Annotated in this window: 54 protein-coding genes and 7 pseudogenes (1 of these 61 running past the window's edge); 24 read left to right on the top strand and 37 right to left on the bottom strand. The window is 67.7% G+C overall.

The genetic code is table 11. The features are described 5' to 3' along the window. Positions 1-564: 564 nt before the first annotated feature. The 8 genes and pseudogenes from OG842_RS38350 to OG842_RS38315 all read right to left on the bottom strand — a co-directional run bounded on the left by OG842_RS38350 (position 565) and on the right by OG842_RS38315 (position 8,439). The gene (locus tag OG842_RS38350) at positions 565-1,224 is read right to left on the bottom strand and encodes an NADPH-dependent FMN reductase (protein ID WP_266734271.1); all 660 of its coding nucleotides are present in this window, start codon (positions 1,222-1,224) and stop codon (positions 565-567) included. 238 nt (positions 1,225-1,462) lie between these two features. Next, positions 1,463-1,687 (bottom strand): annotated as a pseudogene (tpg, locus tag OG842_RS38345) (telomere-protecting terminal protein Tpg); the annotation flags it as partial. A gap of 322 nt (positions 1,688-2,009) precedes the next feature. Continuing rightward, positions 2,010-4,238: a xanthine dehydrogenase family protein molybdopterin-binding subunit gene (locus OG842_RS38340; protein WP_266734273.1), complete on the bottom strand. Its 2,229-nt coding sequence runs from the start codon at positions 4,236-4,238 to the stop codon at positions 2,010-2,012. Between the two features lie 9 nt (positions 4,239-4,247). After that, positions 4,248-5,231: an FAD binding domain-containing protein gene (locus OG842_RS38335; protein WP_266734275.1), complete on the bottom strand. Its 984-nt coding sequence runs from the start codon at positions 5,229-5,231 to the stop codon at positions 4,248-4,250. Continuing rightward, the gene (locus OG842_RS38330; RefSeq protein ID WP_401878731.1) at positions 5,228-5,797 is read right to left on the bottom strand and encodes a 2Fe-2S iron-sulfur cluster-binding protein; all 570 of its coding nucleotides are present in this window, start codon (positions 5,795-5,797) and stop codon (positions 5,228-5,230) included. Before OG842_RS38330 ends, OG842_RS38335 begins: the two co-directional genes overlap by 4 nt. 97 nt (positions 5,798-5,894) lie before the next feature. After that, entirely contained in the window at positions 5,895-6,647 is a 753-nt protein-coding gene (locus OG842_RS38325; protein WP_266734277.1) for a hypothetical protein, read from the bottom strand. After that, a complete protein-coding gene (locus OG842_RS38320) occupies positions 6,553-7,059 on the bottom strand; it encodes a hypothetical protein (RefSeq protein ID WP_266734279.1) in 507 nt (168 codons plus the stop codon). The genes OG842_RS38325 and OG842_RS38320 overlap by 95 nt, the downstream gene beginning before the upstream one ends. 552 nt (positions 7,060-7,611) lie before the next feature. After that, positions 7,612-8,439, bottom strand: a complete 828-nt coding sequence (locus OG842_RS38315; protein WP_266734281.1) for an alpha/beta fold hydrolase — start codon at positions 8,437-8,439, stop codon at positions 7,612-7,614. Positions 8,440-9,283: 844 nt separating this feature from the next. Here OG842_RS38315 and OG842_RS38310 point away from each other — a divergent pair. Together OG842_RS38310 and OG842_RS38305 are read left to right on the top strand one after the other, a co-directional pair. Beyond that, the gene (locus OG842_RS38310) at positions 9,284-9,757 is read left to right on the top strand and encodes a carboxymuconolactone decarboxylase family protein (RefSeq protein ID WP_266734283.1); all 474 of its coding nucleotides are present in this window, start codon (positions 9,284-9,286) and stop codon (positions 9,755-9,757) included. A gap of 188 nt (positions 9,758-9,945) precedes the next feature. After that, entirely contained in the window at positions 9,946-10,155 is a 210-nt protein-coding gene (locus tag OG842_RS38305) for a hypothetical protein (RefSeq protein ID WP_266734285.1), read from the top strand. 272 nt (positions 10,156-10,427) lie between these two features. Here the strand turns inward: OG842_RS38305 and OG842_RS38300 are convergent. Both OG842_RS38300 and OG842_RS38295 read right to left on the bottom strand, forming a co-directional pair. Next, positions 10,428-11,061: pseudogene (locus tag OG842_RS38300) on the bottom strand (response regulator). Between the two features lie 32 nt (positions 11,062-11,093). Continuing rightward, positions 11,094-11,468 carry a sensor histidine kinase gene (locus tag OG842_RS38295; protein ID WP_266734287.1) on the bottom strand — a complete coding sequence of 125 codons (375 nt, stop codon included), beginning with the start codon at positions 11,466-11,468 and terminating at the stop codon, positions 11,094-11,096. A 317-nt stretch (positions 11,469-11,785) separates the two neighbouring features. Between OG842_RS38295 and OG842_RS38290 the strand changes: the two genes are divergently transcribed. Continuing rightward, positions 11,786-11,938 (top strand): hypothetical protein, encoded by a 153-nt coding sequence (locus OG842_RS38290; RefSeq protein ID WP_266734288.1) that lies wholly within the window; start codon positions 11,786-11,788, stop codon positions 11,936-11,938. 133 nt (positions 11,939-12,071) lie between these two features. Beyond that, positions 12,072-13,055, top strand: a complete 984-nt coding sequence (locus tag OG842_RS38285; RefSeq protein ID WP_266734290.1) for an ArsR/SmtB family transcription factor — start codon at positions 12,072-12,074, stop codon at positions 13,053-13,055. A 15-nt stretch (positions 13,056-13,070) separates the two neighbouring features. On the opposite strand, the pseudogene OG842_RS38280 reads toward OG842_RS38285, so the two are convergent. Further along, positions 13,071-13,343 (bottom strand): annotated as a pseudogene (locus OG842_RS38280) (IS5/IS1182 family transposase); the annotation flags it as partial. A gap of 194 nt (positions 13,344-13,537) precedes the next feature. Here OG842_RS38280 and OG842_RS38275 point away from each other — a divergent pair. Further along, entirely contained in the window at positions 13,538-13,852 is a 315-nt protein-coding gene (locus OG842_RS38275; RefSeq protein ID WP_266734291.1) for a hypothetical protein, read from the top strand. A gap of 55 nt (positions 13,853-13,907) precedes the next feature. On the opposite strand, the gene OG842_RS38270 is transcribed toward OG842_RS38275, so the two are convergent. Continuing rightward, positions 13,908-14,282: a hypothetical protein gene (locus OG842_RS38270; RefSeq protein ID WP_266734292.1), complete on the bottom strand. Its 375-nt coding sequence runs from the start codon at positions 14,280-14,282 to the stop codon at positions 13,908-13,910. Between OG842_RS38270 and OG842_RS38265 the strand changes: the two genes are divergently transcribed. From OG842_RS38265 to OG842_RS38255, 3 genes are all read left to right on the top strand, one after another. Beyond that, entirely contained in the window at positions 14,281-14,484 is a 204-nt protein-coding gene (locus OG842_RS38265; protein WP_266734294.1) for a hypothetical protein, read from the top strand. The genes OG842_RS38270 and OG842_RS38265 overlap by 2 nt on opposite strands. A gap of 158 nt (positions 14,485-14,642) precedes the next feature. After that, positions 14,643-15,314 carry a hypothetical protein gene (locus OG842_RS38260; protein ID WP_266737218.1) on the top strand — a complete coding sequence of 224 codons (672 nt, stop codon included), beginning with the start codon at positions 14,643-14,645 and terminating at the stop codon, positions 15,312-15,314. 462 nt (positions 15,315-15,776) lie between these two features. Next, positions 15,777-16,166, top strand: a complete 390-nt coding sequence (locus OG842_RS38255) for a hypothetical protein (protein WP_266734296.1) — start codon at positions 15,777-15,779, stop codon at positions 16,164-16,166. Here the strand turns inward: OG842_RS38255 and OG842_RS38250 are convergent. Continuing rightward, on the bottom strand, positions 16,124-17,812 hold the full coding sequence (locus OG842_RS38250; protein ID WP_266734298.1) for an MFS transporter: 1,689 nt from the start codon (positions 17,810-17,812) through the stop codon (positions 16,124-16,126). The genes OG842_RS38255 and OG842_RS38250 overlap by 43 nt on opposite strands. Positions 17,813-17,972: 160 nt before the next feature. Between OG842_RS38250 and OG842_RS38245 the strand changes: the two genes are divergently transcribed. Beyond that, entirely contained in the window at positions 17,973-18,989 is a 1,017-nt protein-coding gene (locus tag OG842_RS38245; protein WP_266734300.1) for a helix-turn-helix transcriptional regulator, read from the top strand. 518 nt (positions 18,990-19,507) lie between these two features. Here the strand turns inward: OG842_RS38245 and OG842_RS38240 are convergent. The 5 genes and pseudogenes from OG842_RS38240 to OG842_RS38220 all read right to left on the bottom strand — a co-directional run bounded on the left by OG842_RS38240 (position 19,508) and on the right by OG842_RS38220 (position 23,257). Beyond that, the gene (locus OG842_RS38240; RefSeq protein ID WP_266734302.1) at positions 19,508-20,056 is read right to left on the bottom strand and encodes a hypothetical protein; all 549 of its coding nucleotides are present in this window, start codon (positions 20,054-20,056) and stop codon (positions 19,508-19,510) included. Between the two features lie 30 nt (positions 20,057-20,086). Further along, entirely contained in the window at positions 20,087-20,839 is a 753-nt protein-coding gene (locus tag OG842_RS38235) for a COG1470 family protein (RefSeq protein ID WP_266734303.1), read from the bottom strand. 251 nt (positions 20,840-21,090) lie between these two features. Next, positions 21,091-21,573: a hypothetical protein gene (locus tag OG842_RS38230; RefSeq protein ID WP_328512619.1), complete on the bottom strand. Its 483-nt coding sequence runs from the start codon at positions 21,571-21,573 to the stop codon at positions 21,091-21,093. 144 nt (positions 21,574-21,717) lie between these two features. Beyond that, positions 21,718-22,692: pseudogene (locus OG842_RS38225) on the bottom strand (transposase family protein). 31 nt (positions 22,693-22,723) lie between these two features. After that, entirely contained in the window at positions 22,724-23,257 is a 534-nt protein-coding gene (locus tag OG842_RS38220) for a GrpB family protein (RefSeq protein WP_266734305.1), read from the bottom strand. A gap of 99 nt (positions 23,258-23,356) precedes the next feature. Between OG842_RS38220 and OG842_RS38215 the strand changes: the two are divergent. Both OG842_RS38215 and OG842_RS38210 read left to right on the top strand, forming a co-directional pair. Then, a pseudogene (locus tag OG842_RS38215) lies at positions 23,357-24,088 on the top strand (IS3 family transposase); the annotation flags it as partial. Between the two features lie 79 nt (positions 24,089-24,167). After that, positions 24,168-25,082: a transposase gene (locus OG842_RS38210; protein WP_266734307.1), complete on the top strand. Its 915-nt coding sequence runs from the start codon at positions 24,168-24,170 to the stop codon at positions 25,080-25,082. 743 nt (positions 25,083-25,825) lie between these two features. Here OG842_RS38210 and OG842_RS38205 read toward each other — a convergent pair. The 5 genes from OG842_RS38205 to OG842_RS38185 all read right to left on the bottom strand — a co-directional run bounded on the left by OG842_RS38205 (position 25,826) and on the right by OG842_RS38185 (position 30,451). Beyond that, on the bottom strand, positions 25,826-26,728 hold the full coding sequence (locus tag OG842_RS38205; protein WP_266734308.1) for a hypothetical protein: 903 nt from the start codon (positions 26,726-26,728) through the stop codon (positions 25,826-25,828). A gap of 17 nt (positions 26,729-26,745) precedes the next feature. Then, entirely contained in the window at positions 26,746-28,080 is a 1,335-nt protein-coding gene (locus tag OG842_RS38200) for a Dyp-type peroxidase (RefSeq protein ID WP_266734310.1), read from the bottom strand. 21 nt (positions 28,081-28,101) lie between these two features. After that, the gene (locus OG842_RS38195; RefSeq protein WP_266734312.1) at positions 28,102-29,037 is read right to left on the bottom strand and encodes a hypothetical protein; all 936 of its coding nucleotides are present in this window, start codon (positions 29,035-29,037) and stop codon (positions 28,102-28,104) included. 91 nt (positions 29,038-29,128) lie between these two features. Next, positions 29,129-29,662 (bottom strand): hypothetical protein, encoded by a 534-nt coding sequence (locus OG842_RS38190; protein WP_266737219.1) that lies wholly within the window; start codon positions 29,660-29,662, stop codon positions 29,129-29,131. A 102-nt stretch (positions 29,663-29,764) separates the two neighbouring features. Further along, complete coding sequence (locus OG842_RS38185; protein WP_266734314.1) at positions 29,765-30,451, bottom strand: IS5 family transposase; 687 nt, start codon at positions 30,449-30,451, stop codon at positions 29,765-29,767. A 218-nt stretch (positions 30,452-30,669) separates the two neighbouring features. On the opposite strand from OG842_RS38185, the gene OG842_RS38180 reads away from it, so the two are divergent. Together OG842_RS38180 and OG842_RS38175 are read left to right on the top strand one after the other, a co-directional pair. Then, positions 30,670-31,362 carry a DUF2975 domain-containing protein gene (locus tag OG842_RS38180; RefSeq protein ID WP_266734315.1) on the top strand — a complete coding sequence of 231 codons (693 nt, stop codon included), beginning with the start codon at positions 30,670-30,672 and terminating at the stop codon, positions 31,360-31,362. Continuing rightward, entirely contained in the window at positions 31,362-31,610 is a 249-nt protein-coding gene (locus OG842_RS38175) for a helix-turn-helix domain-containing protein (RefSeq protein WP_266734316.1), read from the top strand. Before OG842_RS38180 ends, OG842_RS38175 begins: the two co-directional genes overlap by 1 nt. 278 nt (positions 31,611-31,888) lie before the next feature. On the opposite strand, the gene OG842_RS38170 is transcribed toward OG842_RS38175, so the two are convergent. The 3 genes from OG842_RS38170 to OG842_RS38160 all read right to left on the bottom strand — a co-directional run bounded on the left by OG842_RS38170 (position 31,889) and on the right by OG842_RS38160 (position 34,575). Beyond that, a complete protein-coding gene (locus OG842_RS38170) occupies positions 31,889-32,197 on the bottom strand; it encodes a hypothetical protein (RefSeq protein ID WP_266734317.1) in 309 nt (102 codons plus the stop codon). A 139-nt stretch (positions 32,198-32,336) separates the two neighbouring features. Next, on the bottom strand, positions 32,337-32,636 hold the full coding sequence (locus OG842_RS38165) for a hypothetical protein (RefSeq protein ID WP_266734318.1): 300 nt from the start codon (positions 32,634-32,636) through the stop codon (positions 32,337-32,339). Between the two features lie 253 nt (positions 32,637-32,889). After that, positions 32,890-34,575: a CocE/NonD family hydrolase gene (locus OG842_RS38160; protein ID WP_443064034.1), complete on the bottom strand. Its 1,686-nt coding sequence runs from the start codon at positions 34,573-34,575 to the stop codon at positions 32,890-32,892. Between the two features lie 99 nt (positions 34,576-34,674). On the opposite strand from OG842_RS38160, the gene OG842_RS38155 reads away from it, so the two are divergent. From OG842_RS38155 to OG842_RS38135, 5 genes are all read left to right on the top strand, one after another. After that, a complete protein-coding gene (locus OG842_RS38155) occupies positions 34,675-35,391 on the top strand; it encodes a TetR/AcrR family transcriptional regulator C-terminal domain-containing protein (protein WP_266734320.1) in 717 nt (238 codons plus the stop codon). Positions 35,392-36,194: 803 nt separating this feature from the next. Beyond that, entirely contained in the window at positions 36,195-36,518 is a 324-nt protein-coding gene (locus OG842_RS38150) for a hypothetical protein (protein ID WP_266734322.1), read from the top strand. Positions 36,519-36,586: 68 nt separating this feature from the next. Further along, positions 36,587-36,778, top strand: a complete 192-nt coding sequence (locus OG842_RS38145) for a hypothetical protein (protein ID WP_266734324.1) — start codon at positions 36,587-36,589, stop codon at positions 36,776-36,778. Continuing rightward, positions 36,771-37,001: a hypothetical protein gene (locus OG842_RS38140; RefSeq protein WP_266734325.1), complete on the top strand. Its 231-nt coding sequence runs from the start codon at positions 36,771-36,773 to the stop codon at positions 36,999-37,001. Before OG842_RS38145 ends, OG842_RS38140 begins: the two co-directional genes overlap by 8 nt. Positions 37,002-37,307: 306 nt before the next feature. After that, entirely contained in the window at positions 37,308-37,463 is a 156-nt protein-coding gene (locus tag OG842_RS38135) for a hypothetical protein (RefSeq protein WP_266734327.1), read from the top strand. Between the two features lie 256 nt (positions 37,464-37,719). On the opposite strand, the gene OG842_RS38130 is transcribed toward OG842_RS38135, so the two are convergent. Both OG842_RS38130 and OG842_RS38125 read right to left on the bottom strand, forming a co-directional pair. Further along, complete coding sequence (locus OG842_RS38130; RefSeq protein WP_266734328.1) at positions 37,720-37,890, bottom strand: hypothetical protein; 171 nt, start codon at positions 37,888-37,890, stop codon at positions 37,720-37,722. Between the two features lie 121 nt (positions 37,891-38,011). Continuing rightward, the gene (locus tag OG842_RS38125) at positions 38,012-38,908 is read right to left on the bottom strand and encodes an aminoglycoside phosphotransferase family protein (RefSeq protein WP_266734329.1); all 897 of its coding nucleotides are present in this window, start codon (positions 38,906-38,908) and stop codon (positions 38,012-38,014) included. A 162-nt stretch (positions 38,909-39,070) separates the two neighbouring features. On the opposite strand from OG842_RS38125, the gene OG842_RS38120 reads away from it, so the two are divergent. Next, a complete protein-coding gene (locus tag OG842_RS38120) occupies positions 39,071-39,313 on the top strand; it encodes a recombinase (protein ID WP_266734330.1) in 243 nt (80 codons plus the stop codon). Here the strand turns inward: OG842_RS38120 and OG842_RS38115 are convergent. The 3 genes and pseudogenes from OG842_RS38115 to OG842_RS38105 form a co-directional block, all read right to left on the bottom strand. Beyond that, positions 39,304-39,711: a hypothetical protein gene (locus OG842_RS38115; RefSeq protein ID WP_266734331.1), complete on the bottom strand. Its 408-nt coding sequence runs from the start codon at positions 39,709-39,711 to the stop codon at positions 39,304-39,306. The two genes, OG842_RS38120 and OG842_RS38115, sit on opposite strands and share 10 nt — an antisense overlap. A 1,003-nt stretch (positions 39,712-40,714) precedes the next feature. Beyond that, positions 40,715-42,334 (bottom strand): N,N-dimethylformamidase beta subunit family domain-containing protein, encoded by a 1,620-nt coding sequence (locus OG842_RS38110; RefSeq protein WP_266734332.1) that lies wholly within the window; start codon positions 42,332-42,334, stop codon positions 40,715-40,717. Between the two features lie 653 nt (positions 42,335-42,987). Further along, positions 42,988-43,410: pseudogene (locus OG842_RS38105) on the bottom strand (transposase); the annotation flags it as partial. 317 nt (positions 43,411-43,727) lie between these two features. Between OG842_RS38105 and OG842_RS38100 the strand changes: the two are divergent. Further along, entirely contained in the window at positions 43,728-44,678 is a 951-nt protein-coding gene (locus OG842_RS38100; RefSeq protein WP_266734334.1) for an SDR family NAD(P)-dependent oxidoreductase, read from the top strand. Positions 44,679-45,075: 397 nt separating this feature from the next. Continuing rightward, positions 45,076-45,474 (top strand): annotated as a pseudogene (locus OG842_RS38095) (NF041680 family putative transposase); the annotation flags it as partial. 94 nt (positions 45,475-45,568) lie between these two features. Here OG842_RS38095 and OG842_RS38090 read toward each other — a convergent pair. Beyond that, positions 45,569-45,790 carry a hypothetical protein gene (locus OG842_RS38090; protein ID WP_266734335.1) on the bottom strand — a complete coding sequence of 74 codons (222 nt, stop codon included), beginning with the start codon at positions 45,788-45,790 and terminating at the stop codon, positions 45,569-45,571. Between the two features lie 182 nt (positions 45,791-45,972). Here OG842_RS38090 and OG842_RS38085 point away from each other — a divergent pair, with 182 nt between their 5' ends. After that, positions 45,973-47,409: an IS1380 family transposase gene (locus tag OG842_RS38085; RefSeq protein ID WP_443064048.1), complete on the top strand. Its 1,437-nt coding sequence runs from the start codon at positions 45,973-45,975 to the stop codon at positions 47,407-47,409. A gap of 997 nt (positions 47,410-48,406) precedes the next feature. Continuing rightward, positions 48,407-48,904, top strand: coding sequence for a hypothetical protein (locus OG842_RS38080; RefSeq protein WP_266734337.1), 498 nt, complete (start codon positions 48,407-48,409; stop codon positions 48,902-48,904). 847 nt (positions 48,905-49,751) lie between these two features. Here the strand turns inward: OG842_RS38080 and OG842_RS38075 are convergent. The 4 genes from OG842_RS38075 to OG842_RS38060 all read right to left on the bottom strand — a co-directional run bounded on the left by OG842_RS38075 (position 49,752) and on the right by OG842_RS38060 (position 51,744). Further along, complete coding sequence (locus OG842_RS38075; RefSeq protein ID WP_266734338.1) at positions 49,752-49,964, bottom strand: hypothetical protein; 213 nt, start codon at positions 49,962-49,964, stop codon at positions 49,752-49,754. A gap of 547 nt (positions 49,965-50,511) precedes the next feature. Next, positions 50,512-50,853 carry a MazG nucleotide pyrophosphohydrolase domain-containing protein gene (locus tag OG842_RS38070; protein ID WP_266734340.1) on the bottom strand — a complete coding sequence of 114 codons (342 nt, stop codon included), beginning with the start codon at positions 50,851-50,853 and terminating at the stop codon, positions 50,512-50,514. A 48-nt stretch (positions 50,854-50,901) separates the two neighbouring features. Next, the gene (locus OG842_RS38065; protein WP_328512618.1) at positions 50,902-51,228 is read right to left on the bottom strand and encodes a DUF6233 domain-containing protein; all 327 of its coding nucleotides are present in this window, start codon (positions 51,226-51,228) and stop codon (positions 50,902-50,904) included. Between the two features lie 348 nt (positions 51,229-51,576). Then, positions 51,577-51,744, bottom strand: coding sequence for a hypothetical protein (locus tag OG842_RS38060; RefSeq protein ID WP_266734342.1), 168 nt, complete (start codon positions 51,742-51,744; stop codon positions 51,577-51,579). A gap of 32 nt (positions 51,745-51,776) precedes the next feature. Between OG842_RS38060 and OG842_RS38055 the strand changes: the two genes are divergently transcribed. After that, a complete protein-coding gene (locus tag OG842_RS38055) occupies positions 51,777-51,923 on the top strand; it encodes a hypothetical protein (RefSeq protein ID WP_266734343.1) in 147 nt (48 codons plus the stop codon). 263 nt (positions 51,924-52,186) lie between these two features. Here OG842_RS38055 and OG842_RS38050 read toward each other — a convergent pair whose 3' ends face one another. Next, a protein-coding gene (locus tag OG842_RS38050; RefSeq protein ID WP_266734345.1) for a S8 family serine peptidase crosses the window boundary here: on the bottom strand, positions 52,187-56,066 show its 3' portion. 527 nt of this gene lie beyond the right edge of the window; the window shows 3,880 of its 4,407 coding nt (coding positions 528-4,407); its start codon lies beyond the right edge, outside the window — the gene reads right to left on this strand; it ends in the stop codon at positions 52,187-52,189.

Here is a 56,066-nt window from a genome sequence, read left to right as displayed (position 1 = left end):
ACGCCATTCTGATCGCGACGACACCGGCTTCCTGACTCGATCGCGAACTCACACCCCTGAGTTTCCAACTGGTCATCAGGCCCTTCTGTGTGAGCGATGCGTGAGCGGATGGCCGATCACGAGTCGTCATGAGGCGGATCGCACCTCAGGTCCGGACTCACCCACCACACCCTCACCAGGACTTCGCACCGGGCAGGCGAACTCTTTCTGCTCAGCGGCGCGCGCTTGTGCGATGGGCAGGTCATCCATTGACTGCAGGAAACCGTGCCGACACAGCACCGACAGCGGCGCGGGATTTCGCCGCAGTACCGCCGTCGCCCCCATCCCGTTCGCCGGGCCCTCGGCGCTGGACGGGGTGTGACGCGCTGCGGACGGCGTGGTGGCATGGGGGCATGGAGTTGCTGGCGTTCGTCGCGGTAGCGGAGGAGGGCGGGCTGCTTCTTCTGCGCCTCCGCCTTCGCCATCGGCTCCGGTCAGCAGTTCGCCGGACTAATCCGGGTGCGCCTGGACACCCCGGCCCGGCGGAATATCAGCTGACACCAGGCGCCGGCCCCTCGGCCGGACTCATTCCTCGGCCCGTTGGGTGATGGACGCCTCGGTACGGTCGCCCAGGAATTCGTACCACCGGCGCTCCAGACAGACATAACGCACATCGGCTTCGACGAGGCTGAGGAAACCGGCCACGGTTTCGGACAGACGTTGCTGCAGCCCCGGGTCGATCAGCGTTCCGTCCTCCGCGAAGGCCTGGTAGCTGTTGGCAAGGCTGAACATGTCCGGGTAGACACGGGTACCGAGGTGCTCCAGGGGGACCCTCAGCGCCCACAGCCCTCGGTTGCCGCCGACCAGGGACGGTGAGGCGGAGACAAGCATCGCGTGCTTGGTCTTGAACGGCTGCGGCCGCACACGCGAGACCCAGTCGATCGCGTTCTTCAGCAGGCCCGGCACGGAGGCGTTGTACTCGGGGGAGGAAATGACGAAGGCGTCGGCCTGTTCGATCCGGTCACGCAGCAAAAGAGCGCCGTCCGGCAGCCCTTCGGCGGCCTCCGCGTCACCGTCGTACAAAGGCATGCCGAAATCGTGCATCGCAGCGTGGTCGACGGTGGCGCCGGTGTCGGAGATCAGCCGGGCCACGAGCGACGCGAGGCGGGCGTTGGATGAATCGGCCCGCAGTGCGGCGCCGAAGACGAGCACCCGCAGCGGGCCGGGCCGGGCCTCCGTGGTCATGTGGTACGTCCTTCGTCGCAGGGGCTTGCGCTTGGCCCGGGCACCACGCGGACCATTGGTTCCATGGTGAGGCCTTCACCCTCCAGGGAGCCGGAAGAACTCGCCCGAAGGAGGGAGGAGCCCAGGCACCGAACCGTCCGCTGTGACTTGCGGGTCGGAGCACTTCTCAGAATCGCTTCACCACCGCGCTGAAGCTATCAGCGCTTTGATCTTGGCTAGTGGTGGTTCTTGCAGCTCGGTGCCGGATGCGGTCCTGGTCCGTGGACCCGATTGGCGCGGTGCCGCCGAGGCGGGCGCGGGTGTCGATGACGATGCCGCCGGTCGTCGTCGCCCTCTTCCGGGCCTTGGCCTGGAACTGCGGCTGCCACTGCTTCTTCACCTCGCGCTCCAGGAGCGCGGCGAGGTCCTTGCGGGGATGCTTGGCCTTGCCCGCCACGTACCGCTCCACGTGCCGCGGGGAGAGTGCCTTGACGGGACGGCGCTCTGGTTGGCCCTAGGGTCAAATCGCACGCCCGACAAGCTCGTTGTCCTCTGCCACGGCCATGGAGCTTGCCGCAGTCGCCATCGGCGTCGTCAGGGCGGAATCCCAGCTGCCGTTCACAGCCCGCCGCGTGCGCCGCATGCCGTCCGTCGGCCGAGCCCAGCCGGGGCCCGGCCCCGGCATCTCAACGGGATATCGCTCGGGCGCGCTTCCCCGGCGCGATGCGTCGAACCGCATCAACGACTACTGCGATCGAGATTCGTGCGATCAGCCGTCGCGAACACAGGGGCCGTCGGTCACGGATTCAGTCATCCATCAGTGGTAGACCGGGCAGCACCTTCTCGATGGTGATGGGGAAGTCGCGCACGCGCACGCCGGTGGCGTTGAACACCGCGTTCGCGACCGACGCACCGGCCCCGCAAATGCCCAGCTCGCCGACGCCCTTCGCGCCCAGGACGTTGGCCTTGTCGTCGTACCCGTCAAGGACGACCGCCTCGACGTCGGGGACGTCGGCGTGGACCGGCACCAGGTATTGCGCGAGGTCCCGGTTGACGAAGGCGCCGGATCGCAGGTCGACCACGGCCTCTTCTTCGAGGGCCGCGCCGGCTCCCCAGATCATGCCGCCGATCAGCTGCGAGCGAGCCGTCTTCGCGTTGAGCACGCGGCCCACCGAGAACACACCGAGCATCCGCCGCAGACGGATCTCGGCAGTGTCCGCGTCGACCCCCACTTCAGCGAAATGGGCCCCGTAGGTGTTGATCGAGTAGTCCGTGTAGTTCGGATCATCGCCCATGAAGCGGGTACCGCCCTCCGCCTCGAACTCTTCCGGATGGTTGCGTGCGACGATCTCGCTCAGCGCCTCGGACGCTCTGCCGACAACCACGTTGCCATTCGAGAACACGGCGTCTGACGGGTCCAGACCATGCAGCGGAGAACGCGTGTCGCCGCGCGCCGCGGCCAGGAGCTGCTCGCGCAGGGCCATGCACGCACCATGCACCGCATTGCTCGAGCTGGCGGCGCCCCACGAGCCTCCGGACCCCCAGCTGGTGGGAAACTCGGAACGCCCGAGCTCGATCCGCACCCGATCGGGCGGCAGTCCGAGCCCGTCGGATGCGACCTGAGTCAGGACGGTGTACGTGCCCGTGCCGAGATCGGTCATGTCCGTCCGGACGACGGCGGTGCCGTCAGCCTCCAACCGCACCCGCACTGCTGCCGGCCCTTGGAAGTGCCCGCGGATGGCGGCCGACATGCCGTAGCCGACCAACCATCGCCCGTCGCGCGCACTCGCCGGGGCGGCGGGGCGGTGCTCCCAGCCGAACCGGCGCGCGCCTTCGCGCAGGCACTCGACCAGGTGCCGGTCGCTGTACGGCACGTCTCGCTCGGGATCGATGGTGGGCTCGTTGAGGATCCGCAGCTCGACCGGGTCCATCGCCAGCGCGTGGGCCAGCTCGTCCATCGCCGACTCGACCGCCAGCATGCCCGGCGCTTCGCCCGGCGCGCGTACGTCCGTCCCAGGCGGCAGATCGAGCGGCGCAAGCCGGTGGCTGGTCAATCGGTGGGGTGCGGCGTAGAGACTGCGGGTCGTGGCGGCGGTCTGCTCGGCGTACTCCACGTCGGGGTTGGTGTGCATGGTTACGTCATGGGCGATCGCGGTCAGCCGTCCGTCCTGCTCCGCGCCCAGTCGAACCCGCTGGCTGGATGTCGGTCGGTTGCCGACGAGCTGGAAGATCTGCTGCCTGGTCATCGCGACCTTGACCGGTTGGCGCAACTCGCGAGCGGCGAGCGCCGCCAGGATCGTCTCGGCATGGACGCCCAGCTTGGAGCCGAATCCCCCGCCGACGAAGGGTGTGACGATGTGGACCCGCTCCGGTTCGATCCGAAGCGTTCCGGCGACCGAGGCCCGCGCCGCGTCGACGATCTGGCAGCTGACGTGGACGACCAGGTCCTCGTCGCGCGGTTCCACCAGACACGCGTGCGGTTCCATCGGCATCGAGAACTCGTACGGCGTCGTGTACTGCTGGTCGACCTTCACCGCCGCGCTGTCGAACCCGGCATCGAAATCGCCGACCGCAGTGTCGGTGGGGATTCCGGCGTTGACGACTTTCGGGATGTACACCTCGTCTTCCTGCTCGGCAAAGTTGAAACGTCCGCGCCCGCCGGTGTAACCGACTTCGACCAGATCGGCCGCTGCTCGGGCCTGTTCGAGGGCCGTGGCGACGACGAGTGCCACCGGCTCGCCGTAATAGTGGATGTCGGGGCCGGTCAGCACCGGCTGGGCGCGCCAGTATTCGGACGGAACGGACTCATCACGGACACCCTGGGCAGGGGCATTGTGATAGGTCATCACCATCTTTACGCCAGGCGCGCGTTCGGCGCTCTCGGTGACGATCCGGGTGATGCGGCCTTTGCCGATCGTTGCACCGACGATGAACCCGTAGAGAGGTTGGCCGGCCTCCCACTGCTCGTAGGCGTATGTGGCCCGGCCGGAGACCTTCAACGGGCCGTCGACGCGGTTCAGTGCTTGCCCGATCATCTCGTCTCCTCAGCTTGCCTGAGCCGCTTGCGCCAGCGTGCGGCACAGCGTGCGTTTGGCCAGCTCGATCTTGAAGTCGTTGTGCCCCTGCCCCGTGGCGTCGCGCATCGCTGCCTCGGCGGCGGCGCGATAGGTGACCATCGCGGCGGGACGGCCGGTCAACGCGGCCTCCGCCTCGATGGACCGCCAGGGCTTGTGCGCCACACCGCCGAAAGCCACCCGTGCCTCACTGATCGCTCCCTGATCGGTCGAGACGACAGCCGCCACGGAGACCAGCGCGAACTCGTACGATGCCCGGTCTCGCACCTTGCGGTAGGTCTGCCGACCCGACGGGGGCGGGGGAAGGAGCACGCTCGTGATCATCTCGCGAGGACGCAGCACGGTCTCGATGTGCGGCGTATCGCCCGGCAGCCGGTAGAAGTCTGCGATGGCGACGCGGCGTACCGACCCGTCGGCGTCGAGCAGCTCGATCTCCGCCTCCAGCACGGTCATCGCGACGGCCATGTCCGAGGGGTGGGTGGCGATGCAGGAGTCGCTGACGCCGAGGACGGCGTGAATCCTGTTGAACCCGCCGATCGCCGAGCATCCGGAACCGGGATCCCGTTTGTTGCAGCCCGCAGCTTTGTCGTAGAAGTAGGGGCAGCGAGTGCGCTGCAACAGATTTCCCCCGGTGGACGCCTTGTTGCGCAGTTGGCCCGAGGCTCCGGCCACCAGTGCCTCCGACAGCACCGGGTAGCGGGTACGCACTCGGGCATCGGCGGCCACATCGGAATTCGCCGCCTGGGCCCCGATACGCAGTCCGCCGTCCGGGAGCTCCTCGATCTCCCGCAACGGAAGCCGGCTGATGTCGACCAGATGGCTGGGCCTCTCGATGTCGAGTTTCATCAGGTCGAGCAGGTTGGTGCCGCCGCTGATGAACTTCGCGCCGGTTCTGGACACCGCAACGACGGCGGCCTGTACGTCGGTCGGTCGCTCGTACGTGAAGGATCTCATTCCGGGCCTCCCACCGCGATGCCGCGGATGGCCGCGACGATGTTCGGATAGGCGGCGCACCGACAGATGTTGCCGCTCATCCGCTCGCGGATCTCCTCATCGGTCAACGCGATCCGCGGCGAGGTCACGTCGGCGGTGGCGTGGCTGGGCCAGCCTGCCTCCACCTCGGCGAGCATGCCGACAGCCGAACAGATCTGGCCGGGAGTGCAGTAGCCGCATTGGAAGCCGTCACGCTCGACGAAGGCACGTTGCATGGGGTGCAGATCATCGGGATCGCCCAGGCCTTCGATCGTCACGATCTCGTCGTCCTCATGCATCACGGCGAGCGTCAAACAAGAGTTGACGCGTCGGCCGTTGATCAGCACGGTGCAGGCGCCGCACTGGCCGTGATCACACCCTTTCTTGGTCCCGCTCAGACGCAGGTGTTCGCGCAGTGCGTCGAGCAGCGAGGTCCGTGGATCCACCTCAAGCCGTTGTACTTGATCATTGACGTTCAACTCGATCGCCGAGAGTTGGGCCATCTCGCCCTGGCTCCGCCCCGCGGTGCCCGGATCCGAATCACTCATCACAGCCCGCCTTCCTCGCCGGGTGCGGGTGTCACCCTGGATATGTGTCGCCACTGTGGGGCGCGAAGCGTGGCCCACCTGGGGCCATGCCCGCCCATCATCCAGCCGGTGGGCGGGCCAGGACGGACGACACCGTCACGGGTTCACTCGGACGGTGCTGTACCTCAAGCCCGGAGGGGTAGGTGAGCGGGAGGACGCGTTCGGTCAGCTGCCCGGTGAGCTGGGCTTCGGTAAGGGCGGCTTCGGTGAGCCAGTCCGCCGCGGTCAGCTGGCCGACCAGGTGCTGCAGCTCGCCGGGACCTACCGGGACCATGGTGGCGAGAGCGTGGAGGGCGATGCCCTTGCGGCCGGGACCGAGGCGTCCCGACTCGTCGGTCCGGGTGGCCGGCGTCAGGGCGAGCAGCCGGGTGCCCGCGGTGGCCCTGGCCTTGCGGAGCTTCTTGTTCGAGACGGCCTTCTGGGCCCAGCCGGAGATCCTGGGCCGCATCATCTTCTTACCGAACGTGAACGGGCCCGTTCCGTCCTTGTAGGGCACCGGGGAGGGGACGGTGATCGGGGTGGGGTTCTCCGGCCGGGAGGCAAGCAGGTCGCCGACGGTGCCGGGGATGCCCGGCCAGCCACGGCCGGCCAGCTTCTCGACCGGGTCCTCCGGTTCGGCCAGGCCCCGCGCGGTGAGGTCCTGGCCAACGAGGTTTCCGGTGCCGGTGTGCGCGGCGCGCAGGGTCAGCGCGCGTGCTCCCTCTGTGTCGCCACGGTCAGCAGCCGGTCCACTGCAGACCTGTCGTCCATGAGGCCGCCGGGTGCGCTGCTGGTGCTGCAGGCGGGTGGCGACAGCGACCTGCTCCGGCATGCCTGGGATCCCGCCGCAGAGCGCCGTCGTAGGTGACTTCGGCCCAGGTGGTGAAGGCGCGGGCCTTGCATTCCTGGAGGTCGGCGAGCAGCGCCACATCGGGTTCGGTGCGCTGCTGGTAAGCGCGGAAGAGGCCACCGGGTTCGGTGAGTTCCTTCCGCAAGGCGACGGGCCGCAGGTCGTGTGGGACAACTCGCTGGGCGATCTTCGCCTGCGGTGGGCGGCGCCGCGCAGGTGCGGAGCGGGGCGCCGGGACCGGGCCTGCGGTGACCTGATGGTCGGAGAACTGTGGTATCAGAGTGCACCGCTCGCGCACCGTGAGCGGGGTCTTGATGTCGGTGCGGGTGATGCCCCCGAAGCCGCGTCCTTCGATGACGGGTGTGTCGCTTTTCGCGAAGGCCTTGAGGTCCATGCCGGCGCTGAAGACGCTGTTCGCTCCGGTGAGGATGCCGGCCAGGAGCTCGTCGCGGACGCGGTAACCGGTCCGGCGAGATGCTGGTCCAGTACGTCCTGAGTTCGGGCCGGGGGTCGCTCACTCGCGCGCGGGCCACGTGGTCAGTGCCCTGGGCTGGGGCACGCACAGCATCGCCCCGTTCTCCTTCCGCGGCGCCACCTCCCGGGGGGGGGCTTCACCCTGCTGCCCATGCTCAACGGCCGTGGCCACGAGCATCACGTTGAAACCCTGCGGGAAGTCGCTGGCCTCGACAACGGGTCGCTCAAGCCCGTCCTCGGTCCCCGCCATTTCATGCTGTACACCGTCATCGACGCCCACACCGCAGTGGAGACCGGCACGACCGCACGACCACCGGCAGAGTCGCCGTCGCCATCGAGGCGTGATTCCCGGGGCCCTGCAGGGCCGGGCTGTATCGGCCGGCCCTGCTGATCGGGGGCCAGGACCACAGGGATCGAGTGGGGCGCACCCGGGGCGGGCCCCACGCGCGATCGGCCGCCGCTGGCCCGTCGGTCAACTGCGAAGGAAGGCCAGCAGGTCGGCGTCGAACGTGTCCTTGAAGGGGGCTACCATCGACAGTCCGTGCGGGGCCCCTTCGTACACCGTGAACTTCGCGCCTTTGACGATCTTCGACGACTTCTCACCGGCGGCCACGATCGGAACGATCTGGTCATCGCTGCCGTGCACGATCCAGGTCGGAATGTCGAAACGCTTCAGATCCTCCGTCAGGTCGGTCTCGGAGAACGCTTTGACGCAGTCGTAGGCACCCTTGATGCCTACCTGCATCGACCAGAGCCAGAACGCGTCGCGGGTGCCCTGCGACACCTGGGAACCAGGTCGGTTGGCGCCGTAGAAGGGCACGCTGAGTTCTTCGTAGAACTGCGAGCGGTCGGTGGCGACGCCTTGGCGGATCTCGTCGAACACCTCGAGGGGCAGGCCCTCGGGATTGGCGTCGGTCTTCAGCATCAGCGGAGGGATCGCGCCGAGCAGGACAGCCTTGGCAACCCGGCCGGTGCCGTACTTGCCGATGTAGCGGGTCACCTCGCCACCGCCGGTGGAGTGACCGACGAGGACGATATCGCGCAGGTCGAGCTTCTCGATCACTTCGGCCAGGTCGTCTGCGTAGGTGTCGAGGTCGTTGCCGTTCCACGTCTGTGAAGAGCGCCCGTGCCCGCGCCGGTCGTGCACGACGGCCCGGAAGCCGTTGTCGGCCACCAGCTTGGCCTGCGGATCCCATGCGTCGCCGTTCAACGGCCAGCCGTGGCTGAACACGACCGGCTGGCCGCTGCCCCAATCCTTGTAGAAGATCGAAGTGCCGTCCTTTGTTGTCACGGAAGACATGCGCACAGGATCCTTTCGCTGGGTGCGGGCCGGACACGGCGACCGCGGGAATCCCGGCACCGCTGACCGTTGTGGAGCCGGTGTTTGCTGAGCCCGTGCCGCGGTCTCGTCCGCCCGCGGAGCCATGTGGGGAACCGGTCGGCTGCGGGCGCGGTCGCGGTCACGGTCACGGTCACGGTCACGGTCACGGTCACGCAGGAATGCGAACACGTACTGCCGTCATCACGCTAGCCGAACGAGTTGGTGTAGGCACTTTATGGTGAGTACCGGATGAGCAGGGGCGATCGACCTCGTGCGCAGCAGCGTGTCCAGCCGCGATGGGTGAGCGGTCGCACGGCAATCGGACAGCCCGTTCCACAAAGTCACGCTGGACGACAGTGCGGTGACCGCGGTCAGCACCTCCGGTCGGATCCGGACCTTCCCTCGGAACGCGTCCAGAGAATCAGGATCACCGGCGGCCCGGCCTACCCGGGCCGCCGCCGCTGAGCGCACCGCCTCCCCCACGATGACCGTCCTCGTGATGTGCCGATGTGCCGTCAGCCAGCCACGCGGGGGCGGCCTCGCCCCAGCCTCGTGCCAGTCCGTAACACCAACAGCGCCATCGCCGCCGCGACCGGGCTGACACAGCGCGTTCAGACAATGTCATTCCCGGCCGGTGCGGCACACGGTTACGCGGCAGCGCGCGCCCTCCCGCGGACTTGGCGCCGAAGCGCGGTACGGACGCGCCATGGCGGAAACACACGTACCCGCCGAATATGATGCAGGTCACACTGCTGGTCCGTCACGGTTCACCGGGCGGCCCGGTCAACAGTGTGAATCCGCACTACGGCGAGGAGAGCACATCATGGATGCGCGTCTCAACTATTTCGGCAGTGCCCTTGGGGCCAAGCTCATGAAGCACATCAATTCGGCCAACAAGGTGGTCGTCGACTCGACACTGCCGCACGCGACACAGGAACTGGTGAAGATCCGCGCAAGCCAGATCAACGGCTGCGGCTTCTGCACCGACATGCACACCAAGGACGCCACCCACGCGGGCGAGACCGCTCAGCGCCTCAACCTGGTGGCGGCCTGGCGGGAGGCCACGGTCTTCACCGACGCCGAACGTGCCGCACTGGAACTGACGGAACAGGGCAGCCGGATCGCCGACGCAGCCGGCGGGGTCACCGACGAAGCCTGGGCGAACGCCGCCAAGCACTTCGACGAAGACCAACTGGCCGCGTTGGTCGGCCTCATCTCTGTCATCAACGCCTACAACCGCATCAACGTCATCATCCAGCAGCCCGCCGGGAACTACCGGCCCGGCCAGTTCGGCTGAGTCCGCCGGACACGTCGGCGGACGTGCCGCCCGCCTCCTCGTCCCCCCTCCCCCGGCCCGGGGCCTCACCTCCGACCGTCCCGGCGAACAGGGCGGGGCGCGGTGCAGCAGCTCGCCGGCCGCGGCCAGGCCATGCAGGTGATCCTGGGGTCCGAGGACTCGACGCGCGCGAGGCCGAACGCATCGGTGTGGTCAACAAGGCTGTGCCGGACGAGGAGCTGGTCCCCTACGTCGAGCGCCTCGCCGAGCGCATCGCCGGATTCCCGGAGGCGGCCGTGCGGCCGGCCAAGCGCCGGATCAACGCGGCGGGCCTCCCGCCCAAGGAGGACGTCCAGGTCGACGCGGCCCAATTCCAGGTCCTGGCACGTGACCCTGCCAGGGCGCGTATCGAGTCATGATCAATCTGCGGGATTCGCCCTCACTGCGAAGCGTGATCCGATAGATCGTCTTTGTGTGTCCGGCGTATGTCGCCACGGTATCGCCGGGCCGGGCCGCCGGACCCCCGTACGAAGGAACAGGACCCCGGCGAGCGTCGGCCGGGGACGGTCACATCCCGAGGATGCGCCCCGACTTCGTTGACGTCGCCGCAGGCCAGGCCGGACACCATCGCCGTGCACGGGGCGAACGAGACCGGTTCCGACAGCACGGGCACCGAGCCCGTTTCGTGTCCTCATGTGCTTGGTCCGCAGGAGTCCATGCGGCCGCTCTCCCAGGCCCAGGCGGCGACCTCGACGCGATTACGGACGCCGAGTTTGTCCCGAAATGGTGGCCAGGTGGCCCTTGACGATGCTGAGGGTGATGAACATGGCGGTGGCGATCTCCCGGTTGGTGCGGCCCCAGGCGATGGCCCGGATCACTTCCGTCTCCCGTGGCGTGAGCGGCCGTGCGGGCCTGGCCGGGGACGCCGTCCGCGCCGGGGCAAGGCCGCGGAGCAGGCGCAGGGTGATGGACGGGGAGATCAGGGCGTCTCCGGCGTGTGCGGCCCGGACGGGCTCGGTGAGCAGGGCGGGGGCGGCGCCTTTGAGGCCGAAGCCGACCGCCCCTGCGCGCAGTGCGCCGTGGACGTACTCGTCCAGGTCGAAGGTGGTGACGATGACCACCCGGAGCGGGTCGGTGATTCCGGGGCCGGCCAGGGCGCGGGTGACGTCGATGCCGTCCAGTCCCGGCATGCGGATGTCGACGAGGCAGACGTCCGGGCGCAGTCGGCGGGCGAGTGCGACCGCCTCGGCGCCGTCGGCGGCTTCGCCGACCACGGTGATGTCTTCATGGTCCTCCAGGATGAGACGCAGGCCGCTGCGGATCATCGCCTGGTCGTCGGCGAGCAGGACGCGGATACTCAACGGGTCTCCTTGCCGGGGGCAGGCAGGGTGGCGCGGACCGACCAGCCGGTGTCCCGGCCGGGGCCGGCGCTCAGTTGGCCACCGAGTGCCTCTACGCGTTCGCGCATGCCTATGAGGCCGAAGCCGCCGTGGCGCCTGGGCCGGGTGCGGCCGGGCGGGGCGTCGTCGGTGACCGTGACGGTGACGCCGTCCGGGCCGTGGGTGACGTCGACGGTGGCGGAGCCGGCATGCGCGGCGTGGCGGGCGATGTTGGTGAGGGACTCCTGGACGATCCGGTGGACGGTGGTTGCCACTTCCGGCGGCCAGGGCGTGGGGTCCGTGGGCAGTCGTAGGTGCACCTCGGGTCCGTGCCCGTCGAACCGGCTGACCATTTCGGCCAGTTGCTGCCGACCAGGTGCGGTGGGAGCCGTGGTGCGACGTCCTCGGTGTCGCGCAGCAGCCCGACCACCCGACGCATCGCGGTAAGCGCCTCGCCACCGGTTTCCTCGACGCGCCACTGAACACCGGTGCAACGAGGGCGACCAGCGCCACGACACCGAGGCTTGCCACGATCGGCATCTGCACCAGGGCGAGCAGCAGGGCGGCGGCGCATTCCAGGGCGTAGCCGCCGGCGATGAGCGCGCGGGGCGGAAGTCTGTCGGCCAGTGAGCCCAGCAGCAGCGAGCCGAACAGCTGCGGGAGAAAGCCGATGCCGAAGGCCAGTGCGCTCAGCAGCGCGGAGCCGGTGGTCGCAAAGACCAGCACCGAGAACGTGGTGATCCGCAGCGAGTCTGCGGTGACGGCTACGGTGCGGGTCGAGAAGAGCAGCCGGAATCGCGGCTCGGCCAGCACCTCCCGATAGGTGGCACGGTGGTTGCCCTGCCCGGATTCGGCGGTTGGGGTCATGACGCCCAGCCTCGCCGTACGCCGATGTCACCCACCAATGATTCGTCGCTGGACGAATCGGAACAGACGTCCTTCGGTAGCATGGCGCGGTGCTCCGCTTCGAAGTCACCGTCGAAGACCTGCTGCGCAGCCGCTTCGCACTGTCACCCGCGATGGAACTCTGCACACTGCTACGCTCACTCGCCGGCCAAGACCGGCCGCTGCCGCGAGCCAGGGCCACCCGACTCCTGCCGGCCTTTGAACGGCTTCGCCGCGAGACCGAACTGAACGCCGCCCTCGCGCTGCACACCCCGCGATCCGGTGCGGACTTCATCGCCCCGCCCCCACGGGGCCTCAACCAGACCTGGGCAGAGGACCTGTCCACGATCCGGGCCACACCACTGGAAACGGCCCGCCACGAATTCGCCACCACCGCGACCGGACCGTCCGCCCGTGATCCCCGCGTACGCGCAGTGCTGGACTCGACGGACGCCGTCCCCCGGATCGCCGAGGCGATGGACCAGGCCTGGCACGAGCTGCTAGCCGCGGACTGGCCACAACTGCGCGCTATCTGTGAACGCGATGTCGTGCACCGGGTGGGTGTGATCGGTGAACACGGCTGGGCCAGGACCATCGAAAGCCTGCACCCGGGCATCACCTGGCGCGACGGCGGTATCGAGCTCGGTTTCTTCCCCCGAGGCGGAACAGTCCGCCTCGCCGGGGACGGGCTACTGCTGATCCCTTCGGTCTTCGTCGGGCCCTCTGTCGCTGCCCACCTGGAAGACCCCTGGCCCAGGACCTTGATCTATCCTGCCCGCGGCAGCGCCGCCCTGTGGGGCGAACAGGAGACCGTCCCCCAACCGGACACGCTGGCCGCTCTGGTCGGCAGGGCCCGAGTCCGGCTGCTGGTGGCGCTGGATGCCCCGGCCAGCACCAGCCACCTCGCCCGAAGCCTCGCCATGGCACCCGGCGCGGTGGGAGACCACCTCGCCATCCTGCGAGACGCGGGGCTGCTCGTCCGCGCCCGGTCCGGACGGTCGGTGCTCTACCGGCGCACCCCGCTCGGCGAGGCACTGATCGGCGGTTCGGGCTGAGGGCCCGGATCAGCACTATTCTTTGAGGCGCCGCCGGCAGATGATTGCGCAGCCGAGGGTGAGTAAGGCCTGGTGGATGTCGGCACGGATTTCCCAGCAGCCACGCAGCCGGCGGAACCAGCGCAGAAGCGCGAAGGCCGCTTCGACGACCCAGCGGTTCCTGCCCAGGCCGCTTCCGTGCTCGGTGCCGCGCTGGGCGATGAGCGGGCGGATGCCCGGCTCACGGACCTGGCGGCGGTAGTCGTGACCGCGGTCGGCGTAGAAGGCGTCGGGGCACTGGCGGGGACGTCGAGGCAGCCCGCAACGACGCCGAACAGCATGGCGTCGCGGGTGAACGGGCCACATGCCAGGCGCAGCGAGCCTTCGTCCTCGCCTTCACCGACCCCCATCGGGCCGACGACGACGTCGAGCTCGGCCTGCGCGCCACCGTACTGACCACCCGGATTGCCACCCACGTACGCGCTGCGGGAATCACCCGGGACGTGGAGGACCGCGCCCGCGTCCTGCGGACGGAGGCCGTCATTGCCGGCATCGTCTCCGCCCAGGTCATGGCCGAACTCGCCGTGTGCTCCCACCACGCCGTCAAGAACGACCACGACAAGGTCGGCACCGCGATCTCCCGACTGCGCGACCTCACCCGCGACAACTACACGTACCACGTCGACATCGCCCAGTTCATGGCCGACGTACCCATCGACCAGGTCTCCGGATCCCGGTGGCTGGACGGCGAACAGCGCACCCGCGATCGCTGGCGCGGCATGGTATCCGCACGGCAGGCGCACCATACCGGGCGCTGAACCAACGAGAAGGGGGCCGTTCCCCGCGGGCGCAGCCTCCTTCCAAAGCGCGGGGTCAGGTGGGGTTCAACGGGGTAATGCCGGTACCCGCGTACAGCTCGGGTTCCAGAAACGGGACCGTCACCGGATCCCCCGCCTTCACCGCGTGCCAGGCGATCGCAACAGCATGAGCCACCGGCCAGTCCACGGCTCTCCAGTCCATCGCATCCACCGCGTGCCCGGCAGTGAACGGAACATTCTCCGCGAACCGCAGGGACGCCGCGTGCCGGCCCGCACCCGTGACCTGCCGCTCCGCAGCAAGGACCGACAGCGAAGGGACGATGACGCCGGCCGGTACCGCGGGAGGCTTCGATGTACCGGCCGGTGAAGAAGGGATCCGCGCGGTACAGAGCGGCCAGAGCGGTGTGTCCAGGACGACCGTCAGGTTCATGCGGCGGCGCCGCCCTGATGGGCGCGGATCTTCGCCCAGGCGTCCTGCCCGCCTGCTGGACCTGCTCGGTGTACTCGATGCCGAGCTCACGGGCAGCCTCGACAGCACGCTGCTCACGCTCGGCTTTCGTGACCTCGCGGCCGGCGAGCTCTTCCAGCAGCTGGGTGATGGTGGTGCCGCGGTCGTCGGCGAGGACCCGTAGCCGGTTGCGCACTTCCTCGCTCTTGATGCTCGTCGGTTTGCCCGTACCACCGACTCCACCGACGGTAGAACTCACGGGAAGAGTGCCGCCGGTCCACCGGGTTCCAGCCACCGACCGCACCCAGGTGGGTGTCAGTGGCGTGCGGTTGGATGGGCGCCATGACCGTTCACGATGTTGCCGAGGCGCTTCCTGACATCCCGACGCTGCGGGACCGGTGTCGGTCGATGGCCATGCTGGAGGCCGTGCTGAACCCGGACGGCGAGCGCTACTACTCATTCAGCCGGGCTTGGTCCGAGACGGAGGAGATCGCCTCCATGCGCAACGGCTCGGGGGACGAGTTCGACGTCATCTTCTCTCCGGCGGGCGCGTATGTCCGAGGCTTCGACCACGAGTCGGCGATGAGCCCGTATGTCGACGACGAGCCCTGGCCGGGCGTCGTGGACTCGGTCCCCGAGGTGTTCCGCAGTTGCGTCGAAGATCCGGCCTTCACGGACGACGGAATGCCCCAGGTGACGGCCTGCATGTGGCGTGAGGCGGGAAGCGAGCGCTGGCAGGCGGGAGAGATCGACTTCCCCGAGGACAGCGCCGACCCCGACGGCTCGGGCTGGCTGTTCCAGTTGCTGGTCGACCCATCGCCGGAGGCATTCCAGAAGTTCGCCGAGGACTACTACGAGATCCCGGTCGACATCGACGCGGTACGCCACGTGTATGCCCTCCGCCCGCTGACTCAGGATGTGGTCACGGCTTTGAACGACAAGGCATCCCTGGCGGGCGTTGCCGACGCAGCCGCCGCGATCGGCTATGCCATCGCGGCTGGCCCGTTTTCCTGACCTGAGCCTGTCTGACAGGCTTCGCGGGCGCGGAGCGCACCTGCAGCATCCGGCGGTGCTGCAGCGGGAGGGCGCCGGGTGGGCCGCAGGGCGAAGCCCTCTCGGCCGGTGAACCCGCCCTGCCGTGCCTCGGGGCAACGGCCATCCCGAGGCACGGCAAGACCGCCGTCTCCCGCCCGTCTTTCCGGAGGGCTCGGCCCCGCCTGATTCGGTTGTCCGTCAAAGCGGATCAAGCCCAGTGGCGCCTGGTGGGAAGACCCTCGGCAGCCGCCCGGCAACCGGCTCGCAACATCGGGTTTCGCGCGAGTATTCCGACGCAACGGCTCTTCGGCGCGTGGTGGACCTCACTCACCAGAAGTAGTTCATCATTCAACCATTCGGGGTTAGTGTCTTCACTGCCAGCAAGGCAACCACGGACTGACTCGCCCATGCACATCACAGGGTGGAGAAAGAGGGGAAATCATGACAAGCAGCATCGTTCGTCGGACTCTCGTCGCGATCGCCTCGACCGCCATCGCCGCAGCCGGGCTTCTCGCCACCGGCGGCACCGCCTCGGCGGCGACTCACCCGAGCAGCACCCAGCCGGGCGCCGTATCCACCGTCCGGATCACCGACCACCACGACGGGGACCGGCACGGCGCACTCGGCGACCGGGGCAGCGACGCCCGTGGCCACTGGAAGCAGGATCGCGATGGAGGCCGCCACTGGATCCGGCACGACGACCGCCACGGTTACCAGGTGCGGATCGACGAAGACCGTCGCCAGTGGGTCCTCGACCAGATCCGCTGGGCCGAGGACCACGGACACACCTACTGGGGCAGCCTGGAGCACCACGACCGCTCAGACCGCTGAGAGGTCTGCTCGGCGTTGACGCCGGTATCCGGCGCCCCGCCGGGAGCGTGCGCCTCTCCCCACTGCTGGGCATCCGGCTTGCGCCGGGGGATGAGGAAGGTCGCCAGCATTCCGAACGCCAGCAGCGCGGCGCAGGTGTAGCCGTTGATCTGGATCGCGTGGGACATTGCGTCACGGGCCGCCGCGGCGGCCGATTCCGTCTCCGGGTTCTGACTCAGCCCGGAGATCATGGCGCCCGCGCTGTCGGAGACCGCCGAAGCCAGCTGGTCCGCTCCGGGTGTCCCCTGCTGGGCGAGCCTATCGGACAGGTCGGAGGCCAGCGCCGTGAAGAATGTCGACGTCAGAACCGCGATGCCGAGCGCGGAGCCGAGCTGGCGCGCGGCGCTCTGGATTCCGGATCCCTGGCCGGCCTGTTGTGGCGGCACGTCCGCCAGGACCACATTGGTGACCTGCGCGGTGGCGAAACCGACGCCCGTCCCGTACAGGAACAGGGCGATTCCGATGACCCACCACGGGGAGTCGCTGCTGGCCAGCAGGCCGAACATCAGCAGTCCGATGGCCTCGAGAACCAGGCCGATACGGACCAGGCCAATAGGGCCGGCCTTCTCGGCCATGCCGAAGCTCGCACCGCTCGCGGAGAAACTGCCGATCGCGACGACGAAGACCATCAGCCCGGTCTGCACCGCGGAACACCCCAGGGTGTACTGAAGCCAGAGGGGCAGGACAGCGAGGATGCCGAACTCGGCCAGCGCGATGATCAGCGTCGCGATGTTGCCCGTACTGAAGGACTTGATGCCGAACAGCGAGGTGTCCATCAGCGGCGCGGTGCCGTTCTTCCGGGTCAGCCGAACCTGCAGGCACAGGAAGAGCACGAGGGACACCACTGAGATGGCCAGAGCGACCGGGACGACCGACAGCTCCACCCCGTCCCCGAAGGGACCGAGGCTCTTCCGCGCGCCCCACCACCCGTAGTTACGTCCCTCGATCAGCCCGAATGCGAGAAGTCCGAGGCCCAGCACCGACAGCACCCCGCCGACGGCGTCGATCCTGCCCGGTTGCCGGGGGGACTTCTGCAGGAACTTCATGCTGCCCACGAGGATCAGCAGCACGGCAAAGATGTTGATGCCGAAGGCCCACCGCCAGGAGTATTCGGCGAGCCAGCCGCCCAGCAACGGTCCGACCGCGGCGGCCGCACCGATCGTGGATCCCCAGACAGCGAAGGCCTTGCTGCGGTCCGGACCCCGGAAGGTCATGTTGAGCAGTGCCAGCGATGTCGGCATGACGGTCGCGCCACCGACGCCCTGCACGAACCGGCTGGTGATCAGGAACTCCCCGTTGGGCGACAGCGCCGCAGCGACGCTCGCCAGCCCGAAGATCACGGTCCCGATGAGGAAAAGGCGGCGGGCTCCCACGAGGTCCGAGAAGCGGCCCATCAGCAGCAGCAGAGCGGCCAGAATGATGGCGTAGGACTCCTGGATCCACTGGGCGCCGAAAGCCGAGATCTTGAGATCGTCGATGATCGGCGGCATCACCACGTTGACTATGGTGAAGTCCACGACCACCAGCGAGACACCGAGGGAAATGGCGACCAGACCCAGCCAGGCGACCCGGTCGGCCGGTGAGGGCCGAGTTGGATTTTCAGACACTGCGTTCCTCCGTTCCGTTCTGTGCAACGCACCCGGATAGGCCGCCGAGGGCGAAATACTGGGGCAGGCGGGGACGCGTCTCGCCTCCGGGCCAGTGGCACCATCGCAGGAGAAGAGGAAGTGTGCTGACCTCTACTGGCCCCAATGCGAAGGACAATCCGTGATCGCCAACCGAACGCTGGAGCTCCTCAGCCTGCTTCAGGCCCAGAAGGAGTGGACCGGCGACGGGCTGGCCGAGCGGCTGGGCGTGTCCCCGCGAACCGTCCGGCGAGATATCAGCCGGCTCCGCGAGCTGGGGTACCCCGTCACGGCGACCAAGGGCCCCTCCGGCTACTACCGGTTGTCGCGCGGCGCGCGTCTCCCTCCGCTGACAGTCGACGACGAGCAGGCCATTGCCATCGCGCTGTCCCTCCAGACGGCGCCGGCCTCCGTGGCCGGTATGGGGGACGCCACGAAGCGTGCGCTGAACTCAATCAGGGAGCTCCTGCCGCCCCACCTGGCCCGCCACCTCGCGGCCTTCTCCGTCGAACAGATCGAGAACGCCTGGGAACTTGCTCCACCCCAGGTCGATCCCGCACTGGTGGCGCAACTGAGCGCCGCAGCCCAACAACGTGAGCTGGTGAGGTTCTCCTACCGGTCCATCGATCTCGACGCGGTGGAGAACAGCGAGGTCCTGGCCGAACCCCACCGGCTCGTCGTCTGGTCCGGACGCTGGTACATGGTCGCCTACGACCAGCACAGGAACTCCTGGCACGCCTACCGGCTCGACCGCATCGGGAACCTGGTCCCCACCGCCTGGCGCTTCGGCTGGCGGGACGCTCCCGAGGCGGACATCACCCGCTTCGTGCAGAGCCAGCCCGATCGCGGTGACACACCGGACACCTGGCCCTGCTGGGGCACCGTCCTGATGGAGTGCCCCGCGACGCTGGTGGCGAAATGGGCTCCGGGCGCGGCAAGTTTCGAAGCGGTCGACGAGCGGATCACCCGGATCCGGATGGGCGCCTGGTCGTGGTCGGGGCTCATCGGCTTCCTGGTCACCTTCAACTGCCGGTTCACCGTCGAGGGCCCGCCCGAACTCGCGCAAGCGGCCCGGGAAGTGATGGGCCGCCTTGACGTGGAGATTCCCCGTACTGGCAGGCGCGCGAGGCCGTCGGCCGGACAGCCCTCGGACGAGTAGGGTGCCCGGCCCTCGCGGTGTCGCGGCCCGGCAGGAAAGAACGGCAAGGACGGCAAGAGTGTTCAGCCCATCACGGTGCCCGCCACCAGCGGGCCGGCCGGCACTCGAACCACGCAGATGACTGTCCTCGAAGCGCGTGCATACTGCACAGATCTGGCAGCCAAGGCATGGGTCTGAATCGGACGATGCCGACCCGACCATGGACGCCCTCACGGACGCGTATTCGTCGTCCCAACGAGAGAACGCGTTCAAGGACTGCGTGTCCGACGAGGGCCACCCACAGCCGCAGCCCACCTCATACTCCTTGATGGGCTGGGCGTGACCAACCTGGGCGGACATCCGGCCCCAACCAGCAAAGCGAGCAGTTTCACCGCGCCGCCAGAACACGCCGAACAAAGCCCCGTTCGATTCTGAGCTGGGCAAATGCTCGCCAGGGTTCGAGATCAGGTACTGACGGCGAATGGGTGCTCCAGCTCAAGGCCACGAGCACGGGGCCCAGGACCGGCGTGTGTGGCTCGTCAGGCGACGGAGTGGGTGATGGTGCCGGTGTAGTGGCCGACGACTGCGTTGGCGGGCACGGTGATGACCAGGGTGGGGTTCCAGCTGCAGCTCTCGTTGTCGGTCGATCCCGTGTGGTGGAACGCCGTCCGGGGCGCGTTGAGTGTGACCTGCTGGGTGGCTGTGTCCTTGCCGGGGTGGCATGCGCCGTGACCCGTGTCAACGGTGGCGGGTCCGGACCAGTAGGCGATGTTGCTGGTGGCGATGGTGCCGCCTGTTGTGGTCAGGGCCGTGGCGGTCGCGGTGACGTCCCATTGGGGGGCATCGGTTCCCGTGGCTGTGACGGTGCCCAGTTGTGCGCTGTGGGTGCTGCCGGGTGAGGCCGTGCCCAGGTCGGCGGTCGTCGGCACGCTGATCGAGAGGCTTGGTTGCGCCAGGGCGCGGGTCGTCCCCGGGCTCGTCGCTTGTGGGGTCGGTGTGCCCGTGGTCGGCACGGACGCGGAGGGTACGGGGGAGGACTGGAGGAGCGCCGTGAGCAGGGCGGCGGTGAGCAGGTTGCGGGTGTGCACAAATTTCCGTCGGTGCCGTGGTGTGTGAGGTCAGGAGGTGGTGTTCTGGCGGCGTTTGCGCACGGCCAGCGTGAGCGGGCCAAGGGCGACCAGGGTTGCGGCGCCCGCCGCCCAGAGCCAGCGGTTGGAGCCGACGGAGGCGATCACGGCCTGCACCGGCCGCCCTTCTCCGGCATCGGGGAACGAGGCGCGCCCGGTCGCGGTGTGCTCGAGGAGTCCGCTGCGCAGGGTGACCTCCGCCGCCCACGGTCCTTGGGGGACGCTGGTGCCGAGGGTGAAGGTGATCTGTCCGCTGTCGCCGGGGGCGAGCGTGGGGCCTTGGTTGCTGGTGAAGGGGCCGGCCGCCAGGCCGTCCGGGCCGTTCTTCAGCATCAGCTTGCCGGTGATGTCCACAGCCCGCGCCCCGGTATTGCGTACCCGGGCGCGCAGTTGGGGCAGGCCGCTACGGTCGCGTGCAGGGACGAGGCTGGTGATGCGGAAGTCGGAGGGCAGTTCACCGCCGGGGCCGATGTCCAGGTAGACGCGGATACCGGCGCGCTGCACCATCGCGATGTTGGCATGCCGTCCGGGGGCCGAGCGATGCTGGACCCAGATCACGCTGTAGCGCTCGCCCTCCGAAGCCCTGCGCGGAACCCGGATAGTGGCCCGGACCCGAGCTTTGGAGTTCGGGCGCAGTTCGAGTTGGGCCGGTTCCAGGAAGATCCAGTCGGTGAGTTCGTTGCCCCTGCCCTCAGGCGGGTAGACGAACCGGCCTTTGTGGATACCTGCCCTTCCCGCGTACATGCGCAGTTTCAGCGGTTTGCGGCTGTCGTTGGCAACCTCTAGTTTGCGGTTGGATCGTGGTGCCGGGTGTCAGGTGGTCGATGATGTAGCTGGAGGCACGCGGATCGTCCTTGCGCTCGACGGGAGCTTCGAGCAGCTTGATTCCCAAGGTGATCCGGGGTCCGCCCGGCGATGTGTGTGCTGTGGCGGCGGCGGGCAGGCTGAACAGCCCTGCCGCCGCCAGGAATGCAAGAACTCGCTTCATAGTGCCGTCAGGCCACCGAGTGCGTGATCGTACCGGAGTACTGGCCGGCGGCGACGGTGGTGGGGACGTTCACGATCAACGTGGGGTTCCAGGAAGCACTGTTGGCGCCACCACCCCCTGTGTGCGCGAACGCTGTCTGCGCGGAGGAGAGCATGACGGCTGCGGCCGCGGTCGCCTGGCCGGGAGTGAAGGTGCCGCTGCCGTTCGTGCTTGTGGCGGGCCCCGACCAGTACTCGACATCGCTGTTGGGGATGGACTGGTTGGCTCCTCCGGCACCGGTGGTGAGGGCTGTGGAGGTCACCGTCGCGGTCCACGGAACGGGCACGCCACCGCGCTGGTCGTTGACCGTTACCGTGCCGAGCTGCCCGGTGGCCGTACCGCCGAAGCTGGTGTTCGACAATGCCGCGCTGGCCGGCGCGCTGACAGCCAGATTCTGGCCCTGCACCGTGAAGGTGACGGTCGTATCCGCAGCCTGCGCCGAAGGGGTCACTGTGGCCAGCGTCAGTACGGCAGCTCCGACAGCCGCCGCAGGCAGAGTTCTCATCTGCGTTCTGCCAAGGATCAGTTGACCCTTACGACTCGGTACGCGATTGAGGTCGGGGCGTGCTTGCCTGGCGGATTGACTGGTGGGTGATCAGCAGGCGGCCGGGCGAATGAACACCAGCTCAGTGCTGGTGCGTCGCCGGGTGGGCCTTCGCGCCGCGCGGTCGGAGACCAGCCCGGCGATGGCAGCGTGCGTTTCCGTGTAGTACTCACGCCGTCCGATGTACCGCTGGAGCGGCCGCCACTTCTTCACCTCGCCGATGGTGTGCTCCACGCAGATTCATGCCGAGGAATGGCGTCGGCGTTCCTCACGCCAGGAGTACCTCTCGCCCAGCGGTGCTTCGTCCTTCGGCTTGCGCGGGGGAGCCTGCACTTGGTCGGGGCCGTTGGCCAAGCCCCGGTAGCCCTCATCGACCTTCGCCTTGACCTGCGGATGCAGACGCAGCTGCTCGGTGATGCCCTCGGTGCGCATGGCGGTCTGGTCGTGCATCCGGCCGGGCCGGTCGGCCCCGGACCACAGCAGACGCCCTGAGCCGTCGGCAATGGTCGTGGTCTTGGCTGTGTTCTGTTTCTTCTTGCCTGAGACGAAAGCCTTGCGGCCGGAGCGTCCGGCCTTGGGGCGCCGGACCTGGGTCTCGGTGCCGTCGATCCGCAGCTCGACACCTTCGGCTTCGGCGTAGGCGAAGACGTCGGCCAGGGTGCGCAGGCGAATGCCGGGCCGGTGAGGGACGGCGAAGCCGCGGGCGGCGAGCAGCGGACGGATCTCGTGGATGGCTCGGGTGACGGTGGGGCGGGTCACGCCGTACAGCTCGGCAAGGGCCGCGTGGGGCAGTTGCAGGCGCAGGTAGACCACGGTGACCAGCACCCGGTCGGTGAAGGCCAACTTGTGGTCTGGTCCGGCTCCGGCCGCCCGACGACGGTCGCCGCCTCTGCGCTCGCGCAGTGCGGACTCGCACCAGGCAGTCCAGGGATTGGCCAACTCGTCGATCAAACCGCCGAGATGTGCACGGTCGAGGCCGCAGAAGGCAGGATGGGACAAGGCTGCGCGGGCTCGGTAATGCGTCATAACATCACCAACCCGTGCGGTCCGCCGTACGTCACGATCCGCTGGCGGCCCGAGCGGCGTAGCCCTTCGCGACCAGTTCCTCCACCACAGCGCTCTTCGCCGCCGAGTAGGCCAGCCTGCCCTCGCTGTCGGCAGGCAACCGCTGCGCCAGTGCCATCTTCAACGCACTGTAGCGCTGTACTTCATCGGGCCGCTGACGCAGGTAGTCACGGAGTAGGACGTGATCAAGGTGCGGTTTTGAGCCTGCGACCACGCCGTACAAATGATGTTTGGAAGCCGCAGAAGGGGCTTGGAATGCCTCACGCCCCCGAATCCCTAGATTGCCTTCGTGTCGGTAGCCCTGCCCGACGAGCCGGTAAATCAACTCGGGCATGACAACCTCCTCGGCCACCACGATTTCGAGGTCGATGATCGGTTTGGCGGCGCACCCGGGCACGGCCGTACTGCCGACATGCTCGATGGACACAGCCAGATCCGCGACATGAGGTGCCAGCCGCTGCCGCAGATCCTCGAACCGCTCGGGCCATTGGGGGTCGTAGCCACTAACCACGATCAGGCGAGTCATATCGACAGTCTCCCAGGGGCGTCAGGGCTGATCGAACCACCGTGAGAGCCCTGGCTGCATAAACCCCGCTGTCACCCGATCATGCAGCAGTCCCGGGCGAACGCCCTGTTCGCCGCTCACCGCGACGACCCGGAGTTCGGCCACCGCTTCCTGGCCGATGAGGCCCGTGCGGCCGGCGAGGCGATGGCCGAGCGGACCGCTTGGAAGATCTGCCGCGACAACCGCTGGTGGAGCGCGTTCGGTAAGCGGCGGGGCCGGGGCAAGAACGTCAAGGTCGGCCCTCCGGTCCACGACGACCGGGTGAGGCGAGATTTCACCGCATCCGGGCCGAACCGGTTGTGGCTGACGGACGTCACCGAGCACGCCACCGGCGAGGGCAAGCTGTATCTGTGCGCGGTCAAGGACGTTTACTCGGGCCGCATCGTGGGCTACTCCATCGACGCCCGGATGAAGTCCAGCCTCGCCGTCAGAGCCCTTGAATCCGCCGTCGCCCGCCGCGGCCAGGTCGCAGGATGCATCGTGCATTCCGACCGCGGGTCGCAATTTCGCTCACGGAAATTCGTCGTCGTTCTCGCACGTCACAGCATGATCGGATCGATGGGCCGGGTCGGTGCCGTCGGCGACAACGCGGCCATGGAGAGCTTCTTCGCGCTGCTGCAGAAGAACGTCCTCGACCGCCGTGCCTGGGCCACCCGTCAGGAGCTGCGGATCGCGATCGTCACCTGGATCGAGCGCACCTACCACCGCCGCCGGCGTCAGAGACGCCTGGCCCGATTGACCCCCGTCGAGTACGAGACCATCATGACTCCACCCGCAGCCCTGGCTGCATAAACCCCGCTGTCACCCGATCATGCAGCAGTCCCGGTGATGTGTTCTTGCTGGTGGATGGCATGATCCGGATGTGGCGATCATGCTCAGTCGGACGGTTCTCGCGCATCAGGTGTTCACAGGGGTCTCCCGGGGGCATCTCGCCTCCCTGGTTGAGGAGTTGGCGGGACCGTGGCAGGCCGTGGTCGAGGGGCGTCGTCACGAAGCTCGCGGCGGGGCCAGGAAGCGCGAGGCAGGAGCCGGTGCCCGGCATCGGCTGGTGTTCGTCGACCGGCTCGTGGCCACGCTGATTCACCTGCGGCACGATTTGCCGCATGCGGCGTTGGGGCTGTTGTTCGGCGTTGACCGCTCCACCATCACCCGTGCGATCGGCGAGATACGAGGGCTGCTGGCCGAGCGGGGATGCGCGGTCCCGGACCGGCCCGGCCTGCGGCTGCGGACTCTGGCGGATGTGTTCGCATACGCCCAGGCCGAGGGCATCGAGCTGCGGTTGGACGCCACCGAGGTCCAGGTCCGCCGGCCCCCGGCCGGCCGCGGCGGGCGCCGTGCGTTCGTCTCGGGCAAGAAGAAACAGAACACGATGAAGGCCACCGTCGTCGCCGACCATCAGGGCCGCACGCTCTGGACCGATGCCCTGCGGCCAGGGCGGATGCACGACGCGACCGCCGCACGCAACGAAGACATCGGTACCTGTTTCCGGCACTTTCCCGACGTGGAGGTCCTCCTGGACGACGGCTGCCTCGGGCTCCGCCGCGATCACCCCGGCCAGGCGGTGACCCCACCCAGGAAGGGAAACAAGATCAGCCCGCCCGAGGTCCTCGAAGCCCGCCTACGAGCCCGACACCGGCACTCCTCGAAGCGCATTACCGTCGAACACGCCCTCGCCGATCACAAACGCTGGAAGCAACTGGTCCGCTGGACCCACCGCCGGGAGACCCCGCCCGTCACCTACCGGGCCGTCGCTGGCCTCGTCTCCGACCGCAACACCACCGGCTGACACAAACCCCCAGCTCAGGCCCCCACGTCTCCAAGACAATCACGCACCAGCTCGTAAGGGGTACCAGCATCGGTCACCCGGAGGCCTGCAGGCACCCGCAAGACCATGTACGCGGACACCCGCATGGCCCAATCCGGTCACCGCCTTGTCCCCCAACCGCCCTCATACAAACTGGGAAATACGGAATCTCAACGCAGACTTCGGATACACGGGATCACCGACGCCTCAGAACTTCAGAAGCGGTACTGATTGCTTTGAGCTGCGTCGGCGTCAGCCGCAGATTTCGCCAGTCGGGGTGCCGGCACGCGCCGCCTTCGCCGCCGCCCCCCTTCCGGGCCGACTTCTTGCCGGGCGGCCGGCACCACTGCGGACGCTTGGAGGTGGTGCTGCTCACACCACTCTCTCGACCAGCCCCGCACGAGGCTGACGCGGTGATCAACCAACTCCGCGACGACGTCGGGGTCGAGCCCGTGTGCCGGGAACTGCACCTGTCGGTCCCGGCATTCAACGTCCGCCTCAGGCGGCCCAAGTCCGACCGGCACCTGCGCGATGAACGGCAGAGAACATCGCCCACCTCGACACCCAGGGCCACCAGGAGGTCGCGGAACCCAAGGTCCTTGCCGCAGAGGCGGTACGCGGGCAGAACGGACAGGGGGCGGGAATCTTCCTGCTGACAAGGGGGCGGTTTGTGGTGCCGAAGGAGGCCGTTCGCCGGGCTGGGCAGTTGATTTTCGGTGAGCGAATCACTGAGTAGTCGCCTGGTCGGTGTGTTCCTGCGGCGTCTTCGGAACACCCCTGCGCCTGCTGAGCAGTGTGGAGATCAGAAGGGATGCCGCCAGGCCGCTGAGGAGTATGGCAGCGAGCGCGCCGAGGACGGTGGGCTGGTCGGGGAAGGCGAGGCCGATGGCGGCCAGCGCGGGGCCGGCGTTGCGCACGGAGGCGACGCCTCCCATGGTGGTACGGCGAGTCATCGGGCCGGTGGCCAGCAGTGTTCCCAGGGCGAAGGCGAAGGCGGCGAGCAGGAAACCCGCGAGCAGGGCGAGTGAGCCGAAGAGGTCGACGACATCGTGCCAGCTGCCCAGCAGCATGCCTGCAAGCACGATGAGGAACGTGATGCTGGAAAGGGCTGCTGCCGTGGGATGCCAGGACTGTGCGGTGGGTTCGGCGTAGCGGCGCAGGAGCAGGCCGATGACGAACGGGACGAGCTGCAGGAGCGCCACTGTCCGCACGAGTGCGCCGACGTCGAGGGAGACCTTGGTGCCGATGTCGGCGGCGCTGAGCACGGCGCTGGCGGTGGGGGCGAAGGTGAGGCTGCCGATGGAGGCGAGCAGTACCTGCATCGCCGCGCCTGTGACGAGGTCGCCTTGCTGTACGGTCGCCAGCTTCGCCCCGAAGGGGCCGCCCGGGGACGAGGCGATCAGGATGAGGGCGGTGAAGGAGGCTGAGGGGAGACCGAGCAGGGAGCCGATGCCCCAGCCGAGCAGCGGGATGACCATCATGTTGGCGGTCAGCGCCAGCAGCAGCAGGAGGACGTCGGCGAAGACGCCGCGCAGTGCCGGGACGGTGGCTCGTAGGCCGGCGGCGAACATGGTGGCCGCGATGAAAATGACAGTGACGGCGTTGAGGACGAGATGCAGGGTATTCATGGCGCTTGCCGGCCCTGTCAGTCGTGGAGGTCCCCGAGCCAGCGCAGGGCGCTCAGGCTCGGCACGAAGCAGTACTCGCCTCCTCGGGTGACGACGAACCGGGGCAGCGGGGCCAGGCAACGCCTCACCGGCCTTCGAGGAATGGTGTAGCGGGTCTGCCCGTCCTCGGCGCCGACGACGGGGTCCTTCATGCTGCCGGCCCCGAAAAAGACGCCGTCGTTCATCCACTCCGACTGGACGAACTCGAACTGGCGGCCCAGGTGGGCGCCGATGAACGCGAACATCAGACCGCGGTCCGCTCCGTCGTCCTCCAGCACTCCTTCCGGCAATGGCGGGCCGTACACGGCGCCGCGCCGGATCATGCGGTGCAGACGCACCTCTCCGGCAACTGAGGCGTCGCGTGGGTTGGCGCGGCGGATGTGGCAGCCACCGGGAGTGGTGAATCCCATCGGGTCGTCCTGTTCGTACAGAAAGGTGTTGCGGCGGTTGGGGTCGGCGCCTAGGGCTTGGTCGTCGCGCTCCGGGGCGAGTGCCAGTGGGGCCCCGCTGCGCCAGCGGCCCATGATCTTCGCGGCGATCAGTTCCTCGTCGTGGTCGCCGGTGGAGTTGTCCTTCAGGTAGCGCCTGAACGCGACGACGTTCTGGTGGAGTTTGCGGAAGACCGCGTAGCTGCCGTTGCGCCCCAGCACGGGCGGCTGAGGTGTCTGGACGCCGCCGATCTCATCGGGGTAACCGAGGACGAACTCCCCGCTCTTCAGAGGAGCTTCCAACTTATTGGACCCTGGGATACCGCTGCCTTCGACAGCCGGATGGCTGACGCTGTCGAGGTAGCCGAAGTGTTCCTTCTCGGTGGGCAGGGCGTAGCAGTCCTGCCGCCAGATCGCTGTCACGCCGGACAGGCGTTCGTAGGCGGGCCGTGCGCGGTCGATGGCCGCCTCCAAGCTCAGAGGGTCGGGTGCGACGGCCGTGATCACCACGTGAACGTCGTGCGTGCCGAGAGGTGCTTCCCAGTGCTGCGGGCTGCTCGTTCCCTCGTCGCGCAGCGCCCGCGCACGGGCGGCCATGCCCTGCCGGAGCTCCCAGGCGAACGTGGCCAGCGATGAACGTGGCGTCCCCAGTGCCTCCAGGCCCCAGTACGTGACTGCAACACTGACCCAGGTGTTCCCGAGAGGGCTGGAGGTGTCGGCGGCGGAGGTCGCCACCGTGCTTGCCCGCTGCATCAACTCCCGGCCCTGGGAACGGTCGTCGATACGGAAGACCAGGTACGTCGCCGCGTACGGGGTGGGGCGCGGGCTGAGGACCCCGCGCTGGATGTCGTCGAGTTCCAACGTGACGTCCGTGGGTGCACTCATATCAGCCTCCCTGCGGCATCGCTACGAGACGAGGTTGCGCCAGAAGTTCCGCAGGCTGTCGTCGGCGCCGAAGAGTGTGCTGAAGATCGTTGAATCGGCCAGCAGCACGTCTGCCGCGCGGTCATCGCCAGGGGGCATCCACAAGAGCATGTTGAACTCGGTGTTCCCGTCCTTGGTGAACGGATGGGGCCGGGACGTGTCGATCGGCTGCCGGGCCAGCACATGGATGGCCTGCGGCTCGTCGGTCGTCACCGCGTAGTGCGGCAGGTGCATGTGGAAGTTGAAATTCGTCACCCCGTTCAGCCATCCCTTCTCGTCCAGATCCCTGAGGGTCGACAGGGGGACGATCCGGTTGTCCCGACCGGTGGCGGGGCGCAGCCCGTATTGGTTGATGACGGGCACGTCCAGGCCGTTCATCACACCCCTGACGTAGGTGGCGAACCGTTGTTGGCGAGGCACCAGGGGATCGCCGTGGTGGCGGTACTCCACCTCGCGCACGGACAGGTCGTCCGACGCGCCGACGTCGTGATGGGGTCCCAGGACGAGGCGGGCGTCCTCCCGCGAGAGGAAGGACCGCAGGGCCTCGATCTCGCCGGGCTCGGCTTCCTGTCCGGTGATCATGTGGTCGAGTCCGAAAACGAACAGGACGTCTGTGTCGTCGAGTACCCGCCCATCGAGGGGGGTGTGGAAACCGGCCTGGTCGATGCGCTGGTAGACCGGGACAGGATGCCCGGTGACCTCCGCGACGAATTCTTGGAACGGCACCCAGGCCCGGAAGAACAGCTCCAGCGATCCCGCGATGCCCTGCTGGAACTGGTAAGGGTCCGACCACTTCGGGTCCTCGTAGGCCGGCCACGCCACCCGCCGGACCTCGGTCATGGTGGAGAACCGGTTGTCCAGTTCGGCCGCGTTCCGGCTCGCCTCGGCGGGATAGCTCCACGAGACGTAAATGCTCACACGCCGTCCGGCAGGGGTGTACTTCCGGGGAATGTGCCGCTGGTTGTAGGTCCGCGCTGTTCTGGCCTCACTCATCGCCCAGCTCCCAGCCTCACTGCATCTGGTCGAGTATCTCCGACAGAGCGCTCTTGATCCGCAGGGCTTTCTTGATCTCGTCCGCCGTCACGTACGGGTACTCTCCGTACTCGATGAAGCTCGGACAGTGGTGCTCACGGACGAATCCGACGAACGCCTCCGGATTGGTCCGCCAGTCCTCGGGGAATCCTTCCAGATGCTCGAACGCCGTGCTCACGCCCGCCTTCGAGAACAGCGCGATGGCGTCCTCGGTGTACTTGTCGAAGTCTGTGTCGAAGATTCCCTGGTACATGAAGCGCGTGTCATCGTCGAAGAGAACCCACCGCAGGTAGTGCAGCTTCAATGGCGCGAGAAGGTACGGATCCTGTTCGAGCGCCTTGGCCAGCGAGTAGCCGTACTCGCGCATGGCATCGGCGTGACCGGGCTTGACCTGCGCGACGATGGTGAACCCGTAACACGCCGGAGTCATGGGAAAAACGGGCCCGTACTTCCCCTGTTCGAGATGATCCGTCCCCTTTGGGAGGACGACTGCCTGAGGCCTGATCTCCATGTCCACTCCTCCCGCCGACCAGCGAACCGGGACGATTCCATCTTCGCGCCTCAACGTTGGGCGCGCCTGCCGGACAGGCGTGAACTAGGCACTGTTCTCGGATCATGTTCGGAGCCGGATGGCGAGCGCTGCGAGCGTGACGGTGCCGAGGTGGATATTGGCACGCTTCTCGTAGCGGGTGGCGACGACCCGGAAGCCTTTGAGACGGTTGATGGCGCGCTCGACTGTGCTGCGCTTCTTGTAGCGCTCGCTGTCGAAACCGGCGGTCCGACCGCCTCGGGAACCTCGGTTCTCCCGATGCCTCTGCTGGTCGAGACGTTCGGGGATGGTGTGCCGGATTCCGCGTCGTCGCAGGTAGAGGCGGTTCCGCCGGGACGTGCAGGCCCTGTCCGCCAGGACAAGGCCTGCACGGGTGCGAGGCAGGCCGACTCCGGCTCGGGGCACGGAGACCTGCTCCAGCACCCGCTCGACCTGGGGGCCGTCACCGTAGTGTCCGGGGGTCAGGACGAAGGCGAGGGGCCGGCATCGCCCCTCGGCGACGAGGTGAAGCCTCGTGGTGAATCCTCCGCGGGAACGTCCCGGACACTCGCCGATCTGACCACCTCCTCCATCCGGACCGCCAGTCTCCGCAGAGCCGGATCGACCTGGTTCGTCCCCGCCCGGCCCCCTGCAGAGAATCCCATTGATCACCCGACGGTGATCGCTCCAGCGGCCTCCACGCGCACCACCAGGAGGCAAGAACGACTCCAGCCGATCCCACTCCGCGTTCGTCGGATCTCCACGGCCCATAAAGCCAGCCAGACCCCAACACCCCACTCAAGTCAGGAGACTCGCCCTTGCCTTCCTCGCCGTCGTTCGCGCCGACGAACACGCCCACCGGCCAGGACCGCCCAGGTGCGGGGCGGCGTCGGAGCTCGTTGGCGGGTGTCGAGGAGGGGGTGACCACTGCCGCACCGACTCTTATCGTTCTTCGATAACATCGATATTCGATATGTGGACGGTTGCTGATGTCTGCTGAGGTACAGAGCTCCAAGGGGTTTGAGCTGCCGGATGGACCGCCGTCACATGGCGACCGGGCCGAGACCAGGCTGCTGGAGCCGGTCGCCACTGTGGTCCGGGGCGTCTACCGACTGCTTCTCGTGGGCCTCGTCGTCGGCGCCGTGGGCCCCCTGGTCGGCACCAAGCTGGGCCTGATGTGGGGTAGTCCGAACGTGTGTGCCGAGTCCCGCTCGGACTTCAGCACGGACGGGTTTACCGGCAGGTTCCGGCCCCATGCAGGGGTCGAGGTCATGACCCGCCCGTCCTACTGCACCGACCACGCCGACGGTGCCCAGCGACTGTTCGACTTCCTCGGCGGCTTCCCCTCGTTGCTGCTTGCCCTTGGCATCCTGTTCCTGCTCAACCGCTTGATACAGGGCGCGTCCCGCGAGGGCGTCTTCACCGCACGGACCGCCAAGCAGCTACGGGTCGCAGGCTGGTGGCTGCTGCTCGGCTGCCTGGCTGCAGAAGTGGTGGAATCCGGCGCGCACACGGCGCTGCTGGCGACCCTGGCCAAGGACTACACCTTCACTGCGGACAGTTGGCTGGGTACCTGGCAGCCGCCCTACGCACTCGTCTTCACGGCGCTTGGCATCCTCACGTTCGCGCGCATCATGCGCGCCGGGGTGGCCATGCGGGAGGATCTGGAAGGGACGGTGTGATGGCGCCGGACGACAACGACAGCCATGGTATCGAGGTCCATCTCGACCGCATGCTCAGCGAGCGCGGCATGACGCTTGCGGAGCTCGCCTCCAGGGTCGGCGTGACCAATGTGAACCTGTCCATCCTGAAGAACGGCCGGGCCCGCGCAATCCGCTTCACCACACTGACCCGCATCTGCGAGGTCCTCGACTGCCAGCCGGGCGACCTGCTTACGTACCGAGACGCCGGAGGGGAGCGGCGTCGGTAGGCAGTGCCCATCGGCCGCAGTCTGAGCTCGTTCTTGAACGGCATGAGACGTTCTGTTCGGGAAGGTGTCGGTGGAGGCAGTGGCGGGTGCGGCGGCTCCCCCTGACGAACCCGCGCCCTGCAGCTTCCGGTAGGAGCATGGCCTAGCTAGTCGAGGACCTGGACCTCACCGGTCCGCACGTTCCCTTTGCCCCGGGGAGGGCGGATGAGGGGGCCCCTCTCCTGCAGATAGGCACCTCATGCGGCTATCGGGTCAAGTTGGCCTTGCCCCGCGTGGGGTCAGGCAGCCGAAAAAGCGGCCAGCAGAGTGTCCGCCCGGAACTCCAGTTCGGGCGTCAGAGCTCCCTTCACGGCCAGCATGACCTCATCGCCGCCGACCGCACGCGCCAACCGAACCTCCACCTCGCGGTGCTCGCCCACCAAGGGATACGCGTACCAGCCGTCGGCCTGCTCGTCGTCGGTCGCCTTGACCGCCAGCGCCACCGTCTCCCAGTCGGTGACATCGAAGCCGTAGCCCACGTAGTGCGACAACAACTCCAGGAACGACCGCAGGTTGCGTTCCCAGATCCATCCACCGACTTCTGCCATGGCTCCCCCTCAGTGTTCAGGAGGACAGCCTGTCATGAGCCGAACCCTCAGTGATCAGTCGGCTGTGGCTGGAGGAGGAATTGCGATTGGCTCTGTACATGTCCAGGGGCCCTGGCTCAACTTCTGTGGTTGCGAGCCTTCAGGCGAACGGCTGGACCACTGGCTTCGCATCGGAGTCGTACATCAATTCAGCAAGCTGGATGAGGAAGCCGTAGGTTGCCAGCCGCCCCTGGATGCGAATGAAGTAGGACCGGCTGGAGCACTTGAAGATTTCCCGGCGGCGCACCTTCCAGCGGCTGTGCTCGTATGTGGTCGCTGCTTGCACAAGAGCCGTCTCCGCCTCTTCCGTGCTGCCTTCAAATTCCGCAACGGTCCGCGCGTCACGATCTGTATCTGCAACACCGTCGACAGGTACGGCCAGCACTATCCATTGGGGCATCCGCCCATCGCTCCTTCTCCATCGGCGTCGCCTGCCGCGACGCACCACGGTCAGTGTGGCAGCGAGCCGCGGCTCGCGATCCCCTGCCACAGAAGTTGATCCAGAACCGAGACTCGTGGAGCCAGCCGCCGGAGGGACCTGGTCAAGGTGGTGGCCCATGTCGCCGCCGGGGCGCGCGAGCAGTTGGTCGCCGAGGAGCGAGCCGGGCCGGACGGCCCGGCTCGTCAGTCCGTTTCCCAGGCAGCAGAGGAATTTACGCGAGCCCAGAGCTGAAGGGGAGCATCAGCGCCGAGTCCGTGTGGACCATGATGCGCACTGGTGTGAAGATGGTGGCGTCCACCGGCGATTCCCCAGTGCCTGGATTGCGGGCGTAGCGCGGATGGGCGCCTCCGCTGATCTGCCAGCGTATGCGGTGACCCGCGGCAAAGCGATGAGCGGTGGAGCTCATCGGCACGCTGACCTGCGAGGGCGTATGTCCAGTCGTTCGAAGTCGGCCCAGCCCGTCACAGACGTTGACTGAGCGGCCTTGTGCGTCCACGTCGCACAAGCGGGTGAAGACATCGGCGTGCCCGGTGTCCGTGGAGATGCTCAGCCGTGCGGAGACCTGGCCCAGGATGTCCACGGGCGCGGTCAGCGGTGGGCCGGTGAACGTCAGGACATCGTCTCGGGCCTCCAGGCTGCTGTTGTCGCGAGGGCCGGCGGTGCGGGAGAGCAGCGGGCCGCCGATGGACGGGGTGGGGTCGCCCGGGTCGTAGCGGAACGTCGTCAGTGGTGCGGAGTCCGTGGGGGCCTGTTCGGTGAGGTGCCCGCCCGGGGTGGGATACCACGAGGTGGCAGCGAGGGCCGGAGGCCAGTTGTCGAGGTCCCGCCAGGTGTTCTCGCCGCCGATGTGCACGCGCACCCTGGTGGGGCGCAGGCTGGATGGGTCGGCGCACAGGTGGGCACGCAGCCAGGCGAGGCTTTCGGCGAACACCTCTGGCCATCCCCGCTGCAGGGCCGAGGTGTGGGTCCAAGGGCCGACGAGCAGAGCGGTCTCGCATCCGGCCTGACGCAGACGGTCGTACTGCTCGAAGGTCTGGTCGGCCAGTGCGTCGTGCCATCCGGTGATCAGAGCGGTGGGCACGCGGAGCCGCACTGCCGAATCCGCCAACGACGCGCCGGCCCAGTAGGCGCCCTCGGCGTCCGGGTGTGTCATCACGTCGTCCAGCCAGGGCACTTCGTCCCCGAAGACGGACTCGTACGCACCGCGCAGGGGCTGAGCGGTGGTGACGGCGCGCAGGCCGCGTTGCAGGCGGAGCGTCGCCCTCAGGAAGGGTGACATGCCCTGGTGCTGGTAGGTCATACCCGCACCGACGGCGAGGGCGTTCTCCAGGCGCAGCGCACCATCCGCGTAGAACAGGGCGAAGGGATCGTGCAGCCCTACCTGCACCACCATTGCCTTGAGTTCCGGCGGCGGGTCCAGGGCGAGGGCCCATTGCACGTAGCCAAGATAGCTGGGGCCCACCGTTCCCAGTGTTCCGTTGAACCAGGGTTGCTCGCGCAGCCAGGACATTGCGGCCTGGCTGTCGGCGACCTCGTTGCGCCAGAGGTCGAACGCACCTCCCGAACCGCCGGTGCCGCGGCAGCTCTGCAGGACCACGTGAAAGCCCTGTTCGGCGAAGAGCAGGCCGTACTGGGGAGACCATGGCAGGCCGCGGCCATAAGGGGAGCGGACCAGGAGAGTCGGGAAGTCGCCCTCCGTACGTGGGAAGTAGTGGTCCGTGATCAATGGGCTTCCGTCGGCGGCCGGCACCACCAGCCCCGGTTCCCACCCGGCCTCGTGCCGTTTCGCCGGCAGGCCTCGCCAGGTCGCCCTCATCATCCGTGAGGACAGCGGTGGCTTTCCGGCAGGTGGCACCCATGCCGGTCCGGCTACGGCGTCGGGCGTGCGTGATGGCATCGTTCCCCTCCTCTATTCTCGTACGATGTACGAGAATAGAGGATGCTTGGATGACCTTCGCAAGAGCCGTCTCGGAAACAGGGGAAGGAGCGCGAGACCGTGCCCAGTGACGGAAGGTCCGGCGCCGCGGGCGCCGACCCCGAACAGCTCTGGCTGCGCACCACCGAACCACGCAGGGGCCGCAAGCCCTCCTTCAGCCGAGAAGCGGTCACTGCGGCAGCCGTCACCTTGGCGGACGCCGAAGGCCTCGACTCGGTCACCATGCGGCGGGTGGCCGCCCAGGTCGGAGCCGGCGTCATGTCGCTCTACAGCTATGCCCCCGACAAGGAGACACTGCTGGAACTGATGGTCGACCACGTCAGCGGCGAACTCACGGTCACGGACCCACCCAGTGGTGACTGGCGTACCGACCTGAAGACCATCGCCCACCTGCAGCGCGCCCACATGCTGCGGCACCCCTGGCTGCCCGCCGCCTTGTCCACCCGTCGAGTTCCGGGCCCCAACACTCTGGCCTTTTTGGAGCATGCTCTCGCCGCCTTGCGGCCCACCGGGCTGGACGGTGCAGCAAAGCTGGAGGTCTTCGCCCAACTCACCGCATTCGTGGCCGGACACGTCGCTCACGAGATCACGCAGGCCGCAGCGTCACAATCGCCGGACCGGGTCGCAGCCGAAGCCCGCTACCTCGCCGCTGTCGCCGCCGACGGCCGTCACCCGGAACTCGCCGAAGCGCTGTCCGCCGCCGGACGCCCGCTCACCGCCGAAGCCACCTTCGCCCGGTTCCTGGGCCGCCTGATTGACGGTCTCGACGCCGACTGATGCCATCCGCCTGTGGATACGCGCTGTCCACGGCACCTCGGAGAAGCAAGCCATCGACCCTGCGTTCTCGGCGCGAGTGGAGGCGAGCCGCGGTCGCACTCCGGGCCGGCGTCACACTTGAAGGCGTTACGGCTAGACGTGTGGGTCGTTGAAGCTGTTATGGCCATGCGTGAAGGTATTCGCCCCCGGTTCTGTGTGATGTGTGCCGCCGATCTACTCGGCGGCACGGCATATCTCGTCGACGGCGTCCGGCGGGGGCGCCGCCCGAAGTTCGCGCGCTTCCTGATCTGCGGGGCCTGCTACGAGCGCGGCCTCCCGGATCCGGATGCGGGGCGGACCCGGGCGGTCTCCGCCCGGCGGACGGAGACCGCCGAATGGTGGGGCCTGGCCGGCCGCGGCGAGGCTCTCCCACCCCAGGCATGTGTCGCCGGATGCGGCCTGATCGTGGTCCGTGGGGCGGAGGCGCTGATGCAGGGCGTGACGTGCTCACGGGCCTGCCGGACATCCCTCACACGGAAACGTAACGGCGGGCTGGGATCGGGCCGCCCGTGTGGGGCCTGCGGCGAGCCCGTTACGACTGGGCGTGCGGATTCTGCGTACTGCGATGGGAAATGTCGGCAGAAGGCATATCGCCGCCGGGTCGCCAGTCGGCGTGCCGGGAACGGCGACCCGCATGCCCAGCCGTAACGACTTTGCTCTCAGATTCTGCTCCGCTCCGCCGATTCGCAGCAGCATTCAGCAAGCTCGACGGCCGTATACCTGTGGGCTCGCACCACAATTCGAACGTCTGATTGAATAAGCGGATGACGCCCTTCCGATTCCCCGGCGACCTGATCGATCTCAGGCGCCGGCAGATCCGCGTCTACAACCAGCTCGCCCTGCGCCCCGCCGTCGGGGCGGCCGAGCTGCGACGGGAGCTGATCCGGCTGTCATGCCTGATCAGTGCCCACCCGTACTGGGCAGGGCGCGGCTGGAGCATGGCGGGGCGGGACGTGCTGGTGCGGGCCGGACGGAGTACAGGAGGTGGTCGTGCGCTGGAACGGCGAGGAGTTCGTCGTCACCGAGCCCCAGGCACTGCCATGAGCGGGCGGGAGGCCCGCCAGCAGCGGCGGAGGGTTTATCGATAGGCCCCTGCAGGGGCGGCGGGCACGTCGTTACGTGCTGCCTGTGTCGATCACCGGAGGGCTCGGGATATGTGAGTGTCCGGCTGGAATGGCTCGCTGCCGAGGCCATGGACGCACTGCCGTCCGCTGAGGCGCGGACGGCAGTACAGGCCCTGCTCGTCGATGCCGCCAGGCATCCGGGCTGGTGGCCGGCGCCCGCCGGCGAGGAGATCGCCCACGCCTTCCCAGCCCGGCCGCCCCATCAGCGACTGGGCCATGAGTGAACGACTGCGCAAACTCGGCATCCGCCTCGCCGAGGCCCGCTCGACCGCCCTGTTCCAGCTCGCCACCGAGCTGTCGGCCGCAGTCCTCGCCCGCACCCTCGGCATCATCAGCGTCGCCGTCAAATGGCAGCGAGCCGCCGGAGACTGGGCCGCCCACTCAGCCGAGATCAGCCGACGTGCCAACCTTTCCGACCCGCAGGGAGAAGTACATGACCGTCGATGACCAGCGCCTACTTGCTCTGCTGCGAAGTCTGGATGACCCAGACCACTGGGAATTCCTCGCGACTACGACCATGCCGCCACCCGGAGCCGCCTCGATCGGCTCGCTGCACTGCTTGACCAGACGTTCGACTGCGCATGCCCCATTGATCAGGGAGTACAAGATGCCAGTTTCCACGGCGACATCGCCATCCCGGCTGTCGCCACGAAGAGCAGTGACCCCGTCGTGGTCCGACTGAGCAACTTCGGCGCCCTGATCACAGCGAGTGCAGGAGGTGTCCCAGGTGACACCACAGGTCCTGCCGATGGGATGCGCGACGAGGATCGCAGCCGAATCGAAACTGCCGCGGCGGCACTCGGCTGCATCTTGATTCACAGGCGCGTGCTCAGAAAGCGATACGACGGACCGACGGAGATGGACGACTGGCAGCACCTGTGGTGGCACCGCTTCTTCGACTACATGTGATCACTGGCGCCAAGGCATTCCGGGAGTTCCGATACCCGACGTCACCATTAGCGGTCTACTCTGCCGAGACGATCGAGGCCCACGAACGTTCATCGCCCGCCGTCGAGCCTCTCGCCCAGGCGAGGACTACCGAACCCCAACTGCGGAGGAGTGGGACGCCTTCCTTGCCCACTTCGAGAAACGGAAGGTGTCCATCGGCACCTGCGCAGGCACCTTCGGGCCTCCTTGTGTCCATGAACACGCCTGTGTCAGATGCTCACTCCTTCGAGTCGATCCGGCCCAACGGGCACGGCTCACCGACATCCGCGACAACCTGATCGCCCGCATCGACGAGGCTGAACGCGAAGGCCGGCTCGGCGAGGTCGAAGGTCTCCAGGCCGGCCTGGCCGGCGCCGAGGAGAAGCTCCGCCAGCTCGATCGGGGCCACGGGCAGCGTACGGCCGTGGACCTTGGCATCCCCACCAAGCGTGGGTGATCGATGAACCCACGAAGATGGGCTGCCGCGTGGCCCTCAACCGAGATCGAGAAAAAGTTCAAAGAAGCGCGCATCAAACGCCCTTCAGAACACGATCAAGTGCTGCCCGGCCTGCAGGTCCCCAGTTCGGCTTGCCACCGGGAAGGCCCCGATCTCCGTTCTGCCCCATGAGCATCAGGAAGAGGCTCTTCATAGCGGCCAGCCCGCGGGCGCGCCGGATCGCCGCCTCGTCTGCATGCGCGTACATGTCGAAGAACCGTGGGGCCGTACCCTCGGGTAGCAGCACCCATGCGGCGGCGAGGTCCCACGCCGGATCGCCGGCGAACATGCAACCGAAGTCGACGATGCCCGAGAGTGTTCCGTCCGAGACGACGACGTTCGCGGGATGGAGGTCGCCGTGCACCCACACCGGCGGGCCCTCCCACGCGTGGGCCGCAACGGCATCGTCCCAGACGGCCCGGACGTCGGCAGCGATGTCGTCGGGGACGACGGCCTGGAAGAAGTTCTCGAAGTCGTCCGTGCAGTTCCTGGGGTGGGCACCGCGGTCCGTAGTGATTGGCGCCTCGGCGGGCGCCTCCACATGGAGCGCCTGGAGGAAGCCTGCCAGTGTGTCGGCCGCGTGGGCGCCGCGGCTGATCGAGCCGTGGTCCAGCGGCTCGCCGGGAACCCACGTCATCACGGTCCAGTGCTTGGGGAAGCGCTCCGACGGTTCGCCGAGCCGCACCGGGGTCGGCACCGGGAGCGGCAGGCGCGGGGCCAGCACGGGTAGCCACCGCCGCTCGTTGAGCTGGAGCTCCGGGGTGGGGTCCATGCGCTGCATGCGCACGGCCAACTCGTCCCCAAGGCGCCACATTTGGTTGCCCCAGCCACCTGCCACCTCGCGGATGGCCAACCCTGCAAGGTCTGGATGTTGCTCCTGCAGCAGGTCGCGGACCAGGTCAGCGGTGATCTCAATCTCGGTGTTGGCCATGCGAAGTCACAGTACTGGGGCGAAGGGCGGAGCGGCTCACACTCTCCGGATCACCTCGCTGTGATTCCTCTGGCATCACCGATTCGGCTTCAGAGAGCTGCAGATCAGAGGCCTTGGGACGGACCTGCCCCAAAGTTCGGAGAAGCCTGCATCCGCTGCCCGATGCTCCACATCAACCCGAAGATGCTCAGCTGCCCCGGAGAACTCGAAGTCGACCTGCTCGCCCGCCTCCGGCGGGCGCAGGAGGAGAACCAGCTCGGCGAGGTCGAAGGAATCAACCTCACGCTCACGTTCCTCCGCGCCAAGCGCGAGGAGACCCGACGACGGGCCCGACGCCCCGCCATCGGCCTGGGCATCCCCTGGGCTCGTTCAGATAGAGACCACCCCAGGAAGGACTATCCCTGAAGCGCCGCCAACTTCTTCACCACAACTTCGGTTGCCCTTACATACCGCTCCCGCTCACCAGACTGAGCCCGTCCCGACGGCCCCGCGCTTTCGCTATGCGCGACGAGTCTGAAGATCAGTGCACGAATCAGCATCTGCTGCCAGTCAGGCTGGTCGCCGCTACCGGTCAGCAGGTCGGACGGAAGGTCGAACCACAGCAGACCATCCGCGACCACGATGGCCTCCGCGAACACCGGAGGCCGCCAGTACGGCGAAAAGTCGATCACAGCGGGCACTTCGTCCCTGACGAAGAGCACATTGCCGGTGAGATCGCCGTGAATGAGCTGAGCGGCGTCCTGCTTCACCGGACGCCTCAGCTCCAACAGAGTCGAGAACGGCGCGGAGAGGTCGTCTCTCACGTCGACGTCCTGCTCGCCCCATGCGACCCGATCACCCACAGCCCACGGATGAGTATGCCGATCAAGGAAGTCCGGCCGGGGCACCTGTCGCAGGGCAGCATGGAAGGCACGGCCGGCATTGAGCACACCGGCCCAATGCCCCCGGGGACCGGGCTCACCGGTGAGGAACTCACTGGCCGTCCAACTATTCACGACGCTTCGACCATCAGCGGCCCGGAGCGGCAGCGGGACCCGAAACTACTGCCCGGCGCCAGGCTCTCGAACAAGGAAGCAGCCCACTCAACCTCTTCGTCAGGCCCCTCAGCGGGCTTGAACACGAACCCACCGACGAGAACGCTTCGCCCTTGCCCACCGATCAGCGGGACAGGAGAGCCCTTCACACCGAAGGCATCAAGGACGGCACGGGGCGGGACAGTGTTGCTCGGCAGCTCAGTCACGCCGGACATCCTGACGACACCACCTTGCCCAGCGCACCTGCGTTTCGCCCAGCTCAAGCGTGCACCGGGCCGCATCACTTCCGGGTGAAGTGCAGAGAGGAAAATCGGTATGTAATCATCAACACCTCGTCTCTCTGCTCTGCATGACAGCACACCAGGCCGACACTCCCCTGCTGCGGACCCATATGCGGGTCCGCCCCTGATGCCTCACAGACCGGCCGCGCTCCAAACCGTCTGCACCGTCCCGGGTTGGTGGGCGGCTCTTGCCGCAGTTCGGAACTGTCGCCGCGGTGTTGGATTCAGGGCGTCGGGCGGTCCTGTCCAGGAGGTTGGGAGTCGGTGGCCGGGGCAGGGATCAGGTGCCAAAAGCCCTGTACGCGGCGCCGATTGCTCGGGAGCGGGCCGGGCACGGGGTAGCGATCGGCCCCAAGCCACCGCGCTGACCGGCAACGACCAGATCACCGTACTCACTTCCCACAGGTGGCTAACCTGTGGCCGCACGATCCGGCCGTGCTCGACTTCGTCAGTAGTGAACGGTGTTCTCCGGCGGGGCGGTACCGATGGTGTCAGCGTGGCGCGGACGCGTACACGTCTCTCACATCGTCCCTGGGCTTGGGCCTGGTCCGGCCGCACGGGCCCGCCGCGAACGCGTGGAGGAGGTTCTCCGTGCTGCGGGTAACAAAAGCTCCCGTGCGGGCGTCCATGCCGTGGTTGCGTCCGTTCTCGCGGGTTCCCGCCATCAGAGCCTCGACCCACCTCATCGTCCCGGAGGCGAAGACACCCGCCCCGCTCGGTACGGTGTAGTAGATGGAGTCGGAGTAACTGGGCCTGCCCTTACAAACGAGGGGGGAATGGGCGATGATCTCGAGCGGTGTCGGAATGGGCACGGCGGGAGTGACCCGGTCGTACTCCACTCCGACCAGATGGTCGAAGGAGGCTCCTCGCTTCACTCCTGTCCCCTCGAAGAGCCAGTGGTCGCTCCGGCGGACGACATACGGGGCGTCCACGGGATAGCCCTCGTAGAGGACACCGGTCAGAGAGGACTCGGGGGAGGCGCCGGGTGGCTGGCGGAAGTCGTTGGTCGGCATGTCCGGGTGGTCGCGGAGGTAAGGGTCCTTACGGTAGTCGGTCTTGTAGCAGACGACGGTGCGGTCGGTGCCGGTGGCGTCCGGCTCCAACCTGACCCTGCGGAAGCAGGCGTTTGCCCCGAGGAAAGCCACGTTCGTTCCTGTGTCGCGTGCTCGGGTGACATGCGCCCGTTGCTGCGGCGTCCAGTACTCGTCGTGTCCCAGCGAGACAGCTCCAGCCGCGTGGTGAAGAATTCCGGTGTCTCGATGGACGTCCAAGCCCGTGGTGTAGGCGAGCGGGATACCCAGCCTCTCCGCCAGCACCACCACCGCCCGTTCATAGACCATGAACTTCTCGGCGCCGTTGCCGTCATAGGGCCGGTCGAAACTGACGGCGAGCGACCGCGTGCCATACGCGCCGTTCTCGCCCTGGTAAAGGCTGTAGTCGCCCCACCGGTTGTATGCCTGCCATGTTGCCGGGGCGTGTATCAGCACGACTCTGCCCGCGGCGCCTGCCGAGCGGACGATCAGTGGCACAAAGTACTGATGGGTGTCTTCCGAGTCCAGCCGTAGCAGATACGCCCCCTCCGGCCAGCCACTGGTGCGGACAGGGAGGGTGCGTTGCCAGTCTGCCCGTACAGTACGGGTGGCCTGGATGAGTTGGGGGCGGCCCTGGACCGAGCCGGCAACACGGTGCGAACGCCAGACCAGTCGCGCCTGCGCCCCGCCGTACCAGCCGACGCGGTAGGCCGAGACCCAGAACGCCGGGGCGGTGGTGGAGACGTACAGGCCGAACTCCTCGCCTGGTAACACACTCACCTTGTCGGTATAGCCCTCGATGGCCCCGGGCGGTCCCAACGAACGGACCCGCCAGCCGGAGTCCCCCGCCCGGGCGTTCTCCCTGTTCTCGACGCGGCGGTCGACGCCGGGAGGGGTGAACCCGCCGGTCCCGGTCCGCCCCGTCTCGGAGGAGTGGCAACCAGCCACCCCCAAGCCACCGGCCATTGCCCCGGCCAGGAAGAGCCTGCGGCCCGGTCGGCCAGGGATCCCGGCCTCCTGCCCCTCACCGTGCTTCATCTCGCCCGCCGAACCTTTCCGCAGCACACTGTCACCGGCCATCGTCCCCCGCCACCTGCTCGGGGTCGACGAGGCAGCGCCGAACGTTTTACAGTCCCGTTCGCCGCACCCGGCCGCCTGCCCGCTCTCTGCCGCGCAGTGCCTCACCCCTCAGCCGCGTTGACGGCTCGTCCCGCGCCTCCGACTCCGTCCCGGCGTTGCGGCAACCAGGGCGGGCCCCACTCGGTCGCGTGGTGTGGGTGCGCCCCGAGAGCGGCGCCACAGCGGCAGCAGGCCGGGCACGGCTACGCGGGCCGGGACGGGCAGCTGCGGGCATCCGGGGACGAGGTCCGGCGGCCGCGGCCCGGTGATTACCGGCCGGCGGCTCGGAACAGGTACGGGCAGCCACTCCCTGCATCGATCACACCCTGGCCGCGCCACGCCCGCGTGAGCCCGGTCAGTCGAACACGCGCAGCACCAGCCGCGCGACTCCCGTGATCCCCCGTCCGATCCACCCGAGCAGTCCCGTCTCCACCGCCAGCTCGACCGAATCCGCGAGCACGTCCGCACGGTCCGAACCGGAACGGCACCGGGAACAGGAACGAAGCCAACTACGTTTTCGCGCACCGCACTTCTTGCATATCGCCATGCCTGCATTCTCCCCTGGTCAGCTGCGGGCCTCGTTGACCGTTCCGCAGGACTTCCCAATCAGGAAGTCAAGCGGTGATCGTGACTGGTGGTGCTGCTTGGTAGCACGCTCCGTCTCGGATCATTGCCCATAGAACGTTGGCCCTGCGGCGGGCGGGAGACAGGACTGCTTGCTTGTGTCCCTTGCCTTCGGCGCGCTTGCGTTCGTAGTACGCCCGCGATGCGGGACATGATCGCAGGCCGGCCATGGAGGAGAAGTAGAAAGCGCGTAGGAGGCCGCGGTGGTAGCGGCGAGGCCGACGCATGTGTCCGCTGACGCGTCCGGAGTCGCGCGGCACGTGTGAGAGTCCGGCGAACGCGGCCAGGCGGTCGGCCCTGGCGAAGGCATCCATGTCACCGCCGGTTGCGGCAATGAAGGTGGCCCCGAGCATGGAACCCGTACCGGGCAGGCTACGGATCACCCTCGCGTGCGGGTGCTCATTCCGGTATCTCGGGGGCGCTCGGGATCGGGCCGATCCAACGTACCTCGCCAGCCGAAGAAGGCCCCCGGCGCCTCGGGCGCATCCTTTTTTTCCTTGAACCTCTGGTCGCTGAGCCTCCCAGTTGACCTTTGAGTGCTCCGGTTGGCCATCGTGACGTTCACTGGCACGGTGCGTGACGGGCCAGCACTGTGTCGGTGGGATATCGGCCGTCTGGCGGTACTGTCGTTGATCCATAGGAGATGTGTCGGTGGACGCTGAAACCGTGGGTGTCGAGTTGCCAACAGAGCAGCCGCAGCCGCCTTCAACAGCAAGGGAGTCCCGTCGCCATGTCGTCCGCATCCTCCACTCCGCCCTGGAATTTACAACGGCTGCCACGTGCTGACGGCAGCACCGTCCTGGTCACTGGCGGCAACGCCGGCATCGGGTACTTCATCGCGGAGCAGTTGTCGGAAGCCGGAGCGACCGTCGTACTTGGCAGCCGGAATCCCGCGAAGGCCGAGGTCGCCACGGCCTCGATCCGTGCGCGCGTTGCTGGTGCGCGGGTGCGGTCCGTACGGCTGGACCTCGCCGACCTCGGGTCGCTGCAAACGGCGGTGAAATCACTGGAGGTTGAACGCCTCGACGCGGTCGTCCACAACGCTGGCGTCGCGCTTGACGACCCGCCGCGCAGGGAGACCGAGGACGGTCACGAGCTCATGTTCGGCACGAACCACCTCGGGCACTTCGCGTTGACCCAGTGGCTGATGCCGCTGCTGTCGGCTGCGCCGGCGGGTCGCGTTGTGACCATGGGCAGCTTCGCAGCGAAGTCGGAGCGGCTCGACCTGGACGACCTGCAGTCCTGGAATGACTTCCAGCCCAAGCGCACCTACGGACGTTCCAAGTTGGCGCAGATGTATTTTGGTCTCGAGCTCGACCACCGCCTGCGCGCTGTGGGGAGCACGGTGAGCAGCGCGGTGGTCCATCCCGGCGGCGCGCTGGACTCCCTCACGCCGTCACGGCCGCCGGTTCATGTAAGAACCATCAGCGCACGGCTGAGCGCGGCACCTGCGGCTCTCCTCGTCCAGGGCAAGCATGCCGGCGCATGGCCCGCGGTCCGGGCGGTGCTCGACCCGGCCGTGCATGGAGGCCAGCTGTGGGGACCGTGCGTCTTCGGCCTGCGCGGCGAGCCCCGACATGAACCGATATGGAAGCACCTTGCCGACACCTCCGTCGCGGCGCAGTTGTGGGACGCAAGCTGCGAGCTGACCGGCGTCGACCCCGGCGCCATCCCTGGATAGCCCAAGGCACGCACGCTTGCGAACAAGCATGCTCAGGTTGGCCCGACTGTGGCGCTCGAGTACACCCCTGGCCTCGAACGATGCCCCGAACGCGATCGCTCGTACGGGGACTGCGGGGACGTGAACACGGCCTCCGTCTGATCCTGCGCTCCGGCCAAAGAGGCACTTGACCAGTACGAAGGCCGTGAAGGACGAGTCTGCTGCATCACGATGTCCGGCGGGAAGCACTCGCGGTGGCGTCACACTTCAGGGACGACTTCTTCGACTGCCTGCCTGTGCGCGGGGACGCACTGTTCGAGCTGACCGACGCGTTGCTGTGATGGGCCGGTGACCACGCCGGTGGGCCTCACCCTGACGGCCGAGCACCGGCGCGGGCACGGCGCGATGACGCGCTGAGCTGCCCATCATCGCGGGCACCGTCATCCGCCTGGCCGTGGAGAAGCTTCCCAGCAGCGGGGTCAACGAGCCCGTGTGGCTGTGATGGTCGGGTACGAGCGCCGCCCCGGACGACGTCGACCGCTGCTGGCAGCCCTTCCTCCGACGCTTCGGCCTGGAGCACGCGTTTCGGCTGTTCAGCAGACGCTCGGCTGGACGAAACCACGGCTTCGCAGGTCAGAAGCAGCAGACCGTCGGACGTGGCTGGTGATCGCTGCTCATGCCCAACTCCGGCTCGCCCGTCCGTTGTCCACCGACTTTCGGCGACCATGGAGGAGGCTGGCCGACCCCACCGAACAAGATGACGCCGGCCCGCGTCCGAAAGGGGTTCAGGAACCTGTGTGCGAAGGCCGCCGCCCCGCCTCACTGCATGATGTGGGCAGGGTCCTCGCAACCGGCGAGGCGTTCAGCCGCCTTGCCCACCACAAGGCGGGCACCAAACCGCGGCGCACCGATCAAGCACCGGCCCTGTCGCCTAGCACCGCTCGGTCCACCGCCTCGGCATAAGGGCTGATGACGCCCTCGTCATCCCCATCCGCGGCATCTTCCAGCCACTCTGCGAGCGGACCACGCAGCGCGATATGAACACGATCACCGCACTGTCGAAGCGACTCAACGAAGCGGTGAAGCAGCTCGGCCAGGGACTCATCGGACTCGATGGGGAAAGACGAGTTCAAGACAGGCCTCCGTTGAGAAAGGCACGACAGCAGCACACTCGTATGTTCCCAGACTCACCGAGTTGAGGTCAGACCTCAAAAGCCAAGCTAACCTCGCCGTTTCGTTTGGGTACGGCGGATGTTGGGGCGGAAACGCAAAAGTGCCCTTCCTGACCTGGGACGATGAACCTTGCTGAGGGGTTCTGTCGGTCCAGGCGGAGGGCACTTTCTACGTGCAGGATATCGGGTTGCGTCCCAAGATCCATGTCAGTGCGGATGGTTCGGGGGTGGTCGGTCATGCCGGGTCACGGTTACTGGCTGATCTTGCCGATGCCACGGGGCTGACCGCTGCGTACTCCGCCGCTCTCAGGCCGCTTCGGCCGCGCGGGACCGGGCATGATCCGGGCCGGATCGCCACCGACCTGGCGGTGATGCTCGCCGACGGCGGTGAGGCCATCGCGGACCTGGCCGTACTGCGGGACCAGACAAGGTTGTTCGGTCCGGTCGCCTCGACACCGACGGCCTGGCGGCTGCTCGCCGACACCGACGAGAGGACACTGGCTGCTCTGCGCCCGGCGCGTGCCCGAGCCCGGGAAGTCGCCTGGATGCAGGCCGCCGAGCAAGGCGAGGGCATACCCGCAGCCCGGGCCGCGGGGCACATGCTGCCCGGGCTGGTCCTGGACCTCGACGCCACGCTGATCACCTGCCACTCCGAGAAGGAGCAGGCCGCACCCACCTATAAAGGCGGCTTCGGCTTCCACCCGCTGCTGTGCTTCCTGGCCAACACCGGCGAAGCGCTGTCGGGCCGACTGCGGCCCGGGAATGCCGGTGCCAACACCGCGAGCGACCACATCACGGTGCTCGACCAGGCACTCGCGCAGATCCCCGACGCCCACCGGCACGGTACCGACATCCTCGTCCGCACCGACAGTGCCGGATCCGCGAAAGCCTTCCTCGCCCACGTCCGCGACGTGCGGAAACGAGGAATCCGTACCTTCTTCTCGGTCGGATACGCCATCACCGCGCCGGTCCGCCGCGCTGTCCGGGCCATGCCTGAGCACCTCTGGCATCCCGCCCTGAACCAGGACGGGACACTGCGCGCCAGCGCCGAGGTCGCCGAGCTGACCGGCATGGTCGATCTGGACGGCTACCCGGCCGGCACCCGCATCATCGTGCGCCGGGAGCGGCCGCACCCCGGAGCACAGCTGTCCCTGTTCGACCAGGACGAAGGCCTACGGCATCAGGTGTTCCTCACCGACACCCCGTACTCCGGTGGCGGCTCCGCGCAGTTCCTGGAGGTCCGCCACCGCGGACATGCCACCATCGAGGACCACATCCGGTGCGGCAAGACCACCGGCTTCGGCCGCTTCCCCTCCCGAGACTTCGGCGTCAACGCCGTCTGGCTCGAACTCAGCCTCGCCGCGATCGACCTGCTCGCCTGGACCCGTGTCCTCCTCCTGGACGGGGAGCTGGCCACCGCCGAGCCGAAGAAACTCCGCTACCGGCTACTGCACGTCGCCGGCCGCCTCACCCACGGCGGCCGACGCCTCCACCTGCGAATATCGGCGACCTGGCCCTGGAGAAACGAACTGGCCACGGCCTTCCACCGCCTCGCCGGACTGCCCCGACCCGCCAGCTGACCGGCAAACCCCCGTCCGCCCACGACCCGAAAGAACCCGGAGAACCTGACCACCGCGTCGGGACTCCGACCTGCCCAACAACCGAAATCACGTCGGCCACCCAGCAGTTGGCGATCAGCGACACCGCCTCAACCCAACCGAAACGGCGAGGCTAAGCCGTCAATACGGACGAGCACTGCCCTGTCGCCGATATTCGGATGCAGGGCTGGTAGGCGTGACCGTATCCTCACGCAGGTGGCCAGCTTTGAGACTCATCGTCGACGCGTGCACGACACGAGCCAACCCGTTCGGGCTCGTCATGCCGCGTTCCGGACGTGTGTCGTCACTTTCGCCCCATATGGTTTTCGCGCCACGTATCACTATCTATGTCGTAGCGCACGAATTCCTGCTGATCTGGAGAAGGACCCGGCCTCGCTGGTCCGCGCGGTGGTGGAGCTTCACGCAGCCCGCCAGCATTGGCTGGCGGGTGAGGCCGCCTTCATGGCCCGCCGTCGGCAAGAGAAGGCCACTGGGCTTCGCCATCCCAGGAGCGATGGCAGCTGGTGGGACAAGGGACGTGGTTCACAAGGGAGCCTGGCCTACTGTCCCAATCCGGAATTCCACCCTACTGAACCGCTCCCGGAAGTTGTGGAACGCATACTTCGCTCCGTTATCCCGCCCACAGCAGCGTCCTCGTTGTGCCGTGCCTGCGGCACAGACAAGGGGACGACTCGTTGGAGTTCTGGGCACTTCCTGCACCGGCTATGCACTCGATGCGGGGTGAGTCTCAGCGCGCACCCGACCGCCGCCGACCGGATAGTTCTTCTAGCTCGGGCCGAGCGGTGGAATGAGATTTGGAGGCGCGCAGCCTGAGCAAGATCACTGCGTTGCCGCCACCTCTGTTCTGGAAGCTGTTGGGACTCCTTGAATCTGCCTCTGACCGGATCGGCGTGAACACTCCTGTATGTTCTTCCGGACTCGCGGAAAGCGAGTCCTCTTGGGTGCGAAGAGGTCGATCGTGGCTGATGAACAGCTTGAAGCCGAATGGGTCCGCGGCTGGTGCGAGCAGACGGACGCGGCACTCACGAAACTGATGCAGTCGTTCCAGGCGCGGCACGGCTTCCCGCCCGCTAGGAACGTGGTCGCGCGGGCGACGAACGAGAGCCATGGGGCGACGGAAAAGCTCGTGGAACTGACACCGACACCCTCGGACTTGACGACGATGTACTGGGTGATCGGCGAGGTCTCCCTGCCTGATGTGGACAGCGGCTACTTCGTCCACCCAGCCTCAACGGTCGCAAGCGACTTCCGCGAGTACGGGGCCGTCCAGATCGACGGAGAAGAGCCTGCCCTGGTGTTCGCCGGCGATGGCGGTGGCCATCTGTTCGCGCTGGCAGGCTCCGGGCGGGTTTGGAGGTCCACCACCGCCTCATGGTTCGACCAGTTCGACCTTGCCGCCGCCAACCTCCGAGAGTTCTTCGAAGGGCTGGCTGGACGGATCAGTGGTCAGCTCTGACCTGCAGCCGCAGACGCCGAGCAGCGGGCCGGATCACGACCGGGTGGGGATTCGGATCCGAAGAAGTCGGAACGAGGCCCGTCCGTACATGGCTCGCTTGATCGTTTTCACGTGGTTGACGCTGCCTTCGACCTTCCCCGGTCTCCACTCGTGCGTGAGTCCGGCGGTGACGGCGTCGAAGTCCTGAGGAGGAACGCGGCGCACTTGGCGACCGCGACAAGGTCGGACCGGATCTCGTACGTGGCCTGCGCGGACGGCCTGGAAGTACGCGACATCGGCTGGACGCAGCAGCCGTGGCGGCGAGGCCGCTCGACGATGCGGTCCCAGCGGCGGACTCCTTCCTGCCGCGTCGTACGGGCTTTCAGAGCCGCTACGGCGTGGTCTGGTCAGTCCGGCAGCTCGCGAGGATGCGCGATCCACACGGCGTATGCGCGCCTGGTGTACGTGCCCGACGTCCCCCTTGCCCGCGTTGCCTTCGGTGTTGTTCAGGCGGTCGAAGGCTGCCGGCTCGTTCCCGGCGCGGCTGGCCGCGATGTCCAGAGCGCGGTCGCCCGGTTCGGTGAGAGCGAGGCGGTCCAGCAGCTCGGCGGTGCGCAGCAGTGTCTTGTGCCGCTCGTCCGGGGTCGGAGGCCCGAGGGGTCGGGCTTCTCCGAACGTCTCCAGCAGACGGATGACGGAGAGGGTCTCCCGCGGGAGAGGGTCTCCCGCGGGAGCGGGAGCGCGGCGCTGTACGGATCGGCGGTCATGGGTCGTCCCTGCGGCAAGCGGCGCCCCGCATGGAGCTCGCGGGGCGACGGATGGCTGATGGCGGGGTGTCCGGGGCTGTTAGCGACAGTCCAGGGCACGCCTACTTCTGCGGTTCGAGGTGGTGGTGCTGTACCTCGATCAGAATGCCGCGGCTGTTGAGGACTTCGGCGACGGCGTCGCCCAGGACGACGGCGCAATTGCGGCCGTCGTGGTCGCCGGTCAAGTCCCGGGCGGTGAAGTTCTTCGTCGCCGCCTCGAAACCCAGCTGGGCGGCCAACCGGGCGCCGGCTCGCCCGGCCAGCGCGAGCCCCACCCTGTTCCAGGACGTGGTTGAGCCGAGTGGTGAACCGGGCCGGCATCTGGTTCGGGCACTGCGAGCAGAAGCACCATGTCCACCTCTCCCCCGCGCCTACCGCTCAGGGCGACACCGGGCGGGCCCGCGAAAGCCAGGCCCGCCACTCCCGTGCATCGGTCAAGCGAAACCCCAGGTCAGTGCCGACCTTGGTGTCAGCCTTCGCGCTTCGGCACAGCAACGGCGGCCCGGTGGGGTGCGAGGCGCCCCTGGTCCGTCAGTACGCCTCCTGGACCGGCGGCTCCGCCCTCGCCCGAACCATCAGCCCCACACGCACTTGGATCACCCCTGGGAGTACAAGGAGCACGGCGCCAACATCGTCCTCACCAAGCGCTCTTGACCTGATTCCGCCACCGCAGACCTCGGCATGCTCGCTGCTCACCACATGTGACCGACAGCAGCCCCGCAGGAAGTCCCCGGGACCGTTCCCGCCGGCCCGGCGCCCGCGAGGCGCGCCGGGCGGTCCGTACGGCCTGCACCCGCCTGTGACCGAAGCGGGTCCTCGCGCTCACGGTGGATCCTCATCGCCGTCGAGCCGAGTACTGATCGCCGTCTCAAGCTCAGTCATCGTGCGACGAAAGGCGGTCTCCAGATCGACATCAAAGCGGCGAGCCAGGATGAGCACCGACCACAGACAGTCCGCGAGCTCGTGCTCCAGTGCCGCTCGCCCGCCCGGCATGTCCCGAGCTCCCTCTTCGGCCATGACCAGCTTGGCCAGGTCGCCGACATCGCCCATGAAACCGAGCATGAACTCTTCCCGCGTCCAGACCCGCCCCCGTTCACGCAGGTTCAGCCGGTCGTACAGATCATGTACTCGCATGGCCTGCTGCTGCAGTTCATCAAGGCCCATCCACGCCTCCCGCCGTCCCCCTCGGAGCCTGCCCCGAAACCGGGGCGCTCAGCCATACCGATCCAGCCGCGTCTCGGGCCTGCAAATCTGGCACGGCTCGATGCCCGGCTTCGTCAGGGCCGCTCTCACCCTCCCCGGCATCACCCAGATCAGGCTGCCCCCGACTTCAGCCCACCGGCTGCGACAGGAGGTTGCGGCATCGGCATCGAGCGGAACGGACGTCCTCAGGTCGAACGGCGGGAAGGACCACAGGTCGCGGCCGGCGATGTCCAGGACGTCCCGGAGCGTCTCGCGGGCGTGATCGGGAAGTTCACCGACAGTGCCTGCCGCGGGAGGGGGTGACAGGCGTTCGGACCAGGACAGCTGGTCACTCACGGACGCGGACCGAGGACCTGGTCCAGGTCCATGCCGTCGGAGTCGTCGCAACCTCCCTCCAGGAACGCGTCCACAGCCGGGGCCGCGGCGAGCCGGACCCGCCACGTGTCCACGACCCCGTACAGCGGGGCGAGGCTCTAACCCTGCCGGGCATCCTCCAACACCCGTGCCCAGTCCTGCTCGAACGCGGTACCCACGCCCCGGCGCGGCGATCCGCGCGCAGCTGGGCGGCGGTGGCCGAAGTCGGCGGGGCGGGGTGTTCCTCGGGCTGCACGCTCATCGGCGCCTCCTGGCGGCGTCTACCACCACGGTAGCCGTCGCCGGGGCGGTGGAAGAGGAGTCCGGCGCTCACTGCCGCGGCTCCTCCGCGTCGTGGAAGCGGATCACAGCGGCGGCCGGCTCCGGATGTCCGTCCATCCCTTGCCGAGTGGTGTTGAGCTTCGGCCCGCGTTCGCGGTTCTGTCGGTGCGACACGAGGTCGCACCGTTCGGCGTAGCGGCGGGCGAAGGCGTACATGGTCTGTTCGATGTACGCCTCGCCAGGCCCTGATGCTCGCAGTGCTGTGTCCCGGCGAGGTCGATTCTGTTTTCGGTGTGCGCCGCGAGCAGCACTCCCAACTGACGTTCGAGACGGTCGAGCCGTCGGTGCATCTGAGTGCGTTCCTGTTCGCCTGCTTTGACCGCCCTTTCCAGTAGAGCGAGCCCTTCCAACGCTTGATCGAGCAGCGCCTCGTCGCCCAGGCCTGGACTCGGGAGGAGCGATGCCGCGGTCGCTTCCCGACTGGAGATCAGCCTGCGGACCATGCTGTGCGCAGGGTCCGCAGGCTGATGGATCTGGCCGGCGCCGAATCCCGGGTGTTGCTCGGCTGGCACGCGCGGGACCGGGGCCGGCTTTGAACGCCTTCGTCCCGTCGGGCCGCCGACTGCGGTGGCCCGACGGGACGAGGTGGCGCCGGGGCCTAGTTGCCCAGACCTGCCGGGATCCTCAGCATCACCGAGCTGGACCAGGCGGCGTTCGGGCCGCCCTCGCCGTAGACCATCAGCTGGTGGTGATCGTTGATGTCGAAGCTGTAGGTCGGCGTGAATCGATCACCGGCAGAGAGCGGCACCATGCCGGACAGATCCCAGAGCCGTCCCTGCGGGTCCCACATCGCCGACACCGCAACGTCCGGGAAAAGTTCGACAGTTCCGAGGATCCACCCGTCGTCGGTGACTTTCTCGCCGGTCGCGTTGTATCCGTAGTCGGCAAGGCGCTGCATTCCGCCGGCCTTGGTCCACACGAACGCGTCGTCACCGCTGGTCCCCACGACAGTCCCGGAGGCGTTCACATCGTTCGCCTGGGCCGAAGACTGTCCCGGAAGCGTGCCGAGATCCTGAACAACACCTGACGTCGCATCCCAGGTGACCGCGTGCGGCACATGGCCATCGGTGCGCGAGGCACCGACGATCATTCCGGCATCGTTGATGGCGCGCGGCTGAGTTCCCGTCAGATCCGAGGACAGGTGGGCCAGCTTGCTGAACGGCCCATCCGGCGTCCGCACGAACCCGTCACTGTAGCTGTGGTTCTTGCCGTCAGACTCCTTGACGACTGCTTCGGAGAATCCGGTGACCACCCCCTTGTTGTTCACGGCGGTCGCATAGCCGCTGGAATAGGGCCGCCAATCCGGGACGCCGAGCACGGTGAGCGATCCATCCTTGGCCCATTGGGCGGGAAGATAATGCAATGCACTGTCCGTCGCGATACCGACGGCGATCTGGCCGTCATTCAGGTCCAGAGCCGATCCGTACCTGCCCCCGGCAAGATCCAGGTTGGTGAACCCGTCGGCAGCCGTCCAGATGGTCGGCGTCATCCTGGAGTTGTACTGGCGATCCCCCGCGACTACGCCGCTCTCGTTGAGAGCCGCGCCGACGAATGGCGGGGTCCACCCGACCAGATCGAGTTGGGGGACATCAACAGTGGTGATCTTGACGTCCGCCGCCCCGATGATCGTGCCGTACTTGTTGGCCACTCTGGCCCGGCCGACCATGGGATCCTTGGTCAACTGCCGAGCGCTTACGACCACTGCCCCGTCGACCGGCATCGACTGGCCCGTGGCAACCTTGTACTTCGCGTCGGATTTCGGCGTAATCGTGCCGAGGCCCTTCGAGTACATCTCTTGGTGGTAGTCGAACGTGACGTTGTCTCCGGGCACGGCGACTCCCGCGACCACGATGAAGTACGTACCCGGCTGTGGATCATCGATGACGATGTGCTCGGGCAAGTCCCCGGTCGTAGTGCTCTGGCCTATAGGCCTGCCGTTGAAATACACGTAGAAGTCCAGATCGGCAGCTTCTCTGGGCGTCAGCGTCACGTCGAGCCGGGTCGTCTGACGCGGAACATAGAGCATGTTGGACGTGATTTCGCCTTGCGAGACCGTCGAGAACAAATTGCGGACATCGCCGATCTCGCCAGTTGCGACGTGGGCGATCGCGGGGCCAAAGGTGTTCGTCCCCGTCGAGCCGACATTCTTCGGCGAGTTCATCGTCACCTTGTCGACTGTGACGGTCCCCGGATCGAACGACATGCCCTGCAGCGAAACCTTCGCTGTGTACGGGTTCTGTTCGACCGGAGACGTCCTGCGAGACTCGATCACGAACTCCCAGATGCCGGGTTTGGGTCGGTACACCGGTCGTGCGGTGGCGTTGCAGTTCGCCGGGTCGGTGTAGTTGGTGTAGCAGTGGGAACTGGCGTTGGAGTCCGCGGGCATGCCGTCGGGGTCGATGGGCAATGCGCGGACCTGGCTGCCGTCGGCGAGCCCGCCCAGGGTCAGCTGCAGTGCTTCGACGCCCTCGGGAACGGGCACCAGCAGCGAGGTGGTTCCGGTTCGGCCGAGCTTGCCGGAACTGGTGACCGCGTAGTCGGGTTTGGCCAGCGGCTTGGTCGCCAGCACGGTGACGGCGACGAACTGGTCGATGCCGCCCGTCGCCGGGTCGTCAATGGTCAGGATCGCGCTATGCACGCCGGAGGTCGTCGCGGTCGCGGCGACCGTGATATCGGCAGCCTTTCCGAGCTTCAGGGGCATTGCCGCGCGGGCGCTGAACGTGCCGTCGTTGCCGATCCAACCGATCCGGTGCACGACGTTCCTTGCGGCACCGCCGGTCCGGGTGACGCTGACCTTGTAGGTCTTCCGCGCACCGGTCACCTGGCCGCCTTCCGTTGGCAGACAACGGTTGTAGATGCCGACGCCGGTGTTCGGAGTCGCGAGCAGGCCGGACAGCGAACTGCAAACGGGAGCCGACACAGTGAGCTCATTGGTGTTGATGCCGGCGCTGAGCTGCTTCCAGGCCGCGACGGTGTCGATGATGCCGGCGCCCTGCGCGGCAGTCGGGACGCCGGGGATCGGGTCGGCGGTGCCGGCCAGAGCGGTCTTCAGCGCCGCCGGGCTGACCGTCAGCGAATGGGCCTTGGCGGCCGATAGCAGCAGCGCCGTTGCTCCGGCGACCTGCGGGGCTGCCATGGAGGTGCCGTTGGCCATGCCGTACCCGGTCGGCAGCGAATACCCGGCCTCGGGGACGGCTTCACCGGACAGCCGCATCGGGATCGAGGAGATGGCTGCGCCGGGCGCAGACACCTGCGGTGCCAGCGCCCCGTTCTCAGCGGGGCCGCGGGAGGAGAAGCCGAAGATGCCCTGCTTGGTGGCGACCTTCGACCCGTAGCCGGCCCACCAGGTGTCGGAGCTGACGGACGCGGCGACCGAGATGGCCTTGCCCGCCACGGACGGCGAGCTGACGGTGTTGGTGCCGAGGCCGTCGTTGCCGGCGGCGATGATGATCTGCACGCCGTAGTTGTCGATCAGCTTGTCGTAGAGCGCGGCGATCACGTCGGAGCCGTCGTTCAATGCGGGAAGCCCACCGATGGAAAGGTTGACGACGTCGACATGGCGATTGGTGACCAGGTCGATCATGCCCTCGGTCAGTGCCGCTTGGGTGCAGCCACCGCCCCAAGTGCAGGCGCGGGCGGACACGATCTGCGCGCCCGGCGCGGCGCCGTGCATCTGGCCGCCGAACATCGACGTGCCGGCGGTGATCCCCGCCACATGGGTGCCGTGCGAGGCGACCGGCAACCCGATGGACACGTAGTTCGCGGTCTTGCCGACGTTGCTGCCGCCGAGCGGGGAGAGATCGACGTTGTCGCGGTGCTCGACGACGAACGGGATGCGCTCGTTCTGCGGTGTTGCGGGGTCGTCGCTCCCGATGTGGCCGACCTGGCGGTCGACCGCGAACGGGGCCATCGGTGTCTCGTCGGTGAGGTCCTGGTTGTTGTTGCCGTCGACCCGGATCCTGTGTGTGGTCGGGTCGTACAGAACCCCGTAGAAGTCCAGGGTGTCGCCGTCCCGGTTGAGGTCGCCCTCGAAGTCGCTCCCGGCCGTCGCATTCTCGTAGAACACGCCGAATTGGAACGTGCCCTCCGGGATCGTCCAGGTCTTGCCCAGGTAGCTGAACGTCGGACCCGTCTTGGTGGTGGACATCCGCACCCAGCTGCCGTCGCGGTCGGTGACCGGATCGGTCTCGGTTACCCAATCGACAATCTTGGGCTTGCCGTTGCTGGTCGTCTGTAGCGCGGGATGCTCGACGTCGACGCCGGTGTCCAGCACGCCGACGACCGTGCCGCGCCCGTCCCAGGCCGGGTTGTCCTTGACGAAGGCCTCGGCGCCGGTCTCGTTGATCGGTAGGTACGGGTTGTCGGCGGGCGTGTTCGCGCCGGGCGCGGTCGGCCCCGCGGCCTTCGTTGCCGCCTTCCTCGCACCCGCGGCGCCCAGATCCGGGCCCGGGACCTTGTACGTCCGGTTCAGGTCGATC

The organism is Streptomyces sp. NBC_00376, from assembly GCF_036077095.1.
Taxonomy (GTDB): Bacteria; Actinomycetota; Actinomycetes; order Streptomycetales; family Streptomycetaceae; genus Streptomyces.
Note: the sequence above shows the minus strand (reverse complement) of the source record. Positions and strands in the feature narration are given on the sequence as shown.

Coding starts and splice junctions, on each gene's coding strand:
- OG842_RS38350 (WP_266734271.1), bottom strand. CDS start 1,224: ATGACCACGGAGGCCCGGCCCGGCCCGCTGCGGGTGCTCGTCTTCGGC.
- OG842_RS38340 (WP_266734273.1), bottom strand. CDS start 4,238: ATGATCGGGCAAGCACTGAACCGCGTCGACGGCCCGTTGAAGGTCTCC.
- OG842_RS38335 (WP_266734275.1), bottom strand. CDS start 5,231: ATGAGATCCTTCACGTACGAGCGACCGACCGACGTACAGGCCGCCGTC.
- OG842_RS38330 (WP_401878731.1), bottom strand. CDS start 5,797: ATGAGTGATTCGGATCCGGGCACCGCGGGGCGGAGCCAGGGCGAGATG.
- OG842_RS38325 (WP_266734277.1), bottom strand. CDS start 6,647: ATGCCGGAGCAGGTCGCTGTCGCCACCCGCCTGCAGCACCAGCAGCGC.
- OG842_RS38320 (WP_266734279.1), bottom strand. CDS start 7,059: ATGGACCTCAAGGCCTTCGCGAAAAGCGACACACCCGTCATCGAAGGA.
- OG842_RS38315 (WP_266734281.1), bottom strand. CDS start 8,439: ATGTCTTCCGTGACAACAAAGGACGGCACTTCGATCTTCTACAAGGAT.
- OG842_RS38310 (WP_266734283.1), top strand. CDS start 9,284: ATGGATGCGCGTCTCAACTATTTCGGCAGTGCCCTTGGGGCCAAGCTC.
- OG842_RS38295 (WP_266734287.1), bottom strand. CDS start 11,468: ATGGTCAGCCGGTTCGACGGGCACGGACCCGAGGTGCACCTACGACTG.
- OG842_RS38290 (WP_266734288.1), top strand. CDS start 11,786: ATGCCGAAGGCCAGTGCGCTCAGCAGCGCGGAGCCGGTGGTCGCAAAG.
- OG842_RS38265 (WP_266734294.1), top strand. CDS start 14,281: ATGCGGCGGCGCCGCCCTGATGGGCGCGGATCTTCGCCCAGGCGTCCT.
- OG842_RS38270 (WP_266734292.1), bottom strand. CDS start 14,282: ATGAACCTGACGGTCGTCCTGGACACACCGCTCTGGCCGCTCTGTACC.
- OG842_RS38260 (WP_266737218.1), top strand. CDS start 14,643: ATGACCGTTCACGATGTTGCCGAGGCGCTTCCTGACATCCCGACGCTG.
- OG842_RS38255 (WP_266734296.1), top strand. CDS start 15,777: ATGACAAGCAGCATCGTTCGTCGGACTCTCGTCGCGATCGCCTCGACC.
- OG842_RS38235 (WP_266734303.1), bottom strand. CDS start 20,839: ATGTACGCGGGAAGGGCAGGTATCCACAAAGGCCGGTTCGTCTACCCG.
- OG842_RS38220 (WP_266734305.1), bottom strand. CDS start 23,257: ATGACTCGCCTGATCGTGGTTAGTGGCTACGACCCCCAATGGCCCGAG.
- OG842_RS38210 (WP_266734307.1), top strand. CDS start 24,168: ATGCTCAGTCGGACGGTTCTCGCGCATCAGGTGTTCACAGGGGTCTCC.
- OG842_RS38205 (WP_266734308.1), bottom strand. CDS start 26,728: ATGAATACCCTGCATCTCGTCCTCAACGCCGTCACTGTCATTTTCATC.
- OG842_RS38200 (WP_266734310.1), bottom strand. CDS start 28,080: ATGAGTGCACCCACGGACGTCACGTTGGAACTCGACGACATCCAGCGC.
- OG842_RS38190 (WP_266737219.1), bottom strand. CDS start 29,662: ATGGAGATCAGGCCTCAGGCAGTCGTCCTCCCAAAGGGGACGGATCAT.
- OG842_RS38185 (WP_266734314.1), bottom strand. CDS start 30,451: ATGGGCCGTGGAGATCCGACGAACGCGGAGTGGGATCGGCTGGAGTCG.
- OG842_RS38180 (WP_266734315.1), top strand. CDS start 30,670: ATGTCTGCTGAGGTACAGAGCTCCAAGGGGTTTGAGCTGCCGGATGGA.
- OG842_RS38175 (WP_266734316.1), top strand. CDS start 31,362: ATGGCGCCGGACGACAACGACAGCCATGGTATCGAGGTCCATCTCGAC.
- OG842_RS38170 (WP_266734317.1), bottom strand. CDS start 32,197: ATGGCAGAAGTCGGTGGATGGATCTGGGAACGCAACCTGCGGTCGTTC.
- OG842_RS38165 (WP_266734318.1), bottom strand. CDS start 32,636: ATGCCCCAATGGATAGTGCTGGCCGTACCTGTCGACGGTGTTGCAGAT.
- OG842_RS38160 (WP_443064034.1), bottom strand. CDS start 34,575: ATGCCATCACGCACGCCCGACGCCGTAGCCGGACCGGCATGGGTGCCA.
- OG842_RS38150 (WP_266734322.1), top strand. CDS start 36,195: ATGACGCCCTTCCGATTCCCCGGCGACCTGATCGATCTCAGGCGCCGG.
- OG842_RS38140 (WP_266734325.1), top strand. CDS start 36,771: ATGAGTGAACGACTGCGCAAACTCGGCATCCGCCTCGCCGAGGCCCGC.
- OG842_RS38135 (WP_266734327.1), top strand. CDS start 37,308: ATGCGCGACGAGGATCGCAGCCGAATCGAAACTGCCGCGGCGGCACTC.
- OG842_RS38125 (WP_266734329.1), bottom strand. CDS start 38,908: ATGGCCAACACCGAGATTGAGATCACCGCTGACCTGGTCCGCGACCTG.
- OG842_RS38120 (WP_266734330.1), top strand. CDS start 39,071: ATGCTCCACATCAACCCGAAGATGCTCAGCTGCCCCGGAGAACTCGAA.
- OG842_RS38110 (WP_266734332.1), bottom strand. CDS start 42,334: ATGGCCGGTGACAGTGTGCTGCGGAAAGGTTCGGCGGGCGAGATGAAG.
- OG842_RS38100 (WP_266734334.1), top strand. CDS start 43,728: ATGTCGTCCGCATCCTCCACTCCGCCCTGGAATTTACAACGGCTGCCA.
- OG842_RS38070 (WP_266734340.1), bottom strand. CDS start 50,853: ATGGGCCTTGATGAACTGCAGCAGCAGGCCATGCGAGTACATGATCTG.
- OG842_RS38060 (WP_266734342.1), bottom strand. CDS start 51,744: ATGTACGCCTTCGCCCGCCGCTACGCCGAACGGTGCGACCTCGTGTCG.
- OG842_RS38055 (WP_266734343.1), top strand. CDS start 51,777: ATGCTCGCAGTGCTGTGTCCCGGCGAGGTCGATTCTGTTTTCGGTGTG.